This window comes from Mycolicibacillus koreensis, from assembly GCF_002104795.1.
GTDB lineage: Bacteria > Actinomycetota > Actinomycetes > Mycobacteriales > Mycobacteriaceae > Mycobacterium > Mycobacterium koreense.
Window position 1 is genome coordinate 56208 of record NZ_NCXO01000007.1, and the last position, 57671, is coordinate 113878.

A 57671-nucleotide genomic window follows, 5' to 3' on the forward strand; every position below is an offset into this window, starting at 1 on the left:
GAAATCGCAGACCAACCGGGCACTGCTGCTGGCGGCGCTCGGTGCGGCCGGCGGTGGCACCGCCACCCTGAGCGGCGCGCTGCGCAGCCGCGACACCGACCTGATGATCGCCGCACTGAGCACCCTGGGGCTGCACGTCGACGGCGTCGACACGCAGCTGCGGGTGCACGGCGCCATCGCGCCCCCGCCGGCCGCGACGATCGACTGCGGGCTGGCCGGAACGGTGCTGCGGTTCGTCCCGCCGCTGGCCGCGCTCGGCGAGGCGGCGGTCACCTTCGACGGCGACGCCGCGGCCCGGGTGCGACCGATCACTCCGCTGCTGGCGGCCCTCGGTGAGCTCGGGGTCACCATCGACGGGGACGCGCTGCCGTTCGTGATCCGCGGCCGCGGCGGGGTCCCCGGCGGCACCGTGCGCATCGACGCCTCGGCGTCCTCCCAGTTCCTCTCCGGGCTGCTGCTGTCGGGCGCGGCGTTCCGCGATGGGCTGACCGTGGTGCACACCGGGGCGAGTGTGCCGTCGGCGCCGCACGTGGCGATGACGGTGAGGATGCTGCGCGCCGCCGGGGTCGACATCGACGACACCCAACCGCACCGGTGGCGGGTGGAGCCGGGCCCGGTCACCGCCTGCGACTGGGTGATCGAACCGGACCTGTCCAACGCGGTGCCGTTCCTGGCGGCCGCGGTGGTCACCGGCGGCACCGTCCGGCTGGCCGGCTGGCCGGCCGACAGCGTGCAGCCCGCCGAACGGATCGTGGAGCTGCTGCGGCTGATCGGCGCGGAGGTGACCGGAAGCGACGAGTATCTGCAGGTGCGCGGCGTCGGCGACTACGACGGGTTCGACGTCGATTTGCACGAGGTCGGTGAGCTCACCCCCGCGGTGGCCGCACTGGCCGCGCTGGCCCGGCCCGGCTCGACATCACGGCTGAGCGGGGTGGCGCATCTGCGCGGTCATGAGACCGACCGGCTGGCCGCCCTGGCCGCGGAGCTGACCCGCCTCGGCGGGCGGTGCCAGGAGACCGACGACGGGCTGGTGATCACCGCGACCGCGTTGCACCCGGGTGTCTGGCGCGCCTACGCCGACCACCGGATGGCCACCGCCGGGGCCATTGTGGGGCTGCGCACCGCCGGGGTCGAGGTCGATGACATCGCCACCACCGCCAAGACGCTGCCCGGCTTCGAGCTGCTCTGGGCACAGATGCTCGCCGGTGGCGAACCCCGGTGAGACCCGGCGACTTCGACGAGTCCGACGTCAAGGTCCGCTCCGGGCGCGGCTCACGCCCGCGCACCAAGATCCGTCCCGACCACTCCGACGCCCGCAGCGCGATGGTGACCGCCGTGGACCGGGGGCGCTGGACGTGCGCGCTCGGCGGGGACCCTGCGCGCACCCTGACCGCGATGCGGGCCCGCGAACTGGGCCGCACCCCGATCGTGGTCGGCGACCTCGTCGACGTCGTCGGTGATCTCTCCGGGCGCCCGGACACCCTGGCGCGCATCGTGCGGCGCGGCCCGCGGCGCACCCTGCTGCGGCGCACCGCCGACGACACCGACCCGACCGAGCGGGTGGTGGTGGCCAACGCCGAGCAGCTGCTGATCGTGGTGGCGGTGGCCGATCCGCCGCCGCGCAGCGGACTGGTCGACCGGGCGTTGATCGCGGCCTACGCCGGCGGGCTGACCCCGATCCTGTGTCTGACCAAAACCGATCTGGCGTCCCCGGCACCGGTGGCGGCCCCGTTCGCCGACCTGCAGTTGCAGATCGTGACCACCGGCCGCGACGACCCGGTCGACGCGGTCGCCGCGCTGCTGGCCGGCACCACCACGGTGCTGCTGGGTCACTCCGGGGTCGGCAAATCCACGCTGGTCAACCGGCTGGTACCGGAGGCCGGCCTGCGCACCGGAGCGGTGTCGGGCATCGGCAAGGGCCGGCACACCTCGACCGCGTCGGTGGCGTTGCCGCTGCGCGACGGCGGCTGGGTGATCGACACCCCCGGGATCCGCTCGTTCGGATTGGCCCACATCGAGCCCGACGATGTGCTGCTGGCGTTCTCCGACCTGGCGGCGACGATCGGGCACTGCCCGCGCGGCTGCGGACACCTCGGCCCGCCGTCGGACCCCGACTGCGCGCTCGATGCGCTCGACGGCCCGGCGACGCGCCGCGTCGAGGCGGCCCGCCGGCTGCTCACCGTGCTCGGTGAGCAGCAACCGTAGCCGGCGCGGACGGACTCTCGCGACGAGGCTCAGGCCACCAGGTCGTCGAACTCGACGCGCACCGCGCGGCGCCGGTCACGCACCGCGGCGATCGCGCTCTTGAGACCGCGACGCCGGCCCGGACCGCGGTAGGCGAAGCCGGGGCCCAGGTCGCTGAACATCTTCTCGCTGCGGGTCTCGGGCGCGTTGTCGACGGTGGCCCGCAGGTAGCGGTTCGGCAGCGACAGTTTCGCGATCGTGCGCCAGGTGCGCGCGTACTGCACCAGGAACGGCCCCGTGGTGTAGGGCAGGTCGTACTTGTCGCACAGGGCGCGCACCCGCACCGAGACCTCGGCGAGCCGGTTGCTCGGCAGATCCGGGTAGAGGTGGTGTTCGATCTGGTGGCAGAGGTTGCCGGAGAAGAACCGCATCGCCGGGCCGGCGTCGATGTTGGCGCTGCCGAGCATCTGACGCAGGTACCACTGCCCCTGGCTCTCGTTGGCCATGTCGTCCTTGGTGAACTTCTCCGCCCCGTCGGGGAAGTGCCCGCAGAAGATGATCGCGTTGGACCACAGGTTGCGGATCACGTTGGCGACCGCGTTGGCGGTGAGCACCGAGCGGAACGTCGCCCCCGGCGACAGCGCGGTCAGCGCCGGGAACGCCAGGTAGTCCTTGAGCACCTGCCGGCCGGCCTTGGCGAGGAATTCGCGCAGCCGCACCCAGGTGGCCCGGCGGTCGTCGCGGCCCTTGAAGATCTTGCCGATCTCCAGGTGCTGCAGGCCCACACCCCACTCGAAGCCGATCGCCAGGATCGTGTTGAACAGCACGTTGAACAGGTTGAACCGCTGCCAGCGCTGGTCGCGGGTGACGCGCAGCATGCCGAAGCCCACGTCGTCGTCCATGCCCATGATGTTGGTGTACTTGTGGTGCTGGAAATTGTGGGTGAACTTCCAGTGCTTGGACGCGCCGGTCATGTCCCACTCCCAGCTCGAGGAGTGGATCTCCGGGTCGTTCATCCAGTCCCACTGGCCGTGCATGACGTTGTGGCCGATCTCCATGTTCTCGATGATCTTGGCCGCCCCCAGCGTGGCGGTGCCGGCCCACCAGGCCGACCGCTTCGCGCTGGCGGCCAGCAGCACCCGGCCGCTGACCTCCAGGATGCGCTGGGCGGCGATGGTGCGCCGGATGTAGCGTGCGTCGCGCTCCCCCAGGGAGTCTTCGACGTCGCGCCGAATCGCGTCGAGTTCGACGCCGAGGTTGTCCACGTCCGCCTCGGTCAGATGCGCGAACGCGGGAATGTCGGTGATCGCCATCGCAAAACCCCTCCTCTCGGATACCTACGGTAGCGTAACCTACGTTGCCGTAGGTTACTAGTGGGTAGCGGTGAAATATCCCGGATCAGACATCCAGGACACAGTCGCCCGAGGCCGCGGAGACGCAGGTCTGGATCCGCGCGCCCGGGTCGTGTTCGACGCCGGTGCGCAGGTCACGGACGTGCCCGTCGAGCAGCCCCACCACGCACGACTGACAGATCCCCATCCGGCAGCCGAACGGCATCTGCACCCCGGCGGCCTCACCGGCGTCCATCAGCGAGGTGGCCGCGTCGACCTCCACGCTTTTGTCACTGCGGGCGAACGTGACGCGCCCGCCCACCCCGGCCGGCGCGGCCCGCGACACCGCGAACCGCTCCAGGTGCAGCGCCTCGGGGATCCCGGCGTCGGCCCAGAGTCGCTCGGCGGCGTCCAGCATCGCCTCCGGGCCGCACGCCCAGGTCTGCCGCGCCCGCCAATCGGGCACCACGGCGTCCAGGACCTCGCGACCCTGGGCAGCGCTCAGGTCCAGCCGGCCGGAGCGCGACGTCTCGCGCACCGTGAGCCGGTACTGCGGGTGGTCCTCGGCCAGGGCGGCCAACTCCGCACCGAACATCATCTCGGCCGCGCTGCGCGCCGAATGCAGGTGCACCACGTCGGTGGTGCGGTGGTCGGCGGTCTCGGCGGCGGTGGCCAGCCGCTCGCGGCGCACCAGGGTGCGCAGCATCGACATCACCGGGGTGATGCCGGATCCGGCGGTGAGGAACAGCAGCGCCGGCGGCGGCGGGTCGGGCAGGATGAAGTTGCCCTGCGGCGCGGCCAACCGCACGATCGTGCCGGGGGTGACCCCGCCGACCAGGTGGCTGGACAAAAAGCCCTCGCGCATGGCCTTGACGCCGATGGTGATGCGGCGCGCCCCGGCCACCGGCGCCGAGGTCAGCGAATAGGACCGCCACCGCCAGCGCCCGTCGATGAGCAACCCGATGCCGATGTACTGGCCGGGCTGGTAGTCGAAACTGAACCCCCACCCGGGTTTGATCACCAGCGTGGCCGAATCCTCGGTCTCCCGGCGTACCTCGAGCACCTTGCCGCGCAATTCGCGCGCCGACCACAGCGGGTTGGCCAACTGCAGGTAGTCGTCCGGCAGCAGCGGCGTGGTGATCCGGGCGGCCAGCGACCGCACCGCATTCCACCCGGGGTGACGCTCGGCGCCGGCCACAGTGGGGCGCACGGTGTCGGCGACCTTGGCATTGACCTTGATGTATTTCTTCGCCATCAAGAACCTACGGTACCGTAGGTTACGGCTAGGTGGCCAGTCCCCGTTTCCGGATCCGCTCTGCGGCCCCGGCCGTCACAGCAACTCCAGCAGGAACGGCAGTTCCTGGGTGGCATACCAGGCCAGGTCGTGGTCCTCGGCGTCGCCGACGGTGAGTTCGGCGTCCTCGTCGCCGAGATCGGCGGCGTCGATCGCGGAGATCGCCGCGGTCACCGCGGGCTCGGCGTCGGCGATGTCGACGTAGGCGGCGACCACATCGGTCAACCGCACCGGCGCGCCCAGGCGCACCACCGCGTCGTCGAGGTCGGGGCGCGCCCGCACGTCGTCGGCGTCGGCGACCAGCACCGCCCGACGGGTCGGCAGCCCCGCTGCGGCATCCCCCGCTGCCGCGAGCAACCGCAGCGAGGCCCGCGCCGCTTCGCGCAGCGCGACCTCGGCGAGGTCCTCGTCGCCGCCGCTGGCGTAGGCCTCCCGCAGCGCCGGGGTCACCGCGAAGGCCGTGCCGTTGACCGCGTGCAGCACGCCGTCGGCGACCAGGTCGGCCAGCATGGCCAGGGTCACCGGGATGTAGACGCGCATCCGCCGACCCTAATCCTCGGCGGCGGCGGCCAGCAGCGCTGCGGCGCGGTCGTCGACGTAGGTGTAGAGGTCACGCGGGGGCCGCACGTAATGGGCGTCGGCGGGCTCATCGGGCAGGGTCACCGCGGGCTGGGCGACGTCGTGGTAGTCCACCGTCGACAGCAGGTGGGCCATCATGTTGATCCGGGCGTTGCGTTTGATCTCCGACTCCACCACGTACCACGGGCTGACGGTGGTGTCGGTGTGCGCCATCATCTGGTCACGGGCGCGCGAGTAGTCGGTCCAGTGGTTCACCGACTCCACGTCCATCGGTGAGATTTTCCAGCGTTTCACCGGATCGTCGCGGCGGTCGGCGAAGCGACTCAGTTGCTCACGCTGAGAGACCGAGAACCAGTACTTGCGCACCAGGATTCCGTCTTCGATGAGCATCTGCTCGAACACCGGCGTCTGCCGCAGAAACAGTGCGTGCTCGTCGTCGGTGCAAAACCCCATCACCTTCTCCACCCCGGCGCGGTTGTACCAGGACCGGTCGAACAGCACGATCTCCCCGGCAGCCGGCAGGTGCGCGACGTAACGCTGGTAGTACCACTGGGTACGCTCGCGCTCGGTGGGCACCGGCAGGGCCACCACCTGGGTGATACGCGGGTTGAGATGGTCGGTGATGCGCTTGATCGCCCCGCCCTTGCCCGCGGCGTCACGGCCTTCGAACAGCACCACGATGCGCGCACCGGTTGCCCGCACCCACTCCTGAAGTTGAACGAATTCGGTTTGCAGGCGGCGTAATTCGGACTTGTAGAGCTTCTTGGGCAGCTTCTTGGTCACGGGCTTCGTCGGAGTCACCGAGCCGCCTCCAGGAGTTCGTCGAGAGATTCGCGCAGCAGCAACGGCATCATGTCGACGTCGCGCATCGCCTCGCGGTCGGCGTTGATGCCGAAATACAGGGTGCCGTTGTAGGAGGTGACCCCGATGCCGAGCACCTGGTTGTGCAACAGGGGCGGCACGGCGTAGGTCTCCAGCAGTTTGGTGCCGGCCACATACATCTGGGTCTGCGGTCCCGGCACGTTGGTCATCAACAGGTTGAACACCCGCGCGGAATAGGTGGTGGCCACTCGAATACCCATGGCGTGCAGGGTCGACGGAGCGAATCCGGAGAGTGTCAAGATGGTGCGCGCGGCCACCGGGCGCGCCGCGGGGGCGTAGGTCTCGGTGACGTGGGCGATCTGGGAGAGCCGCACCACGGCGTTGCCCTCCCCCACCGGCAGATCGACCAGATACGGGGCCACCTCGCTGATCGCCTGACCGGGACCCGACGGACCGAACTCGTCGTCGGGGTAGACCGACAGCGGGGCCATCGCGCGCACCGTGGCCGTCGAGGGCACCGGCTCGCCGCGGGAGAGCAGCCAGTTGCGCAACGCCCCGGCAACCACGGCCAGCACCACGTCGTGGACGTGGCAGTCGTAGCGGGCGTGCACGGTGCGGAAATCGGCGAGTCCGGCGCTGGCCACCGTGAACCGGCGGTGCCGGGAGACGGTGGTGTTCAGCGGGCTGCTCGGTGCGGTGCCGCGCAGCAGGGTGCGGGCGGTGTTGACCGCGCCGCGGCCGATGTCGGCCAGGTACCCGGCGTTGGTGGCCACCCCGGTCACCGCCGAACGAAGCGCCGCGACCGACGCCACCGGCCGGGCCACCCAGTCACCGAGCGCTCCGACGAGCAGATCCGACGTGCTGGGTTCGCGGCCGGGGATCCAGATGTCCTCGCCGAACTCCGGTGGCCGCTGGCTGCGGTCGACGATGACGTGGCCGATCTCCAGCGCCCGCATCCCGTTGACCAGCGCCTGGTGGCTGCGGGTGTAGATGGCGATCCTGTTGCCCGACAGGCCTTCGACCAGGTACATCTCCCACAGCGGCCGGGCGCTGTCCAACGGACGGGCCGCCAACCGGGCGATCAGTTCGTGCAGCTGCTCATCGCTGCCCGGCGACGGCAGCGCCGAGCGCCGCACGTGATAGGTGATGTCGAAGTCCCGGTCGTCGATCCAGACCGGCCGGGCCAGTTGCAGGGTGACCTCGCGCACCTTCTGCCGGTACCGCGGCACCTGCGGAAGGCGCTCCTCGACGGTGGCCAACAGGGTTTCGTAGCTCAGCCCCGCGCGCGGCCGGCGCAGGATCAGCAACGTGCCCACATACATCGGGGTGGTGGTGTTCTCCAACCGGTAGAACGCCGCGTCGGACGCGGACAACCGGGTCACCATGCGCGACTCGCCCTCCCTGCAGGCTCGGCCCGGCACGGGCCGGAGAACTCACCTCGCCACCGTAACCGCACCGGTTGGCACACCACAGCACCGGCACACCGGAACCGCCGCGCTGTGCGATGATGAGGCCACGGTGTCAGCGCTCCCCCGCCGCCGGCCGCATCGATCCCGGGGAGCCGACCATGAACGACAGCACCCACCCGCGCCGGGTGCTTCATCCCGCCGTCGACTACGAACCGCCTCCGCTGGTCCTGGCCGCACCGGTCCCGCGCCGGCCGCGGCGCGCGACACCGCCGCGGTCCGCCGCCGACCCGCCGGCCCCCAGCGCGCGGCCGGATCTGCGGGCCGTCGCCGCGTTCGCCGACACCGCGCTGCGCCGCGTGCTCGAGGTGCTCGATCGGCGTCGCCCCGCGCCGCATCTGCAGCCGGTGCTGGCCACCCCGCTGCTCGACGCGCTGCGCTGCCGGCCGGCCACCGGCCCGGCGGCGCGGCGGCACCGGGCCAGCGCCGTGCTGCGCCGGGTGCGGGTACAGGCAGTCGGGCCGGAGAACCCGCCACGGGCCGCGGAGGTGGTCGCCAGCTATGCGCGCGGTCCGCGCACCCACGCGATCGCCTGCCGGGTCGAGCGCATCGAGGCGCGCTGGCAGGTGGTGGCCCTGCAGATCGGCTGAGGGGAGCCCGGTCAGCGCTTCTTCGCCGACTTGGCGCGTTTGCCGCTGCGGCCCTGCCGGCGTGCGGCCTCGCGCCGCTCCCGACGGCTGCCGCTGCCGACCCCCGCCGACTGCGGTTCCCCGTTGCGGCGCTGAACCTGCGCCGATCCGTCCTCGGCCGGCCCGGAGTAGGTCAGCTGCGGGCCGTCGTCATCGATTCCCTTGGCGCGCAGCGCGGCTGGGGCCTGCTGACCGTCAGGCTCGGGGGCCGATCCGGCGTCGGGAGCGGTGTCGGCGAGTTTCGCCAGCCCCTCCGGCGCGGCCACCGGGGCGACCGTCGTCGCGGGGGCGGCCTCGACGGTGACGTTGAACAAGAACCCGACCGACTCCTCCTTGAGCCCCTCGAGCATCCCGGTGAACATGTCGAAACCCTCACGCTGGTACTCCACCAGCGGGTCACGCTGGGCCATCGCGCGCAGACCGATGCCCTCTTTGAGGTAGTCCATCTCGTAGAGATGTTCGCGCCACTTGCGGTCGATGACGCTGAGCAGCACGTTGCGCTCCAGCTGGCGCATCGCGCCGTCCCCGGCGATCGCCTCCAGCTCCGCCTCCCGCCGGGCGTACGCGCGGTCGGCGTCGCCCAACAGCGCCTCGCGGAGTTCCTCGCGGGTCAGCTCGTCGGGTGCGCCGTCGGCGTCGGGGTCGAACAGCTCGGTGTGGTCGATACCGACCGGGTAGAGGGTTTTGAGGGCCTCCCAGAGCTTCTCCAGATCCCAGTCCTCGGCGTAGCCCTCTGCGGTTGCGCCGTCGACGTAGGCGCCGACCACGTCGTGGAGCATGTCGTGGGCCTGCTCGGCGAGGTTCTCGCCCTCGAGGATGCGGCGGCGCTCGGCGTAGATGACCTTGCGCTGCTGGTTCATCACCTCGTCGTATTTGAGGACGTTTTTGCGGACCTCGAAGTTCTGCTGCTCGACCTGGGTCTGGGCGCTCTTGATCGCCCGGGTCACCATCTTCGCTTCGATCGGCACATCCTCGGGCAGGTTGAGCCGGGTCAGCATGCTCTCGAGCATGGCGCCGTTGAACCTGCGCATCAGCTCGTCGCCGAGCGAGAGGTAGAACCGGGACTCACCCGGGTCGCCCTGACGGCCCGACCGGCCGCGCAGCTGGTTGTCGATGCGGCGCGACTCGTGACGCTCGGTGCCCAGCACGTAGAGCCCGCCGGCTTCGATCACCTCGGCCGCCTCGCGGGCCGCCTCCTCCTTGAGCTGCGGCAGCAGCTCGTCCCAGGCGGCCTCGTACTCCTCGGGGGTCTCCACCGGGTCCAGGCCCTGTTCGCGCAGCCGGGCGTCGGTGAGGAAATCCGGGTTGCCGCCGAGCACGATGTCGGTGCCGCGACCGGCCATGTTGGTGGCCACGGTGACCGCGCCGCGCCGGCCGGCCTCGGCGATGATGCCGGCCTCCTGCTCGTGGTACTTGGCGTTGAGCACGTTGTGCGGGATCCGCCGTTTGGTGAACTGCCGCGACAGGTACTCCGAGCGTTCCACGCTGGTGGTGCCGATCAGCACCGGCTGCCCCTTCTCGTGGCGCTCGGCGACGTCGTCGACGACCGCGAGGTATTTGGCCTCCTCGGTCTTGTAGATGAGGTCGGTCTGGTCGTCGCGGATCATCGGCTTGTTGGTCGGGATCGACACCACCCCGAGCTTGTAGATCTCGTGCAGCTCGGCGGCCTCGGTCTGGGCGGTGCCGGTCATCCCGGCGAGCTTGTCGTAGAGGCGGAAGTAGTTCTGCAGCGTGATCGTGGCCAGTGTCTGGTTCTCGGCCTTGATCTCGACGTGCTCCTTGGCCTCGATCGCCTGGTGCATGCCCTCGTTGTAGCGCCGGCCGACCAGCACCCGGCCGGTGAACTCGTCGACGATGATGACCTCGCCGTTGCGCACGATGTAGTCCTTGTCGCGGACGAACAACTCCTTGGCCTTGATGGCGTTGTTGAGGTAGCTGACCAGCGGCGAGTTGGCGGCCTCGTAGAGGTTGTCGATGCCGAGCTGGTCCTCGACGAACTCGACGCCGGCCTCGTGCACCCCGATGGTGCGTTTACGCAGGTCGACCTCGTAGTGGACGTCCTTCTCCATCAGCGGGGCGATGCGGGCGAACTCCAGATACCAGTGCGAGGCGCCGTCGGCGGGACCGGAGATGATCAACGGCGTGCGGGCCTCGTCGATCAGGATCGAGTCGACCTCGTCGACGACGGCGAAGTTGTGGCCACGCTGCACCATGTCGGCGACGTCGTGGGCCATGTTGTCGCGCAGGTAGTCGAACCCGAACTCGTTGTTGGTGCCGTAGGTGATGTCGGCACCGTAGGCGGCACGCCGCTCCTCGGGGGTCAGTCCGGCCAGGATCACCCCGACCTCGAGGCCGAGGAACCGGTGCACCCGGCCCATCCATTCGGCATCGCGTTTGGCCAGGTAGTCGTTGACGGTGACGACGTGGACACCGTTGCCGCTCAACGCGTTCAGGTACGCGGGCAGCACACAGGTCAGGGTTTTGCCCTCACCGGTCTTCATCTCGGCGACGTTGCCGAAGTGCAGGGCGGCCCCACCCATCACCTGCACATCGAAGGGCCGCTGGCGCAGCACCCGCCAGGCGGCCTCGCGGGCCACCGCGAACGCCTCGGGCAGCAGATCATCGAGGCTCTCACCGTCGGCGACCCGTTTGGTGAACTCGTCGGTTTTGGCCCGCAGCTGCGCGTCGGAGAGCTTCTCGACGTCGTCGGCCAAGGTGCCCACATGGTCGGCGACCCGTTTGAGTCGTTTGACCATGCGACCTTCGCCGAGGCGCAGCAATTTCGACAGCACAGCTATGTCCCCCGTGGATTTGACAGTTCCGGGCGCCACCATCTTAAGGGACTCGCCCCGGTCGGGCGTCGGTCGAGGTCAGGTGAGCCGGATCAGCCCGTAGTCGTAGGCGTGACGGCGGTAGACCACCGACGGGCTCCCCGTCTCCTTGTCGTGGAACAGGAAGAAGTCGTGCCCGACGAGCTCCATCTCATACAGTGCGTCGTCGACCGTCATCGGTTCGGCCCGGTGCTCCTTGATCCGGACGATCTGCCCGGGAGCATCGGCACCGAGGTCGTGGCCGTCGTGACCGGACTCCACAACGGTGTCCGCGCCGCGGCGGTCCCAGGCCTTCGGGCCCTGTTCGGGCAGCGGCACCAGCGCGGTCGCCTCGGCGACCGACACCGGGGTCTTGTCGCCGTAGGAGACGGTGCGCCGCCCCTTGTCGCGGCGCAGCCGGCTCTCCAGCTTGGCGATCGCCGCCTCGAAGGCGCCGTAGAAACTGTCGGCGCGGGCCTCGGCGCGCACCACCGGCCCGCGCCCGCGCGCGGTGATCTCCACCCGCTGGCAGGCCTTGCGCTGGCGCCGGTTGCGCTCGTGGTCGAGTTCGACATCGAAGTGGAAAATGCTCGGATCCAGGCGCTCCGAGCGGGCCAGCTTCTGTGACACGTAGACCCGGTAGTGGTCGGGAACCTCGACGTTGCGGCCCTTGACGACCACCTCGGCATTGGGGGTGTCCACTTGACCCGCCTGATCGTCGTCGGTCACAACATGGTTGGGATCTGCGGTCTGCCTTGACATGACGCCTCTTTTCTTGTGCGTGGCGCGGTGCGCCGCCAGCCTCTCCAACTGTGCTGCTCAGTTGTTCATGAGCGTGTCCTATCGACCGTAACCGGTGGCGAGGCCGGTCTGCCACCATTTGCCCGCAGAGCCGGAAAACATCCCTATCGCCCCGCGGTGGACTGCCTCAGGCGTGGGCGAGCACCAGCACCGCGGCGACCGTCATCCCCGCCGAACCCAGCACCCGCACCGACTCGTCGACGGTGGCACCGGTGGTGCAGATGTCATCGACAAGCAGCACCGGCACATCCCCGAGGGCGCCGGCGAGGGCGCCGGCGCGGTAGCGCCGCCGGAGCACCACCCGGCCGGCGACGTTGCGCTGCCGGGCCGCGGCGGTCAACCCGACCGAGTCGCGGGCGCGCGCGGCCATCCGCAGCATCGGCGCCGCGGTGAGCCCGAGGCGCTCGGCGCCACCCGCCACCATGCGGGCCACCGGGTCACCGCCACGGCGGCGCGCGGCCCCCGCCCGGGTGGGCGCGGGCACCATCGTCACCGATGCGGGCACGATTCCCCAGCGCAGCAACCGGTCGACGCCACCGGTCAGCGCCGCCGCCAGCGGGGCCAGCAGGTCGATGCGGCCGTGCTCCTTGACGGCCACGATCGCGCGGCGGCGCGCCCCGGCGTAGCGGCCCAGGCTGAACACCGGCACCCCCGGATCCAGGCGCGGGTTGATCAGGTGCGGATGATCCGGGCGCACCGCCCACTCCGCGGCGCACCGCGAACACCATCGCGCGGCAGGTTCGCCACAGCCACCACAGCGCAGCGGCAGCACCAAATCGAGCATCCCTACAGGGTGCTACCCGGTGGTGACAACTGCTCGTGACGAAAACTACAGGTTGTAGTACTCGTGATGCGAATAACCACGAAAATTGCGGATTCGGGGTGTTAAATTACGTTCCAATTGCGCGACTTTCAGCCCCCTCACTGCCCGCATCAATCCCCGAGGAGTTCGTGCCATGGCCACCACCGAGTCCGTCCCCCCGGGATCGCCGACGCCGTCGCAGCCGCTGATCGGCAAAGGCTGGCTCCAAGGGGTCGCCCTGGTGATGATCTTCGGGTTCTTCGTGATGGGAATCCTGGTCTATCGCACGTACACGGCGTCGATGCCGTTGCCGGAGAAGGTGGTCACCGAATCCGGCCAGTCGCTGTTCACCGGCGATGACATCACCCACGGCCAGGAACTGTTCCAGGCCCGTGGGCTCATGCAATACGGATCGGTGCTCGGTCACGGCGCCTACCTGGGACCCGATTACACCGCCGAATATTTGCGACTGGCCACCGATAATGTGGCCGACCAATTCCGCGACCAAGGATTGGCCGATCCGCATGAAGCGGTGGTCAACGAATTTCGTACCAACCGGTATAACGCCGACACCAAGACGCTGGTGTTCACCGACAAGCAGGCGCGTGCCTTCAGCGACATCGAGCGGTACTACGCCGACTACTTCGGTGAGGACTCCACCAAATACGGTCTGCTGCCGAAGATGATCACCGACCCCGGTGAGATCCGTGACCTGACGGCGTTCTTCGCGTGGACCGCCTGGGCGTCGGCGGCGGAGCGCCCCGGCCACAACTACAGCTACACCAACAACTGGCCGGCAGAGTCACGGGTGGACAACGGCCCGACCGGGTCGATCGTGGTGTGGTCGGTGCTGTCGCTGATCGCACTGCTGGGCGGCACCGGCATCATGTTCGCGATCTACGGGCGGTGGAGTCAGAACCTCGGCTGGCACGGCGCGGAGATGACCAAGCTGTCGTTCACCCAGCCCGGCGAGGTGGGCTTGACCAAGTCGCAGCGCGCGGCGATCTGGTTCTTCGCGGTGGTCTCGGTGCTCTATCTCGGCCAGACCCTGCTCGGTGGGGCGGTGGAGCACTACCGTGCCGACCTGTCGGCGTTCTACGGCATCGATCTGGCCAAGATCTTGCCCTACAACCTGGCCCGAACCTGGCATGTCCAGTTGTCGCTGTTCTGGACCGCCGCGGCGTTTTTGGCCGGCGGCATCTTCCTGGTCCCGTTCATCACCCGGCGCGAGCCACGCCGACAGCACTGGCTGGCCTACGGGCTGCTGGGCGCTGTCGCGGTGGTGGTGTTCGGCTCGTTGATCTCCGAGGCGCTGTCGATCTTCAAGGTCATCCCCGAAGGCGGGCTGTTCTCCCAGCAGTGGGAGTACCTGGACCTGCCGCGGCTGTGGCAGATTCTGCTGGTGGTCGGGTTGTTCCTGTGGATCGCGATCATCTGGCGCGGGATGCGCGGCACGCTGGCCACCACCTCGAAGATGAACCTGCCGTGGCTGTTCTTCTTCACCGGCCTGGCCATCCCGGCGTTCTACGCGGTCGGCCTGCTCGCCGGCTCCGACACCCACTTCTCGGTGGCCGACTTCTGGCGGTTCTGGGTGGTGCACCTGTGGGTGGAGGACTTCCTGGAGTTGTTCACCACCGTGTTGGTCGCCTACATGTTCGTTCTGCTCGGGGTGGTGCGCCAACGGGTCGCGCTCGGGGTGATCTTCCTCGACATCATCTTGTACTCCGCCGGTGGGGTGATCGGCACCATGCACCACCTGTACTTCTCCGGCACCCCGGTTGAGCACATGGCGCTCGGCGCGTTCTTCTCGGCGGCCGAGGTGATCCCGCTGACGTTCCTGACCGTCGAGGCGTGGGCATTTCTGCAACTCGGGTCGCGTCAGGAGGCCGGTGACGGCAAGCCGTTCCCGGCCCGCTGGGCGGTGATGTTCCTGGTCGCCGTCGGCTTCTGGAACTTCCTGGGCGCGGGGGTGTTCGGATTCTTGATCAACCTGCCGATCGTGTCCTACTACGAGATCGGCACAGCGCTGACCGCCAACCACGCGCACGGCGCGATGCTCGGCGTGTACGGCATGCTGGCGGTGGCACTGGCGATGTTCGCGTTCCGCTACGTCATCCCGCCGGAAAAGTGGCCGGAGCGGATGGCCCGGATCTCGTTCTGGTGCATGAACATCGGGCTGGCGTGGATGGTGTTCGCCACGCTGCTGCCGCTGGGCGTGCTGCAGCTGTTCCACTCGGTCAACAACGGCTACTTCGAGGCGCGCTCGTTGGGCTACATCACCCAGCCGGGCAACTCGATCCTGGAGTGGCTGCGGCTTCCCGGCGACGCGATCCTCATCGTCGGCGGGGTGGTGCCGTTCGTCTGGATCGCCTGGACGGCGTTGCGCAACTTCCGGTCCGGCATCACCGTCGACGAGTTGCCGGAGAACGCGCTGTACACCGAGTTGCCCGCGGCCCAGCCCTCGACGAAGGAGTGAGCATGGCCGCACCGGCAGCGTGGGTCTGGCTGGTCTCGGGCTACGCGCTGATCCTGTTGGCCATCGCCTGGGGCTTCGACCACATGGCCCGACGCACGTCGGCGCGCGCCGCCGAGTGGCGCACCGGGGGGTTCGTCTACCACCCCGACCACGACGCCTGGGTCTGTCCGGAGGACCAGTGGCTGTGGCCGACTTCGTTCGACCCGCAGAACCGGGTGATGCGCTACCGGGGCACGCCGTCGGTGTGCAACAGCTGTCCGGTCAAGGACGCCTGCACCACCTCCGAGCGGGGTCGGGAGATCAGCCGCGAAGTCGACCCGTGGCCGTATTCGGAGACCGGACGGTTCCACCGCGGGATCGCCTGCGCGGTAGCCGGTTTCGGGGTGTTGCTGCCGGGGGCGACGCTCACGGTCAACCACAATCCGTCGGAGATCCTGGTGTTGGGTACCGCGATCACGCTGGTGGTTCTCGGAGCCTTACCGCTGGTGCGTCACCTGTGGAACAGTCCGGCCAACGCCCCCGAGCACCTGCCGCACCGCACCGTGCTGGAGGATCAGGTGGCCGCGGCGATCGATCGCTATTCGACGCAGTGGGGCGGGGCGTACGCGGAGAAGGAGAACAGCGACCAGTGAGCGGAGCGATGGGCACCGTCGTCGGCGCGGTGCTGGTGGTGGCACTGGTGGTGGCAATATTGGGCCTGAATGTACTGCGCGAGTACGAACGCGGCGTGGTGTTCCGGATGGGGCACGTGCGCCCGCTGTACGGTCCGGGGCTGAAGTTCCTGCTGCCGCTGGCCGACAAGATGGTGCGCGTCGATCAGCGCGTGGTCACCTTGACCATTCCCCCCCAGGAGCTGATCACCCGCGACAACGTCCCGGCTCGGGTCAACGCGGTGGTGATGTTCCAGGTGGTCGATCCGCTCAAGGCAATCCTGGCGGTGGAGAACTATGCGGTGGCGACCTCCCAGATCGCCCAGACCACGTTGCGCTCACTGCTCGGGCGGGCCGATCTGGACACCCTGCTGGCCCACCGCGAGGACCTCAACGCCGATCTGCGGGTGATCATCGAGAAGCAGACCGAGCCGTGGGGCATCGAGGTCCGGGTGGTGGAGATCAAGGACGTCGAGATCCCCGAATCGATGCAGCGGGCGATGGCGCGTGAGGCCGAGGCCGAGCGGGAGCGCCGGGCCAAGGTGATCAGCGCCCGCGGTGAGCTGCAGGCCTCCGAGGAGCTGCGCCAGGCCGCCGAGACGCTGTCGAAGAGCCCGGCGTCCCTGCAACTGCGCTACCTGCAGACGCTGCTGGAGCTCGGCGCCGACCAGAACTCGACGGTGGTGTTCCCGCTGCCGGTCGACATCATCACCCCGTTTCTCAAGCACCCGGAGCTGCTGGCGCAGGCCGCCGGTGCGCTCGGCGGCGAGCGCCGGGACTAAATCGCGGGCGGCGCGGGCCGGCCTCAGCCGGGCAGCACCGGCAGCGCCCCGGGCACCTGAAACGCCGGCACCGGGGTCCAGCTCTGCTCGTCGGGCGGGCTGGAGGCCGACAGCTGCATGACCCCGCGGGGATCGGCGACGTAGACCGCCGACGGGTTCGCCGCGATCACCGACACCGGGGTGGTGAGATTGCGGTCGGTGGCGTCGGAGTTGACCCCGTCGATGTTCACATACGACACCGGGTGGGCGGGGTCGTCGCGGCTGACCACGACGTCGTCGCCGGTGCGCCACGACAGCGACACCACCGAGGACCCCATCCCGAACCCGAGCCGACGCGGATAGGTCAACGCGTACTGACCGTTGTCGGTCTGCTCCACGCCGGTCAGGATCACCTGACCGGCGACGACCAGCGCGGCGCGGGCGCCGTCGCGGGACAGCTGCAGTTCGCTGATCGAACCGGGGAACCGCGCGGCCACCGCCCCGGTGTCCACCGCGATGTGGGCCGGCTCCCCGGAGGCGGCCTCCCGGATGACCCGCAGCACCATGGTGCCGTCGACGACCACCCAGACCGCGCCGTCGAGCGCCCAACTGGGCCGGGACAGGGTGCGGCCCTCTGCCGCCTTTCCGGGCGCGGCGCCCAGCTCGCCGATCCACAGGGTGGCCGCCGACTCCGGTGAGCCGGCCCGCAGGGTCACCACCGACGCGGCGCGCCGGCCGTCGCGCGACAGCGCCGCGCCGGTCTGGTCCGGGGTGGCTCCGAACGGACCGGGCACCTTGGTGAAGTGTTGGCCGTCCACCGCCGCCAGCGACCCGCCGACCAGCGCGTGCAGCCCGGCGGCAGCACCGTCGGCCGCACCCGGATCGGTGGCGGCGACATCGCCGGTGGTCCAGCCGTCGGCGAAACGCTCGTCGAGGGCGGCCCCGTCGGCGTCGATCACATACGGCCCCTTGATGTCGGCGCGCGCCAAGGTCCAGATCAGCTGTGCGGCCACGAGTTTGGCGCTCTTCGGGTCAGACGTGGGCAGGCCCTGCAGTTCGATGCGGGCACCGCCGTAGCCGCGCCCGACTCCGACGCTGCCGCCGTCGGCGCGGGTCACCGGGCCGTTGAGCCGCAGCGGCGCGCCCAGCAGGTTGCGCACCGAGCGGGCCAACTCCGGTCGCGGCCCGGCGATCATCTTCGAGACCAGTTCGGTGGCCAGTTGATCGGGGTCGGAGACCACGACGTATCGCGGGTCGGGCACGACGGTCTGGCCGGTCGGGTCGACGAAGTAGAGGGTGTGGCGTTTGTAGGTGTCCTGGAACTGCTTCCAGTCCAGAAACACCCCGTTGGGCACCCGGTCGATGCGCCAGCCGTCCGTGGTCTTCACCAGTTCGATCGGCCCCGGATCGGGCAGGGTTCCCTCGGCGGTCTCGAACACCCCGACGTCGGAGAGGGTGCCCAGGATGTCGGCGGTCATCGTGACCGTGACGGTGTCGGCCGTGCGGTTCGCGGCGAACACCACGTTGTCGATCAACGTGGCGCGGCCCCCGTCGTCCCAGGCGTCGGAGGCGGCCTGGGTGAGGAACTGCCGGGCCGCCAGATGCCGGTTGGCCGGGTCGGCGGTGGCCTTGAGGAACTCGCGCAGCAGTACCTCCGGGTCCATGTCCGGGGTGGGTTTGGGCAGGTTGGGCGGGGCGGCCCGTTTGACGGTGCCGATCGCCTGCGGCGACGAGGAGTTGGGCACCCCGGCACAGCCGGCGACGGTGCCGGTGCCGCCGACGGCGAGCACCACCGCGAGGAGGGCCACGGGCAGTCGGCGCATCAGCGTCCTCCCTCGGCGGCCTCGGTGGGGCGCCCGGCACGTTCGGGGGCGACCGGTTTGAGCGGCAGCGGGCTGGTGGTGACCTTGTGCCCGCGCACCAGCGGCAGGGTCAGCCGGAAGCACGCCCCGTTGCCGGGCTCACCCCACGCCTCCAGCCGGCCCTGGTGCAGGCGGGCGTCCTCGACGCTGATCGCCAAGCCCAGGCCGGTGCCCCCGGAGCGGCGAACCCGCGACGGGTCGGCCCGCCAGAACCGGCTGAACACCAGCTTCTCCTCCCCCGGGCGCAGGCCCACCCCGTGGTCGCGCACGGTGACCGCGACGGTGTCCTCGTCGGCGGCCATCCGGATCTGGATCGGCTGGCGCTCGGCGTGGTCGATGGCGTTGGCGATGAGGTTGCGCAGGATCCGTTCGACCCGGCGGTTGTCGACCTCGGCGATCACCTCGGTTGACGGCAGATCCATCTGCAGGTCCACCCCGGCGTCGGCGGCCAGGTGCCCGACACTCTCCAGGGCCGCGGCGACGGTGGCCCGCAGGTCGATCGCCTCCACCGACAGTTCGGCCACCCCGGCGTCGTGGCGGGAGATCTCCAGCAGGTCGGCCAGGAGCATCTCGAAGCGGTCGAGTTCGTTGACCATCAGCTCGGTGGAGCGCCGCAGTGCCGGATCCAGGTCGTCGGCGTGGTCGTGGATCAGGTCGGCGGCCATGCGCACGGTGGTCAGCGGGGTGCGCAGCTCATGGCTGACGTCGGAGGTGAACCGGCGCTGCAGGTTGCCGAACTCCTCGAGTTGTTCGATCTGACGCGACAGGCTCTCGGCCATGTCGTTGAACGACACCGCCAGCCGCGCCATGTCGTCCTCCCCGCGCACCGGCATCCGTTCGGTCAGATATCCCTCGGCGAACCGTTCGGCGGTGCGGGCGGCGGCCCGCACCGGCAGCACCACCTGCCGGGAGACCAGCAGCGCGATGCCGGCCAGCAACACCAGCAGCACCAGCCCGCCGGTGGCCATCGTCGAACGCACCAGCTTGATCGTGGTCTGCTCGCTGTTGAGCGGGAAGATCAGGTACAGCTCCAGGTTGGAGACCTTGGAGTGGGTGGGGCTGCCGACGATCAGCGCCGGGCCGGAGAAGCTGTCGGTCTGCACCGTGGCGTACTGGTAGCTGACCTGTCCGGCCTTGACGAAGTCGCGCAGCGCGTTGGGCACCTGGCTGATCGGCCCCGCCGAGGTGGCCGCCCGCGGCCCGTCACCGGGCACCACCAGCACCACGTCGAACGGGCCAGCCATCCCGGCACCCGAACTCGGGTCGACCTTGGAGGTCAAGGTGTTGCGGCCCAGTTGCAGGCTGGAATCCAGGGAGCGGGCCTCGTCGCCGCCGACGATGCCGCTGACCGCGTTGCGGGCGTGTTCGATCTGTTCGGTGGCCGCCCGGACCTTGACGTCGAGCACCCGGTCGGTGACCTGGTTGGTCAGCACGACGCCGAGCACCAGGATCACCGCCAGGGACAATCCGAGGGTCAGCACCACCACGCGCAGTTGCAGGGAGCGCCGCCAGATCACGCTCACCGCGCGGCTCACCGCGCTGAGTCCCCGCAGCAGCGGCGGGGACCGGCGGATGCGTCGCCGTGAACTCCAGATCACCCCGGATGCTCCTCAGTCCCGCCGGGAGCCGCGGATATTCCCCCGACGGCGCCGATCACGGAGGTCCGGCCTTGTAGCCCACTCCTCGCACGGTCAAGACCACCTGGGGGTTCTCCGGATCCTTCTCGATCTTGGCGCGCAACCGCTGGACGTGCACGTTGACCAGCCGGGTGTCGGCCGGGTGCCGGTAGCCCCACACCTGTTCGAGCAGCACATCGCGGGTGAACACCTGCCGCGGTTTACGGGCCAGCGCCACCAGCAGGTCGAACTCCAGCGGGGTCAGCGAGATCTGCTCCCCCTGGCGGGTCACCTTGTGCGCCGGCACGTCGATCTCGATGTCGCCGATCGAGAGCAGCTCGGCGGGCTCGTCGTCGTTGCGCCGCAACCGCGCGCGCACCCGCGCCACCAGCTCCTTGGGTTTGAACGGCTTCATGATGTAGTCGTCGGCCCCGGACTCCAGCCCCAACACCACGTCGACGGTGTCGGTTTTGGCCGTCAGCATCACGATCGGCACCCCGGAGTCCGCGCGCAACACCCGGCACACGTCGATGCCGTTCATGCCGGGCAGCATCAAATCCAGCAGCACCAGATCGGGCCGCAGTTCGCGAACGGCGGTCAGCGCCTGGGTGCCATCGCCGATGACCGCGGTGTCGAAACCCTCCCCACGCAGCACGATGGTGAGCATCTCAGCCAGCGACGCGTCGTCGTCGACGACGAGGATCCTTTGCTTCATGGGCTCCATGTTGTCACCACAACGCGACAAAACGCGGCTACCACACGCCGAGAATACCCGCTTATCGGCCGTCGAACAGTGCTGTGGCCAGCCGATCGGGCTCCACGTCGGCGCCGACCACCTGCCAGGGCCCGCCGTAGCCGTTCTCGGCCAGGCCCGCGTAGACCGCGCCGGTGCGCTGCTGCAGACCGCCGTCGCGCTCATAGGCGTCGCGGGCCCGGTCCTGCTGCTCGACGGCGCGCCGTCGCGCCCGCTGCTCGGCGACCGCGGTCGGCACCGCCAACAGCACCTGCCGGTCGGGCTGCGGCAACCCGAAACGCTCGTACTCCAGTTGCGCCACCCACCGCGCCACCTCGCCGGTGGCGTCCTGGTGCAGCCGGGCGGCGCTGTAGGCGGCGTTCGACGCCACATAGCGGTCCAGGATCACCACGTCGTGGCCGCGGCGCAGGTGCGCGATGTGGTCTTTGGCCCCGGCGCGGTCCAGTGCGAACAGCACCGCCATCGCATACACCGACGAGGCCAGGTCGCCGTGATCGCCGTGCAGCGCCTCGGCGGCCAGGTCAGCGGTGACCGAGTGGTGATAGCGGGGAAACGACACCGTCGCCACCGTCGCCCCCCGCCGGGCCCAGGCGGCCCGCAGCCCGGCGGTCAGTGTGTGTTTGCCGGCGCCGTCGACCCCTTCGATCGCGATCAGCATCCGCGCAGCTTAGCCGCTACCCACTGCGCCGACCGGGAGGGCGGTCAGCCGTTGACGACCAGTTGCAGCCCGTGCCGGTGCCGGGCGGTCTTGCGCCGCTTGCTGGCGGCCACCAGCCGGTCCACCGCGACCTGCACGCCGCGGGCCAACTCGTCGATGTCGGGCACCGCGTCGAAGTCGGCCAGGATCCCGAAGTACAGGTCGTCGCCGTAGCTGAGGATCGCCACTCCGGTGCGCAGCTGCATGGCGATCGGCGGCACCGGCAGCACGTCGGTGACCGGGCAGCCCAGGATCGACAGCCGTTGCCGCGGGCCGGGAACGTTGGTGGCCAACGCGACCACCCCGCGCTGCGGCAGCCGGGTGGCCAGCCGCACCGTCCACGCGGTCAGCGGGTAGGGCACCCGGTTGGCCAGCGCGACGACCGCGCTCCCGGCTTGGCGCTGGCCGGCCGATTTGGTGCGGGTCAGGCGCGCATGCACCATCCGCAGCCGCTGCACCGGGTTGGCCTCCTCTACCGGCAGGTAGGGCAACATCACCGAGACGCGGTTGTCGGTTTTGTCGAACTCGTCGAGGGAACGCACCGAGACCGGCACCAGGGTGCGCAGCGAGTCGTGCTGGGGCTGCTCGCCGTGTCGGATCAAGGTGTTGCGGTAGCTCTCGGCGAGTGCTGCCAACGCCACGTCGTTGACGGTCACGTCGAAGGTCGCGCACACCCGCCGCACGTCGGCCAGCGCGATCCGCACCGCGCCGAAGCGGCGCAGGTTGGTCATGGGGCCGTTGAGCGAGGAGGTCGGCGCGGCACCGATCAGACCGGCCGCCAACTCGCTGGCACCCTGCACCGCGGTGACGGTCGCGGCCGCCATCGCCGACGCCGCCCCGCGCAGACCGCCGATCCAGTGCAGCGGGTCCAGTCCTCCCGACCGCGGGTCCACCGCGGCCGCGGCGACCGTGCTCGTCGCGGCGGCGGGACCGGCGGCGCGGGTGCGCTCGGCGAAGGCCGCGCCGGCCCCACCGTCGGCGAGCCCGGCGAGCATGTGCGCGGTGGCGATGCCGTCGGCGATGCAGTGGTGGACCTTCATCAGCATCGCCCACCGACCCTCCGAGAGCCCTTCGATGACCCAGATCTCCCACAGCGGTCGGCTGCGATCGAGACGCCATGCCATCACCTCGGCGACCAGCCGGTGCAGCTCAGCGTCCCCGCCCGGCTGCGGCACACCGATCCGCCGCACATGGCGGGTGATGTCGAAGTCGTCGTCGTCCACCCATTCCGGCGGCCCGATATCGAAGGGGTGCAACTGAATCCGCTGCGAGAACCTCGGGCAGGCCCGCATCCGCTCACCCAGGGTCCTCCGCAACACCGATTGATCCGGGACCGGCCCGGCCAACAGGGCCAACCCGCCGATGGCCAGGCTGACGTGCCGGTCGGAGTCCTCCGCCTGCAGGAATCCGGCGTCCAGAGTGGTCATGCGGTTCTCGTGGTTCACGGCCCCAACCTCCCAGTGCGGCAACACCCGTCCTCTTCACTATCGGGGATCGCCCGCGTGCTGCGACAGGGCCGGAAGTCCCCGGTCAGAGATCGCCACCCGCCGAAAGTCCCGCCCGGCAGGGGGCTTCGTCCCCTGCCCGTGACCGGTCGGCGCGCGGCAGAGTGGACCTCGATGGCGACACCGCCGACGGCGGCGGGCCGATGGGGAGGTGGACGGTGATGGCTCAGCGGATGGCCCAGCAGATGGCCCGACAGTCGACTCAGCACACTTCGCAGGTACCCGATGCCGCCACGGTGCGCACCGCGTTGCAGCTGGCGATGCGTGCACCGTCGGTGCACAACTCGCAGCCGTGGCACTGGCGGGTCCTCGCCGGCGGGACTCACCACCAGGTGCAGCTGTGGTCCGACGACCGCCGGCGGTTGCCGCACACCGATCCCGACGGCCGGGACCTGGTGCTCAGCTGCGGCACCGCGCTGCACCACGCGGTGGTGGCGTTCGCCGCGCTGGGATGGCGGGCCACCGTGCACCGGCTGCCCGACCCCGACCAGCCGCGGCTGTTGGCGGTGCTGGAGATCTGCCGCTGCCCGGTCGAGCACGTCGAGGTCATGCTGGCCGCCGCGATCCCGCGCCGACGCACCGACCGGCGGCCCTACAGCGGCTGGCCGGTCGCCCCCGGTGATCTCGCGTTGATGGGTGCCCGCGCCGCGCGCGCCGGGGTGACGGTCCGCCAGTTGGATTCGCCGACGTCGGTGGAGGCGTTGCGCGCCATCCTCACCGAGGCCACCCGCCTGCATGTGGCCGACGATGCCTACCTCGATGAGTTGACCCGGTGGAGCGGGCGCTTTCGCGCCGACTCCGGTGTGCCGGCCCGCAACACCCCGCCCCCCGATCAGCGGGCGGCGCTACCGGGGCGGCTGTTCGCCGGACCGGGACTGGCGCACGTCCCGCTCGACGAGGACGAGCGCGATCATTCGGTGCTGCTGGCGTTGGGCACCGCCGCCGACGACCGGTTGGCCTGGCTGCGTGCCGGGGAGGCGACCAGCGTGGTGCTGTTGACCGCCACCGCGCTCGGGCTGGCGAGCTGCCCGGTCACCGAGCCGCTGGAGATCGCCGCGACCCGGGAGGCGGTGCGCGCCGCGGAGTTCGGCGACGGCGGCCACCCACAGATGCTGCTGCGGGTCGGGTGGGCTCCGATCAACGCCGACCCGCTGCCGCCGACCCCGCGGCGACGGTTGGCCGACACCGTCGACTGGGTGGGCGCGCCTACTCCGCCAGCAGCGGAGCCGACCACCGCAGCACCGTTCCCCCCGCTGGCCGGTTCTGTGCGCTGAACGCGCCGCCGGACTGTTCGGCCCGCAGCGCCAGGTTGCGCAGCCCGCTGCGGGTGATCTGATCGGGCAGGCCGCAGCCGTCGTCGCTGACCTCGATGCACAATTCGTCGCCGACGCGCACCTGCACGCTGACCGTGGTGGCACCGGCATGGCGCATCACGTTGCTCAGCGCCTCACGCACCACCGCCTCGGCATGGTCGGCCAGCGCCCCGTCGACCACCGAGAGCGGACCGGCGAAGCGCACGCTGCTGCGCAGCCCCGCGTCGGTGAACCCGGCCAGCACCGCGTCGATGCGCTGCCGCAGCCGGGTCACCGCCGAACCGTGCAGGTCGAAGATCGTGGTGCGGATGTCGGAGATGACGTCCTGCAGGTCATCGACGGCGGCGCTGAGGCGCCGTTCGACGTCGGCCGAGCGCGCCAGCGGGATCGCCCCCTGCAGGCTCAGCCCGACCGCGAACAGCCGTTGGATGACCTGGTCGTGCAGGTCGCGGGCGATGCGTTCGCGGTCGGTGATCACGTCGAGTTCGTGCATGCGCCGCTGTGACGTGGCCAGCTGCCAGGCCAGGGCGGTCTGATCGGCGAACGCGGCCATCATCTCCAGGTGGTCGTCCCGGAACGGCACGGCGTCGGCGCCGCGCAGTACCACCACGACGCCGACGACGGTGTCGGTGGCCCGTAGCGGCAACACCAGTGCCGGGCCGGCCCGCTCGACACCGGCCAACTCCAGGCGCTGCAGCCGTTCGGGTTCCCCGCGGGTGAACGCCGCGCCGATGACGGTGCCGGCGACCGGGATGGGCTGCCCGCTCAGCCCGGCGGCCGCGGCACCGACGGTCTCGATCACCAACAGCTCGTCGGTCTCCTCGGTGTCGTTGTGGCGCACCGGGACCGCCACCAGGGCGGCGTCGGCGCCGGTGAGCTTGGCGGCGTCCTCGGCGATGAGCCGGAACGCGGTCGCCGGATCGCTGCCCGAGAGCAGTTCGGTGGCGATGTCGCGGGTGGACTCGATCCACGCCTGGCGGGCTTTGGCCTGCTCGTAGAGGCGGGCGTTGGCGATCGCGCTGCCGGCGGCCGCGGCGAGCGCCTGCAGCAGCACCTCGTCGTCCTCGCTGAACGGCTGACCGCCGGCCTTCTCGGTGAGATAGATGTTGCCGACCACCCGGTTACGCACCCGGATCGGCACCCCCATGAAGGTGCGCATCGGCGGGTGGTGCGCCGGGAACCCGACCGACGCCGGGTGGTCGGCGAGGTCCTCGAGGCGGATCGGGACCGGATCGTCGATCAGCGCACCGACCACACCGTGGCCTTCGGGCAGTCGCCCGATGCGGGCCACGGTCGCCTCGTCGACCCCTTCGTAGACGAACTCCATCAGCCGGTGCTGGCGGTCGTGGACCTCCAGCGCCCCGTAGCGGGCGTCGACGAGGTTGGTCGCCGCGGACACGATGGCCCGCAGGGTGGCGTCGAGGTCGAGTCCGGTGGTGACCAGCAGCATCGCCTCCACCAGTCCGTCGAGCCGGTCGCGGCCCTCGACGATCTGCGTGACGCGTTCTTGCACCTCGCCGAGGAGTTCGCGTAACCGCAGCTGCGACAAGGTGTGCCGCACCGGCGGCTCCGGGCCGGGGTCGGCGCCGCCGGTGACGCTCACCGGTCCCCGGCGGCCTGGCCGCGCTGCAGCTTCGTGGCGAACACCGCCGCCTGGGTGCGGCGCTGCATGCCGAGTTTGGCCAGCAGCCGCGAGACGTAGTTTTTGACCGTCTTCTCCGCGAGGAACATCCGGTCGGCGATCTGTTTGTTGGTCAGCCCCTCGGCGAGCAGGCCCAGCAGGGTGCGTTCCTGGTCGGTGAGACCGGAGAGCGGATCGGGCCGCTGATCGGTGCCGCGCAGTTTGGCCATCAACGCCGACGCGGCCCGGTTGTCCAACAGCGATCGGCCGGCGCCGACCTCTTTGACCGCCCGCGCCAACTCCATGCCCTTGATGTCTTTGACCACGTAGCCGCTGGCTCCGGCCAGGATCGCGTCGAGCATCGCCTCATCGGAGGTGAACGACGTGAGGATCAGACATCGCAGGTCGGGCAGGCGCGACAACAGATCCCGGCACAGCTCGATGCCGTTGCCGTCGGGCAGGCGCACGTCGAGCACCGCGACGTCGGGGGTGACCGCGGGGATGCGGGCGAGCGCCTCGGCCACCGACCCGGCCTCGCCGACCACCTGCAGGTCGGGGTCGGCACCGAGCAGGTCGATCAGGCCGCGGCGCACCACCTCGTGGTCGTCGACCAGAAAAACCCGGACCGCGCCGCTCATCGCACCTCCTCCCCCGAGGTTAACCGGTGGACCGGCTCCTTCCGGTGCGGCGCACGCAGATCAGTACCGAGATCAGTACCGGTAGTGGTCGGGTTTGTAGGGGCCCTCGACGTCGACCCCGATGTACTCGGCCTGGTCCTTGGTGAGTTTGGTCAGCGTGCCGCCGAGGGCCTCGACGTGGGTGCGGGCCACCTTCTCGTCGAGATGCTTGGGCAGCCGGTAGACCTCGTTGTCGTATTCGTCGCCCTTGGTCCACAGTTCGATCTGCGCGATGACCTGGTTGGAGAAGCTGTTGCTCATCACGAACGAGGGGTGCCCGGTGGCATTGCCGAGGTTGAGCAGCCGGCCCTCGCTCAGCACGATGATCGATTTGCCGCTGTCGGGGAACGTCCAGACGTCGACCTGCGGCTTGAGGGTGTCGCGGGTCGCCCCGGAGCGCTCCAGCGCGGCCATCTGGATCTCGTTGTCGAAGTGACCGATGTTGCCCAGGATGGCCTGGTTCTTCATCGCCTTCATGTGCTCGAGGGTGATGATGTCCTTGTTGCCGGTGGTGGTGACGATGATGTCGGCCTCACCGATGGCCTGCTCGACGGTCTTGACCTCGTAGCCCTCCATCAGTGCCTGCAGCGCGTTGATCGGGTCGATCTCGGTGACGATGACCCGTGCCCCCTGGCCGCGCAGCGACTCCGCCGAACCCTTCCCGACGTCGCCGTAGCCGCAGATCAGGGCGGTCTTGCCGCCGATCATCACGTCGGTGCCGCGGTTGATGCCGTCGATGAGGGAGTGCCGGCAGCCGTATTTGTTGTCGAACTTGGACTTGGTGACCGAGTCGTTGACGTTGATCGCCGGGAAGGTCAGCTCCCCGGCCGCGGCGAACTGGTAGAGCCGCAGCACACCGGTGGTGGTCTCCTCGGTGACCCCGTGGATCGCCTCGGCGATGCGGGTCCATTTGGTGTTGTCCTCGGCGAACCGCTCGGTCAGCCGGGTCAAGAACACCTTCCACTCGGCGGGGTCGTCGTCCTCGATCGGCGGCACCACACCGGCCTTCTCGTACTGGGCGCCGCGCAGCACCATCATGGTGGCGTCGCCGCCGTCGTCGAGGATCATGTTCGCCGGCTCGTCCGGCCAGGTCAGGGCCTGCTCAGCGGCCCACCAGTACTCCTCGAGGGTCTCGCCCTTCCAGGCGAAGACCGGGGTTCCCTTCGGCTCCTCGGGGGTGCCGTGCGGGCCGACGACGACCGCCGCGGCGGCGTGGTCCTGGGTGGAGAAGATGTTGCACGACGCCCAGCGGACCTCCGCGCCGAGGCTCACCAGCGTCTCGATGAGCACCGCGGTCTGCACGGTCATGTGCAGCGACCCGGAGATCCGCGCGCCGGTCAGCGGGGCCACGTCGGCGTATTCGCGGCGCAGCGCCATCAGGCCGGGCATCTCGTGCTCGGCGAGCCGGATCTCCTTGCGCCCGAACTCGGCCAGCGACAGGTCGGCGACCTTGTAGTCGATGCCGTTGCGGGTGTCGGCGGTCATAGTCATTTTTCTAGGGCCCCTTTGAGGAATGCGGTCGATCGGGTCACGCTCGTGGCGCTGGCGCGATCCACGTTACCGGCGGCGGCGCCCGGTCGGCCCCGGCGGGGTCACTCGGTCTCGATGACGCCGTAGCGTTCGGCGACGGGGGTGAACAGCCGGGCCAGATCGGCGGCCACATCGCGGTCGGACTCCGGCGGCATCGACACGTAGCTGATCGCCAGGCGCACGATCGCCCGCGCCAGGATGCCGGCGTCGTCTTCGCTGACCCGCACCCACGAATGCATGAAGGTCGTGGTCAACCGGCCCGCGCTGCGGGCGATGATCGGCGCACTGTCGGTGGTGATGATCTGCAGCAGATCGGGTTTGGCCGCCCCGGTCAACAGCGAGATCACCAGCGGGTCGGCGGCCGAGGCCGCGAAGAACAACCGGAACCCCTCCAGGAACGCGGCGTTGAGGTCGCCGACGTTGCCCTCGATCGCGGTGTCGATCATGTCGACGAGCCGGTCGGCCAGGCGCACCGCATACCCCTGCGCGAGGCCTTGCCGGGAGCCGAACTCGTTGTAGATGGTTTGGCGGCTCACCCCGGCGGCCCGGGCGACGTCGGCGAGGGTGATCGACGACCAATCGCGGTTGCCGAGCAGCTCACGCATGGCGTCGAGCACCGAGTCGCGCAGCAGCGCCCGCGAGGCCTCGGCGTAGGGCACACGGACGTTGCGACTCACCCGGGCGACATTAGTCGTTGCACCGGCGGTGGCGGTCACCGACGGGCGACTTCCACCATCTCGAAGTCGGCCTTGGCCGCACCGCAGTCCGGGCAGCTCCAGTCCTCGGGGATGTCGGCCCAGCGGGTGCCCGGGGCGATCCCGTCCTCGGGCCAGCCCTGCGCCTCGTCGTACTCGAAGCCGCACTGCAGGCAGCGGAACAGTTTGTAGTCGTCCATCGGTACTCCTTCGGTCGTGTCGGGCTCGTGTCGGGATCGCCGCGTCGGCTCATCCGACCGCCGAATAGCGGGCCAGGATCTTCTCCCGCCGGTGCGGGGCGATGTTGGCGCGACGGAGGTCGCCGCCGTAGTGGGCCAGCACCCGGTGGTCCATCAGCCGGCGCCACAGCGGCGGCAGATAGGTCAACCCGATCAACGACGCGTAACCGCTGGGCAGGTTGGGCGCGGTGTCCATGCTGCGCAACGTCTGGTAGCGCCGGGTCGGGTTGGCGTGGTGGTCGGAGTGACGCTGCAGGTGGTAGAGGAACAGGTTGGTCACGATGTGATCGGAGTTCCAGCTGTGCTCGGGGGTGCAGCGCTCATAGCGCCCGTTGGCGCGTTTGGCCCGCAGCAGCCCGTAGTGCTCCAGGTAGTTCACCGATTCCAGCAGGGAGAACCCGTAGACCGCCTGGATGATCACGAACGGGATCAGCCCGACCCCGAACACCGCGATCAGCGCGCCCCACAGCACCACCGACATCGCCCAGGCGTTGAGCACGTCGTTGTGCGGCCAGGTACGCGGGTCCCACGGGCTGCGACCCAGCCGGCGCAGTCGCGCGGCCTCCAGGTGCAGCGCCGAACGCAGGCTGCCGAACACGCTGCGCGGGAAGAACACCCAAAACGATTCCCCGAATCGCGCCGAGGCGGGATCCTCCGGGGTTGCGACCCGGACGTGGTGGCCGCGGTTGTGTTCGACGTAGAAGTGGCCGTAGCAGCTCTGTGCCAGGGTGATCTTGGACAGCCAGCGCTCCAGCGACTCCTTCTTGTGCCCCATCTCGTGGGCGGTGTTGATGCCGATGCCGCCGAGTGCCCCCACCGACAGCGCCAGCCCGATCTTGGCAGGCCAGCCCAGGCCGCCGTCGAAGCCGAGCCAGCTGAGGTTCGACGCGGTGAACAGGTAGGCGCCGAGGATCACGCTGAGGTACTGGAACGGCAGGTACAGATAGGTGCAGTAGCGGTAGTACCGGTCGTTCTCCAACGCCGCCATCACCTCGTCGGGCGGGTTTTGCCCGTCGGCGCCGAAGCGCAGGTCCAGGATCGGCAGCAGCACGTAGATCAGGAACGGCCCGATCCAGAACAGCGACTGGGCGGCGGTGTGCCAGCCGGCCTGGTTGAGCCCCCACACGATCGGCAGGACCAGGAACAACGCGGTCGGCGCGATCAGCCCCAACAGCCACAGGTAGCGCTTCTTGTCACGCCAGCCCGCCGCGGCGACCGGAGTCGAAGTCTCGACAGTCAATGCTCATCCTCCTTGTGAGTTCCCCCACCTCACAAATGGACATTACCGACTTTTATGTCGGTTCGCTAGACATTAATCCTATTTTTGTAAACGTTGCTGGTCGGGTCCGTCGGCGGCGGCGTCGGTGCGGGCGCTCAGCCGCGCCCCCACCCGGGAATGACGCCGCCCGTAGCCGAGATAGAGCGCCACGCCGAGCACCATCCAGACCCCGAAGCGGATCCAGGTCAGCGCGGTCAGGTTGAGCATCAGCCAGCTGCACGCCAGGATCGACACCGCCGGCAGCACCGGCACCCACGGCGCCCGGAATCCCCGCGGCAGATCCGGGCGGGTGCGCCGCAGGATGATCACCGCCGCCGACACCAGCACGAACGCGAACAGCGTGCCGACGTTGACCATCTCCTCGAGCTTGTCCATCGGGAACACCGATGCCGCGACGGCCACCAGCACCGCGACCATCACCGTGATCCGCACCGGGGTGCCGCGGGCACCGGTGCGCGCCAGCGCCCGGGGCAGCAGTCCGTCGCGGGCCATCGCGAACAACACCCGCGACTGGCCGAGCATGAGCACCATCACCACCGTGGTCAGCCCGGCCAGCGCCCCGATCGAGATCACGGTGCCCGCCCAGGTCACCCCGTTGAGCACGAACGCCGTCGCCAGGTTGGGCGCACCACCGGCGTCGCGCAGTTCGGTGTAGGACACCATCCCGGAGAGCACGATCGACACCGCGATATAGAGCACGGTGACGATGCCCAGCGAGGCGAGGATGCCGCGGGCGACGTCGCGCTGGGGGTTGCGGGTCTCCTCGGCCGTGGTGGCCACCACGTCGAACCCGATGAACGCGAAGAACACGATCGCCGCCCCGGCGAGCATTCCGTACCAGCCGTAGTGACTGGTGGTGGCCCCGGTCAGCAGGGAGAACACCGACTGGTCCAGGCCGGTGCCGGCGGTGCCGTCGGTGCGGGCCGGCGGGATGAACGGGGAGAAGTTGGCCGCCTTGACGTACCCGGCGCCGACGACCACCACCAGCACCACCACCGCCACCTTGACCGTGGTGACCACCGCGGAGAACCGCGACGACAGTTTGGTGCCCAGCCCCAGCAGCACGGCGACGACGACCACGATCAGCAGTGCGCCCCAGTCCACGGCGACCGGGCCCACGGCGACGGTGCCGCCGCCGAACCCGACGACCGTCGCCAGATAACTCGACCAGCCCTTGGCGACCACCGCCGTGCCCAGCGCGAACTCCAGCACCAGGTTCCAGCCGACGATCCAGGCGGTGAACTCCCCGAAGGTGGCGTAGGAGAACGTGTAGGCGCTGCCGGCGACCGGTACGGTCGCGGCGAATTCGGCGTAGCACAGCGCGGCGAGTCCACAGGTCAGCGCGGCGATGACGAACGACAGCGAGATCGCCGGGCCGGTCAGATCGGCCGCGGTCGAGGCGGTGACGGTGAAGATGCCCGCGCCGACCACGACCGACACCCCGAAGACGGTGAGGTCACGCCAGGTCAGGTCGCGCCGCAGACGGGTTCCGGCCTGTTCGGTGTCGGCGATCGACTGCTCCACCGACTTGATGCGCCAGCGGTCCGGCCGGTCGGTCATCCTCGCCTCCTGATTCCGGTGTCAGCCGGCGGTCGTGCGGTCGAGGTCGGGCTCGAGGTAGATCACCCGCGCTGCCGGGACCGCGGCGCGGATGCGCGCCTCGGCCGCGTCGATGGCGGCCGCGACGGTCGCCAGCGGGGTACGCGGGCGCAACGCGATCTTGGCCGCGACCAGCATCTCCTCCGGGCCCAGGTACTGGGTGCGCAGATGGATGACCCGGTCGACGTGCGGGGTGGCCGCCAACGCGGCCCGGATCGCGCTCTCCTCCGCCCCGGTGGCGCCCTCCCCGATGAGCAGGCTGTGCATCTCGACCATCAGCACGACCGCGATCACCCCCAGCAGGATCCCGATCGCGGCGGTGGCGACCCCGTCCCAGACCGGGTCGCCGGTCACCAGGGTCAGGCTCACCCCGGCCAGCGCCAGCCCCAGCCCGATCAGCGCCCCGGCGTCTTCGAGCAGGACCACCGGCAGCTCGGGGTTACGCGAGGTTCGGATGAACCGCCACCAGGTGCTGTCGGCCTTCAGCGGTCGCGACTCGTGCACCGCGGTGCGGAAACTGTAGGACTCCAACAGCAACGCGACCGCCAGGATCGTGATCGCCACCGCGGGGTTGGTCACCGGTGTGGGATGGCTGATCTTGTGGTAGCCCTCGTAGAGGGCGAACATCGCGCCGGCGGTGAACAGCACCAGTGCCACCACGAACGACCAGAAGTAGCGGCTGCGCCCGTAGCCGAACGGGTGCAGGGCGTCGGCGGCGCGCCGCGCCGCGCGCTGGCCGAACAGCAACAGGCCCTGGTTGCCGGTGTCGGCGACCGAGTGCACCGCCTCGGCCAGCAGCGCCGAACTGCCGGTGATGGCGAAGCCGACGAATTTCGCGGCCGCGATCCCGGCGTTGGCGCTCAGGGCCGCCACGATCGCGCGGGTGGAGGCGGCGCTCACCGTCGCGACCCCGTCGGGGTCGTCGGCTGCGCACCGGAGCCGGGCATCACAGGCCGACGGTGACCCGGAACACCGTGGCGGGCTGGCGCGCCGAGAGTCGGATCGGTCCGTCGTCGGCGGCCACCCACGCCGCCGCGCCCCGGTCGAGTGTCACCGTGCTCGACTTGGCGTACACGGTCGTCGAGCCCTCGGTGGCGACCAGGATCTGCGGTCCGTCGTAGGGGCACGGCGCGTCGACCTGATGGCCCAGATCGTCGCCGTCGAGGTGCAGCGCGGCCACCGCGAACTCCTCGGCGGGGGTCTGGTAGACGGTGGCGAACCCGTCGCGGCGGGTGGGTGCGCGCAACGCCGACTCCTCGGTGGGGGCGAAGTCGAGCACCCGGAGCAACTCCGGGACGTCGACGTGCTTGGGGGTCAGCCCGCCGCGTAACACGTTGTCGGAGTTGGCCATCACCTCCAACCCGACACCGTTGAGGTAGCTGTGCAAGTTGCCGGCGGGAACGTAGATCGCCTCCCCGGGGTTGAGTCGGATGCGATTCAACAACAGGGCGGCCAGCACGCCGGCGTCGCCGGGGTAACGTTCCCCGAGTTCCAGCAGGGTCCGCATTTCGTCACCGAATTCCGTTGCCCCCGAACCGACGTAGTGAATGGCCCCTTCGATCACGGTGGGTACCAGCACATCGAGGTCCGGCTGCGGCGCGGTGATCCAGGTGGTGAACAAGGCGCGCAGTCCGTCAGCGTCGGCCTGCCCGTCGAGCAGTCCGATGAACGGGTCCAGGTCGGAGACCGCCAGCGCCCGGAGCAGCTCAACGGTGCGGGCGACCGGGCGGAACCCGGCCAGCGCCTCGAAGGGCTGCAGCGCGACCAACAGCTCGGGTTTGTGGCTGGTGTCGCGATAGTTGCGCACCGGGGAGTTCAGCGCCACCCCGAGGCGTTCCTCGCGCTGGAATCCCTCGACGGCCTGCCCGGCGCTGGGGTGGGCCTGCAGCGACAGCGGCTCGTCGGCGGCGAGCACCTTGACCAGGAACGGCAACGTGGCGCCGAACCGGTCCAGCGCGGCGGCGCCGAGTTGACCGGCGGGATCGTCGGCGAGCACGTCGAGCAACGAGGTCTCCTTGCCCGGGCCGCGCAAAAATGCCGGGTCGCCGGGGTGGGCACCCAGCCACAACTCGGCTTCCGGATGCGCGGCCGGCACGGTCCGGCCGGTGAATTCGGCGATGGCGGTACGCGATCCCCAGGCATAGGTGCGGATCGCCCCACGTAGCAGTTCCACGGTCTTGAACTATCCCCCGTCCATCCCGGCTCCCAGACCCAGGTACACCGCGGCCATCTCCAGCCGGACGGCCAGCACCCCCAGTTGCTGCTCGACCGGAACGGTGCCCGCCTCGATCAGCGGGTCGGCGGCCACCCTGTCACCTTCCTGGTCCCCCTCCCGGGCTTCGGTCTGCTCGGCGATGTCACCGGCGGCGACCATCTCGACGCCGGGCCGCCCGGCGATGCGCGCGGCCGAGAGCGTGCGCTGCTCGCTGAGGGTCAGCGCCAGCACCCGCAGCCGCGGCGGTAGCGGCCCGTCGATCTGTTCGTCGTGGAAGATGCTAGCGGTCGGGTCCGGCCCGCCGTGCGTCGCCGCGATCGCGTCGGCCAGCCCGGTCGCGGCCACCGCCGTGCGCCCGAGGCGCAGCACGACGGCGCTGCCGTGGCGGGCCAACGCCACGGTGGCCGCATCGTCGCCGGCCAAGACGACCTGGTGGCCGGCCATGCGCTGCACCAGTGTCTTGGCCGGGTTGGTGACCAGATCCCGCCCGGCGCTGCTGCGCAACGCCTCGCCGTCGAGGGCATCGGCGAGCGCGGCGAGGTCGGGGCCGATCCGCGCGTCGACCGCCCCCGCCACCGCCAACCCGGCGGCCAGATATCCGCTGAGCCGCAGCGGTTCGGGCACCGCGACGCGCGGTGCCAGCACCGCCGCGCGCCCGGCGCCGGCGTCGCGCAACGGTCCCTCGGACGGGGCCACGATGACCACCCGAGCGCCGCGGCGCACGCCGAGCGCCACCGCGGCCACCAGCACCGGATCGCCTGGGTCGTCACCGGCGACCACCAGCACGTCCAGCGGACCGATCCACGGTGGAACCTCCCCGACCGCGATCACCGGCTGGCCGGCCGATCCGCCGAGCAGCGCCGCCAGCAGCGCCCCGGCGCTGCTGGCCGTCCCCCGCCCGCCGACCCAGATCAGGGTGCGCGCCGGGTCCCGCCCACCGATGTCGGCCAGTGCCCCCTCGGCGACGGCCTCCGCGGTCGAGCGCACCTGGGCGCCGGCCATGGCCGCCGCCCGCAGCAGACCCTCGGCGTCGGCGGTGAGCAGGCCATCACCGTCATCGAGGTCGATCAGGGGCTGGGGCAGACTCACCGTGGCGCGGTCTCCGGTTCCGCCGCGGTGATCTGGTCGCCGACCCGGCGGACCAGCGCGGCGACGGCGGCGTCGGTGTCGGCTTCGACGTTGAGCCGCAGCAGCGGTTCGGTGTTGGAGCTGCGCAGGTTGAACCAGCTGCCGTCGGCCAGGTCCACGGTGACCCCGTCGAGGCTGTCGGTGGTGTCGATTTCGCCGTCGAGGTCCGCGAGCACCGCGGCCACCGCCCGATCGGCGTCGGCGACGGTGAAGTTGATCTCCCCGGAGGCGGCGTAGCGCTGGTAGGCGCCGGCCAGTTCCGACAACGGGCGTCCCTGACCGCCGAGCGCGGCCAGCACGTGCAACGCCGCCAACATTCCCGAGTCGGCTCCCCAGAAGTCCCGGAAATAGTAGTGCGCCGAGTGCTCACCGCCGAAGATCGCGCCGGTCTCGGCCATCAGCGCCTTGATATAGGAGTGCCCGACCCGCGAGCGCACCGCGGTGCCCCCGGACTCGGCCACCAGCTGCGGCACCGCCCGGGAGGTGATGAGGTTGTGGATGACGGTCGCCCCCGGCTCGCGCTGCAGCTCCCGCTCGGCGACCAGCGCGGTCACCGCCGACGGCGAGACCGGCTCGCCGCGTTCGTCGACGACGAAACAACGGTCGGCGTCGCCGTCGAAGGCCAACCCGATGTCCGCTCCGCTGCGCCGCACATAGTCCTGCAGATCGCGCAGGTTCGCCGGGTCCAGCGGGTTGGCCTCGTGGTTGGGGAAGGTGCCGTCGAGGTCGAAGTACAGCGGCAGCAGCGTCACCGCCTCGATCGCCCCCAGAACCGCCGGCGCGGTGTGGCCGGCCATGCCGTTGCCGGCGTCGACCGCCACCCGCAGCGGGCGCCAGCCGGTGGTGGCCACCAGCGATCGCAGGTACGCGCCGTACTCGGCGAGCACGTCGGCGTCGCTGAGCGATCCCGGCGTCCCGCGGTGGCCACGGACCCCGGCGATGACCTGCTCGCCGATCTCGGCCAGCCCGGTGTCGGCGCCGACCGGGCGGGCGGCGGCCCGGCACAGTTTGATGCCGTTGTAGGCGGCCGGGTTGTGGCTGGCGGTGAACATCGCACCGGGGCAGTCCAGCCGCCCGGACGCGAAGTAGAGCTGGTCGGTGGAGGCCAACCCGATCCGCACGACGTCGAGGCCCTGGGCGGTGACCCCGGCGGCGAACGCGGCCGCCAGCCGCGGGGAGCTGGCCCGCATGTCGTGTCCGATCACCACCCGGGTGGCCCCCTCGTCGCGCATCAACGTCGCAAACGCACCACCGACCTCGGTGACAAACGGTTCGTCGATCTCGGTGTCGACCAGACCGCGCACGTCATAGGCCTTGATCACACGGTGGACAGCCGCAGCGGGCCGGGACATGACTGTGCTCCTGACGGGAGGGGACTCGCGTGGGGATCAGCCTACCGGCCGCCCGGGACGGCGCCGGCATTACCGCGAGCGGCGCTCAGCTGGGGTCGGGCAGCACCCGCAGATGGCCGCGCCGACGTCCCGACGAGCGCGCGCCGGTCGCCGCCTCGCCGCCGGCGGGCGCCGGTTGCGGGGCGAAACCGGTGGCCGCGGCGGCCATGCCGTTGCGGCCGGCGTGGCTCTCGCGCACCGCGTCGGCCAGCGCCACCAGATCGTCGTCGTCGGTGGGCGCGGTCAACGGGCCGGCGTGGCGCACCAACTCCCATCCGCGCGGCGCGGTGATCCGGCCGGCATGCCCGACGCACAGATCCCAGGAGTGGGGTTCACGCATGGTGGCGAGCGGGCCGACAACCGCGGTGGAGTCCGCGTACACGAACGTCAGCGTCGCCACCGCATAGTGCGGGCATCCGGGCCGGCAGCAGCGACGGGGAACACTCACAGCCCGAGGCTATCGTGGCGGGCAAGCGTCGCCGCGCCGGACACGCGCAACCGGGGCCGCGGCGATGTGGAACCGTTACCATCGGCCCGGTGAGCGATCGGCGTTCGGCAGCGAACCGGCGCGGCCGGGAGATGCGCGGCCCGCTGCTCCCCCCCAGCGTCCCGGGCTGGCGTAGCCGCGCCGAACGCTTCGACATGGCGGTGCTGGAGGCCTACGAACCGATCGAGCGCCGCTTCACCGAACGGGTGGCGGCCCTCGACGTCGCCGTCGACGAGATCCCCCGCATCGCCGCCAAAGACCCCGAGACCGTGCAGTGGCCGCCGGAGGTGGTCGCCGACGGCCCCATCGCGCTGGCGCGGCTGATCCCGGCCGGGGTCGACGTGCGGGGAAACGCCACTCGGGCGCGAATCGTATTGTTCCGCAAGCCGATCGAGCGGCGCGCAAAAGATCCCGACGATCTTGCCGAGCTACTGCACGACATCTTGGTGGCCCAGGTCGCCACCTTCCTCGACGTCGATCCGTCGGTCATCGACCCGACGCTCGACGATGATCAGCACGACTAGCGCTGCGCCTCAGATGATGCCGCGCTTGAGCCGCCGACGCTCCCGCTCGGACAGGCCGCCCCAGATACCGAACCGCTCATCGTGGGCCAATGCGTACTCCAGGCACTCGTTGCGCACCGGGCAGCGCTGGCAGATCTTCTTGGCCTCCCGGGTCGATCCGCCCTTCTCCGGAAAGAACGCCTCGGGGTCGGTCTGGGCGCACAGCGCGCGGTCCTGCCACTCCTCGGGGGTGGCCGAGTCCATGTCGAGCAGATCGTCACCGAACGGGTCCGGCGTATCTGCCACCAGGCTCAGATGTGGTCGTGCCCAGCCCCCGGGAAGTGCCGATCCGGTTTCAGTTTGCGGTGTTGGTCCCGTATCGCCCGGAAGGTGCTCGATGGACACGCTCCGCCTCCTCACCTGGTTTCGCTAATCGTCAAAAATCGGCCACTATTGGTGATGTGCGGCCATCTCGATTCGAACAACTGATCGAATCTCGGTCTGGGGCACCGATTTCGGCTGGCCAACCGCGAAATGACACTGATGTGATTAGACACGGGTTGGGTGCCGCGGTCAAGCTCTTGGGCGGATTTCCATATCATCTCGTGATCAAAGCCACGCGTGTCTGTGATCGGCGAGTCCCTGTCATCTTGACCACACCCGATCCTCGGCGCGCCCCCTTGATTACCGAACAGTAGTGTCGATCGGTGTGAAGATCACGGTTTTGGTCGGCGGGGTGGGCGGCGCCCGATTCCTGCTCGGGGTGCAGCATCTGCTGGGTCTGGGACGATTCGCCGACCCCTCGGGGGCCGGCTCCTCCCACGAGCTCACCGCGGTGGTCAACGTCGGCGACGACGCCTGGATGCACGGGCTGCGCATCTGCCCCGACCTGGACACCTGCATGTACACCCTGGCCGGTGTGGTAGACACCGAGCGCGGCTGGGGCCACCGCGACGAGACCTGGAACGCCAAGGAGGAACTGGCCCGCTACGGGGTGCAACCGGACTGGTTCGCCCTCGGCGACCGCGACCTGGGCACCCATCTGGTGCGCAGCCAGATGCTGCGGGCCGGCTATCCGCTCTCCCAGGTGACCGCGGCCCTGTGCGACCGGTGGCCGCTGGGGGCCACGCTGCTGCCGGTCAGCGACGAGCGCTGCGAAACCCACGTGGTGGTGACCGACCCCGCAGACGGCGAGCAACGCGCGATCCACTTCCAGGAATGGTGGGTACGTCACCGCGCTGGCATCCCCACCCACAGCTTCGCGTTCGTCGGCTCCGAGTCGGCGGCCGCCGGCCCCGGTGTCGCCGAGGCGATCGCCGGAGCCGACGTGGTGCTGCTGGCGCCGTCGAACCCGGTGGTGAGCATCGGCGCGATCCTGGCCGTACCCGGGGTGCGCGCCGCGTTGCGCTCCACCGCGGCCCCGGTGGTCGGCTACTCCCCCATCATTGCGGGGAAACCGTTGCGCGGCATGGCAGACCAGTGCCTGTCGACCATCGGCGTGGAGACCAGCGCCGCGGCGGTCGGGGCACTCTACGGATCCCGGCGAAGCACCGGCATCCTCGATCACTGGCTGGTCGATGACGGCGACGACAGCGACCGCGGCGTGGTCGACGGCGTGGAGGTGCAGGCGGTGCCGCTGCTGATGACCGACCCGGAGGCGACCGCGGCGATGGTGCGCGCCGGGCTGCGATGCGCTGGCGTCGATGGTTGAGCACGGCAGCGCGGCACCGGTGCAGGTGCTGCCGGTCCCCGGGTTGCCCGACTTCGCCGCCGGCGACGATCTCGCGGCGGCGATCGCCACCGCCGCCGCGTGGCTGCGCGACGGCGACATCGTGGTGGTGACCAGCAAGGTGGTCTCCAAGTGCGAGGGCCGGATGGTGGCCGCCCCCAGCGACCCCGAGCAGCGCGACGCCCTGCGGCGTCGCCTGATCGACGCCGAGGCGGTGCGGGTGCTCGCCCGCAAGGGCCGCACCCTGATCACCGAGAACCGCAACGGCTTGGTGCAGGCCGCCGCCGGGGTCGACGGCTCCAACGTCGCCACGACCGAATTGGCCTTGCTGCCGGTGGATCCCGATGCCTCAGCCCACATACTGCGCACCCGGTTGCGTGAACGGCTCGGAGTGTCGGTCGCTGTGGTGATCACCGACACCATGGGCCGCGCCTGGCGCACCGGACAGATCGATGTCGCCATCGGCGCCAGCGGGATGACGGTGCTGAACTCCTACGCCGGAGCCGTCGACGCGCACGGAAACGAGTTGCAGGTCACCGAGATCGCCGTCGCCGACGAGGTGGCTGCCGCCGCCGATCTGGTCAAGGGCAAACTCACCGGGATTCCCGTGGCGGTGGTGCGCGGCCTGCCCGCCGTCGACGACGGATCCACCGCCGCGACACTGGTGCGCCGCGGCACCGACGACCTGTTCTGGCTCGGCACCGCCGAAGCCCTCGAGCAGGGGCACCGCGAGGCGCTGCTGTTGCGCCGCTCGGTGCGCCGATTCACCGACGATCCGGTCCCCGCCGATCTGGTCCACTCCTCGGTCGCCGACGCGTTGACCGCCCCGGCTCCCCACCACACCCGGCCGGTGCGTTTCGTCTGGCTGCAGGACAACGCGGTCCGCACCGGGTTGCTGGACCGGATGAAAGACCGGTGGCGAGCCGACCTGACCTCCGACGGACGAGCTCCTGATGCCATCGAGCGTCGGGTTGCACGCGGCCAGATCCTCTACGACGCACCGGAAGTCATCATCCCGTTTCTGGTCCCCGAAGGGGCGCATCACTACCCGGATGAGGAGCGCACCAACGCCGAGCACACCATGTTCACCGTGGCGGTCGGCGCTGCGGTCCAGGCACTGCTGGTGGCACTGGCCTCGCGCGGGCTGGGCAGCTGCTGGATCGGTTCGACGATCTTCGCTGCCGATATCGTGCGCGCCGAGTTGGATCTGCCGCCGCAGTGGGAACCGATGGGGGCCATCGCGATCGGCTATCCCGGTGACGGCCTCGCGGGACCGCGCCCACCGGCGACCGTCGCCGACCTGTTGGTGTTGCGATGAGCGTGCGCGACTCGACCATCCGGCTGCTCAGCGAGTGGTCGGCTCCCGACGCCGCCCAGGATGTGCTGCGCCACGCGGTGGCCGCATTCGTCGACGCCCGCCCCGACGCCTGCGCCCGCTCGTGCGTGCCCGGCCACGTCACCGCCTCCACGCTCGTTCTCGACCACCGCGGCACCCACGCGCTGCTGACCCTGCACCCGCGGCTGGGCCGCTGGGTGCAGCTCGGCGGGCACTGCGAGGACGACGACGCCGACATCGTCGCCGCCGCGGCCCGCGAAGCCACCGAGGAATCCGGCATCGCCGCACTGACGCTGGACCCGCAACTGGTCGCCATCCACGTGCATCCGCTGACCTGTTCGCTGGGGGTGCCGACCCGTCACCTCGACCTGCAGTTCGTGGCGCGGGCGCCGGCCGACGCCGAGATCGGGATCAGCGAGGAATCCCTGGATCTGCGATGGTGGCCGTTGACCGCGCTACCCGCCGACACCGACGCGGCATTGGCCTACCTGGCGGCGCGTGCCGCTCAGACGTCCGAGGAGTAGCGGATCCCGCCGTCGGGGATCGTGACCCCGGGCCACACCCGGGCACCGCGCAGCAACTCGCAGCGCGCCCCGATGTCGGCGCCGTCGCCGATGACCCCGTCGCGGATCAGCGCCCGCGGGCCCACCCGGGCACCGAAGCCGATGATCGACCGCTCGATCACCGCGCCCGCCTCGATGCGCGCGCCGTCGAAGACCACCGCCCCGTCGAGTCGCACGCCCGGACCGATCTCCGCACCGCGGCCGACGGCGGTGCCGCCGATCAGCACCGCACCGGGGCTGACCGCCGCGCCGTCGTGCACCCGCTTCTCGCCGCGGTGATCACCGAGCGCCGGCGACGGGGCCAGCCCGCGCACCAGATCGGCGGAGCCGCGGACGAAATCCTCCGGTGTGCCCATGTCACGCCAGTACGTCGCGTCGACGTAGCCGCAGACGCTCACCGACCCGTCGGCCAGCAACGCGGGAAAGACCTCCCGCTCCACCGAGACCTCCCGCCCGCGCGGGATCCGCTCGATGAGTTCGCGGGAGAACACATAACAGCCGGCGTTGATCTGGTCGGTCGGCGGATCCTCGGTCTTCTCCAGGAACGCGGTGACCCGCCCGTCGGAGTCGGTGGGCACGCAGCCGAACGCCCGCGGGTCACCCACCCGCACCAGGTGCAAGGTGAGGTCGGCGGCCTTCTGCCGGTGATAGGCCAGCAGCTCACCGAGATCCGCGCCGGAGAGCACGTCACCGTTGAACACCATCGCGGTGTCCCCCCGCAGCAACGGCGCGACGTTGGCGATCGCGCCGCCGGTGCCCAGCGGGGTCTCCTCGGTGACGTAGTCGATCTGCAGCCCCAGCGCCGAGCCGTCGCCGAACTCCTTCTCGAACACGTCCGGCTTGTAGGAGGTGCCCAAGATGACGTGCTCGACGCCGGCCCCGGCGATCCGCGACAGCAGGTGGGTCAGAAACGGCAGCCCGGCGGTCGGCAGCATCGGCTTGGGGGCCGACAGCGTCAGCGGCCGCAGCCGCGTGCCCTTGCCGCCGACCAGGACCACCGCGTCGACCGGTCGCTCATCTGCCATCAGTGCTGCCCTTTCGCCAGTCGCCGTCGTGAACTGCGGACCACCAACCGTGTGCGTGCGGCCAGCGCCGCGCGCATCGTCCAGCGCAGCGGCGCCCGCCGCCAGCCGGCATGACGGTCGGCGAGGAAAATATAGGTGCTTTCATGATGGGCGGCCAGATTCCGCGCCGGATCGCGCCCGGTCGAATGTCCCTTGGCGTGCAGCACCTCCGCGGAGGGCACATAGACGTTCTGCCACCCGGCGCGGCCGAACCGGTCGCCGAGGTCGACGTCCTCCATATACATGAAGTAGCGCTCGTCGAACCCGCCGATCTGATCGAACGCGGCGCGCCGCACCAGCAGACACGCCCCCGACAGCCACCCCACCGGGCGTTCGGTGGGCGCCATGCGTTCCTGGCGGTAGGCGATCGACCACGGGTTGCGCGGCCACACCGGACCGACCACCGCGTGCATCCCGCCGCGCACCAGGCTCGGCAGGTGCCGCGCCGACGGGTACACCCCGCCGTCGGGCTCGCGGATCAGCGGACCGAGCGTGGCCGCCTGCGGCCATCGGCCGGCGGCGGCCAGCAGCGCGTCGATGCTGCCCGGGCCCCACTGCACGTCGGGGTTGGCGACCACGATGAACTCGACGTCCGGGTCGAGTTGGGCCACCGCGCGGTTGATCGCGGTGCCGTAGCCGAGGTTGGCGCCGGTTTCGAACAGTCGCACCCCGGGATGGTCGGCCACCGCGGCCTGCGGCGCGCCGTCGGTGGAGCCGTTGTCGGCGAGCACCACCTGCACCGGACGCTCGGTGGCCAGCGTCAGCGATCCCAGGAACCGGTCCAGGTGGGGTCCCGGCGAATAGGTGACCGTCACCACCGGCAGCGCAGCACTCACGGCGTTGAGGATAGAGGGCGCGTCCCCAGGGCGGCCGCCAGCGCCTGCCGCCAGTCCCGCAGCGGGGTGACCCCCGCGCAGGCCAACGCCGAATACCGCGGCCGCGGCGCCGGGCGCGCCTGCTGCGCGCTGGGGACCGGTCGCACCCGCTCGGGGTCGGCGCCCACCGCGGCGAACACGGCGCGGGCCTGCGTGAATCGGCTGACCGCTCCCTGGTTGGCAGCGTGACACAACCCCTCGCCCGGCCCGGCCGGGCCGGCGTCGACGAGTTCGAGGATCGCGGCGACCAGGTCGACCACGTAGGTCGGCGATCCGACCTGGTCGTCGACGACGCTGACATCCTGCTGCCCGGCGGCCAACCGGCGCATCACCGCGACGAAGTCGCCGTCGTCGGTCCCGCCGGTGTAGACCCAGGCGGTGCGCAGCACATGGGCGCCCGGCAGCGTCGCGAGCACGCCGCGCTCCCCGGCGAGTTTGCTCGCGCCGTAGACGTTGACCGGGGCGACCGGGTCGCGGGGGGTGTGGGGACGATCACAGCTGCCGCCGACCGCCGCACCGCCGAAGACGTAATCGGTGGAGATGTGGATGAGCCGCACGCCGGCGTGGGCACACGCGGCGGCCAGGACCTGCGGTCCGGTGGCGTTGACCGCCTGGGCGCGCTGCGGGTCGGTCTGTGCGCCGTCGACGTCGGTGTAGGCGGCACAGTTGACCAGCACGTCCGCTGCACGCAGCCGGGTACCGGCGCCCGACGGGTCGGTGATGTCCCATTCCGCGGAGGTGAACGCCGCGACGTCGCGGCCCTCCTCGGCGGACCGGGCGGCCAGGGCGCGGCCCAGCTGGCCGGCCGCCCCGGTGATCACCACCCGATCCGACATCGCCCAAGTTTGGCACGCCGACCGCGGCTACCGGGAATGCGGGCCGCCGCGTCGTAACCTGAATCGATGCCCATGGAGCGTCTCGCACGTGTCGTCGCCACGATCACCGCTGTCAGCGTCGTGCTGGGTACCGGCGTGGCGTGGACCACGATTCGTTCCTTCGAGGGCGGCATCTTCCACATGTCGACGCCGCTGCTCGGCCAGGGCGGCGACGACGGCGCCATCGACATCCTGTTGGTCGGCAACGACAGTCGTACCGATGCCCACGGCAACCCGTTGACCGCAGAGGAATTGGCCACCCTGCGCGCAGGCGACGACGAGGCCACCAACACCGACACGATCATCTTGATCCGGGTGCCCAACAGCGGCAAGTCGGCGACCGCGATCTCGATTCCGCGGGACTCCTACGTCAAGGCCCCCGGCATGGGCATGACCAAGATCAACGGGGTGTACGGGGAGACCAAGCTCGATGAGCGTAAGCGACTCGTCAAGGCGGGGATGGAGGACCCGGAGGTCGAGCAACGCGCGGTCGAGGCGGGCCGAGAGGCCCTCATCGCCACCGTCACCGACCTGACCGGGGTCACCATCGACCACTACGCCGAGATCGGGCTGCTGGGCTTCGCGTTGATCACCGACGCTCTCGGCGGGGTGAACGTCTGCCTCAAAGAGCCTGTCTACGAGCGGCTGTCGGGTGCGGACTTCCCTGCCGGGTGGCAGACCCTCGACGGCGCGCAGGCATTGAGCTTCGTGCGTCAACGCCACGACCTGCCGCGCGGCGATCTCGATCGTGTCGTGCGGCAGCAGGCGGTGATGGCCGAGTTGGCGCACAAGGTGATCTCCGGCAAGACGCTGTCGAGCCCGGCGACGCTGAGCCGCCTGCAGCAGGCCATTCAGCGGTCGGTGGTGATCTCCTCCGGTTGGGACATCATGGACTTCGCAACCCAGCTGCAGAACCTGTCGGCCGGCAACGTCGCGTTCGCCACCATCCCGGTGATCCGGGAGAACGCCTGGTCCGAGGACGGTGTGCACAGTGTCGTGCAGGTCGACCCGAACGCGGTGGCCGATTGGGTGGAAGGGCTGCTCCAGGAGCAAGCCGACGGCAAGACCGACGAACTGGCCTACTCCCCCGCCGACACAACGGTCAACGTGTTCAACGACACCGACATCAACGGGTTGGCTTCGGCGGTCTCGGACGTGTTGGCGGCCAAGGGGTTCAACACCGGAAGCGTCGCCAACAACGAAGGTGCTCCGGTGACCACGAGCCAGGTGCAGGCCGCCGACACCGGCGACCTCGGCGCCCAGGCGGTGGCCGAAGACCTCGGTGGGCTCACCGTGGTGGCCGACCCGGCGTTGCCGCCGAACACCGTTCGCGTGCTGCTGGCCACCGACTACACCGGCCCCGGCTCCGACGGAAACTACGTCTCCGGTGGCGATTACAGCGCGCTGAGCGCCTCCGACGGCGACGAGCCGCCGCCACCGCCGTCGCCGATCCTCACCGCAGGCTCGGCCGATCCCAAGTGCGTCAACTAGCCTGACCAGAGTGACAACGGTCAGCGGAGCGATACTCGAACCCCTGTTGCGCGCCGACCCGGTGGGTCCGCGGATCACCTACTACGACGACGCCACCGGTGAACGGATCGAACTGTCGGCGGCCACGCTGGCCAACTGGGCCGCCAAATCGGGGAACCTGCTGCGCGACGAACTCGGCGCCGGGCCGGGCAGTCGGGTGGCGGTGCTGCTGCCGGCGCACTGGCAGACCGCCGCGGTGCTGTTCGGGGTGTGGTGGATCGGCGCGCAGGCACTTCCGGTGCCCCCCGCTCCGGCGGGCGACGCCGGGGACACCACCGGGGCCGACGTCGCGTTGTGCACCCTGGAGCGCCTCGACGCCGCCGACGCCGCCGTGGCCGGCGGCGAGGTCGCGGTGCTCTCGCTGGACCCGTTCGGCCGCCCGGTGACCGATCTGCCGATCGGGGTCACCGATTACGCCACCGCGGTGCGCGTCCACGGCGATCAGATCACCGCCGAGCCCCACCCGGGCCCCGCGCTGCCGGGCATGACGGTGCAGGCACTGCTCGACGCGTGCGCCGAGTCGGCGGCCGCCCACGCGGTGACCGCCACCGACCGGGTGCTGTCCACGGCGAGTTGGGACACCCCCGGCGACCTGGTCGACCATCTGCTGACGGTGTTGTCGGTGGGCGGGTCGCTGGTGCAGGTCGCCCACCCCGACCCGGCGACGATGACCCGGCGGGCCGAGAGCGAGAAGACCACCCGCGGCAATATATGTTGATATAGCAATGTAACGATGTTACTGTCGGTGCGGACCGGATGACATGACTGGAGAGGGGTCCGCAATGGCGGCGTGGGGTCTGTTGGGCAAGGCGGGTAGCGCGGTGGTGACCGGACTGGTCGGCGTGACCGCCTACGAGGCGCTGAAGAAGGCGGCGGCCAAGGCCCCGCTGCACGAGTCCGCGGTGACCGCGACCGAATGGGGCCTGCGCGGGACCCGGCGCGCCGAAGAGGTCGCCGAGTCCGCCCGCCTCAAGGTCGCCGATGTGGTGGCCGAAGCGCGCGAACGCCTCGGCGAGGAGGCACCGGCACCCACCCTCGACGGCCCGGCCGCCCACGACCACGAGCACTGATCCGGCCGTCATGACCACCGACACCACACCGGTCGTCGTCTCCGACGCCGCGGGGCGACTGCGCCTGCGCGTCGACTGGCTGCGAGCCGACTCCCGCCGCGCGGTCGCCATCGAGGACGCCGTCGACGAGGTGGCCGGGGTGCGCGGGGTGCACGCCTACCCGCGCACCGGCTCGGTGGTGGTGTGGTATTCGCCGAAGCGGGGTGAGCGTGAGGCCATCATCACCGCGGTCAAAGCCGCCCGACAGGTGGCCGCCGCGCTGATCCCGGTGCGCGCGCCACGCTCGGCGGAGGTGCGCAACACCGAGGTGCTGCGCATGGCGATCGGTGGGGCGGCGCTGGCGCTGTTGGGGATTCGCCGCTACGCGTTCGCCCGTCCACCGCTACTGGGTCCGTCAAGCCGACTGGTGGCCACCGGTGTCACCGTCTTCACCGGGTATCCGTTCCTGCGCGGGGCACTGCGTTCGCTGCGCTCCGGACGCGCCGGCACCGATGCACTGGTATCGGCGGCGACCGTCGCCAGCCTGGTGCTGCGCGAGAACGTGGTCGCGCTGACCGTGCTGTGGCTGCTCAACATCGGTGAATACCTCCAGGATCTCACGCTGCGGCGCACCCGCAGGGCCATCTCTGAACTGTTGCGCGGGCAGCAGGACACCGCCTGGATCCGGCTGCCCGACAACACCGAGGTCCAAGCGCCGGTGGCCACGCTGCAGGTCGACGACGAGGTGATCATCCACGAGCAGGTCGCCCTGCCCGTCGACGGCGAGGTCGTCGACGGCGAGGCGGTGGTCGACCAGTCGGCGATCACCGGCGAGACCCTGCCGGTCAGTGTCGGTGTGGGCGCGCGGGTGCACGCCGGGTCGGTGGTGATGCGTGGCCGACTTGTGGTGCGCGCCACCGCGGTGGGCAACCAGACCGTGATCGGGCGGATCATCACCCGCGTCGAGGAGGCCCAACACGACCGCGCTCCGATCCAGACCATCGGTGAGACCTTCTCCCGGCGCTTCGTTCCCGCGTCGTTCATCCTCTCGGCCGCCACCCTGGTGTTCACCGGCGACGTGCGCCGCGCGATGACGATGCTGCTGATCGCCTGCCCCTGCGCGGTCGGTCTGGCGACCCCGACCGCGATCAGCGCGGCGATCGGCAACGGCGCCCGACGCGGAATCCTCATCAAGGGGGGCTCGCACCTGGAACAGGCCGGCCGCGTCGACGCGATCGTGTTCGACAAGACCGGAACCCTCACCGTGGGGCGCCCGGTGGTCACCAACATCGTTGCGATGCACCCGGACTGGGAACCCGAACAGGTGTTGGCCTATGCGGCCAGCTCAGAGATCCACTCGCGTCACCCCTTGGCCGAGGCGGTGATCCGCTCCACCGAGGAACGCCACATCAGCATCCCGCCGCACGAGGAGTGCGAGGTGCTGGTGGGCCTGGGGATGCGCACCTGGGCCGACGGGCGGACCCTGCTTCTGGGCAGCCCGTCGCTGCTGAGCAGCGAGGACGTCGCGGTGCCCGCCGAGGCATCCGACTGGGTGGAGAAACTGCGCGGGCAGGCCGAGACCCCGCTGCTGCTCGCCGTCGACGGCGTGTTCGTGGGTCTGATCAGCCTGCGTGACGAGGTCCGCCGTGAGGCGACCGAGGTCCTGGCCAGGCTGCGAGCGCAGGGCGTGCGCCGCATCGTCATGCTCACCGGCGATCACCCCAGGACCGCCGCCGCGGTCGCCGCCGAGCTCGGCATCGACGACTGGCGCGCCGAGGTGTTGCCCGAGGACAAGCTGGAGGCGGTGCGCGAGCTGCAGGATCAGGGCTACACCGTCGGGATGGTCGGAGACGGTGTCAACGACGCGCCCGCGCTGGCCGCCGCCGACATCGGCATCGCGATGGGGCTGGCCGGCACCGACGTCGCGGTGGAGACCGCCGACGTCGCGCTGGCCAACGATGACCTGCGCCGCCTGCTCGACGTGCGCGACCTGGGTTCGCGGGCGGTCGACGTGATCCGGCAGAACTACGGCATGTCGATCGCGGTCAACGCCGCGGGACTGCTCATCGGTGCCGGCGGTGCACTCTCCCCGGTGCTGGCGGCGATTCTGCACAATGCTTCCTCGGTCGCGGTGGTCGCCAACAGTTCTCGGCTCATCCGCTACCGGCTGCCACCGCAGGGCCGTCAGATCGCCCAATAGCGGGGCAGCGGCCGACGCGGCGGTGTATGAAGGGACAAACACCCCGACCGCGAGGAGCGCGATGACTGCTGTCGACACCGTCCGCGGCCCGGTGGACAGTGCAAAGCTGGGCACCACCCTGATGCACGAGCACGTGTTCATCCTCGGCCACGAGATCCGGGCCAACTTCCCCGACTTCCCCAGCCCGTGGGATGAGGAGGCCCGCATCGCCGACGCGGTCGCCAAGCTGACCGAGTGCAAGGCCCGCGGAATCGACACCATCGTCGACCCGACCGTGATCGGCCTGGGCCGTTATCTTCCCCGCATTCAACAGGTCAACGAGCAGGTGGACATCAACATCGTGCCCGGCACCGGCATCTACACCTACAACGACGTGCCGTTCCAGTTCCACTACATCGGGCCGGGCAACATCGAGGACATGCCCGAGCCGATGGTCGATCTGTTCGTCCGCGACATCCGTGAGGGCATCGCCGACACCGGGGTGAAAGCGGCGTTCCTCAAGTGCGCCATCGAAGTGCCCGGCCTGACACCGGGAGTGGAGCGGGTGATGCGCGCGGTCGGACAGGCCCACGTCGCCACCGGCGCGCCGATCACGGTGCACACCAACCCGCACACCGAGTCCGGTCTCGTCGCCCAGCGGGTGCTGGCCGAAGAGGGCGTGGATCTGTCCAAGGTGGTGATCGGGCACAGTGGTGACTCCACCGACCTGGATTACCTGCGCCGGCTTGCCGACGCCGGTTCCTACCTGGGCATGGACCGTTTCGGTGTGGACATGCTGTGCCCGTTCGAGGATCGGGTGAACACCGTCGCGGAGATGGTGCGGTTGGGTTACGCGGAGAAACTGGTGCTCTCCCACGACGCGTCGTGCTTCATCGACTGGTTCACCGAGGAGGGCCGCACGGCGGCGTTGCCGAATTGGAACTTCACCCACATCAGCGACGATGTGCTGCCCGCGTTGCGGGAACGCGGGGTCACCGACGACCAGATCACCACCATGCTGGTGACCAACCCGCGCCGCTACTTCGAGCCCGCCACATGAACCTCGACGGCCGCACCGCGGTGGTCACCGGCGCCGGCAGCGGGATCGGCGCGGCGATCGCCGCAGCGCTGGCCGACCGGCGGGCCCGGGTGGTGGTCGCCGACCTCGACGGGGACGCCGCCGAGCGCACCGTCGCCGCGATCACCGCGCACCACCCGGGCGCGGCGGTCGCGGTCGCCGGGGACGTGGCCGACCCCGCGGTGATCGCGACGCTGATCGACACCGCCGAGCGCACCTTCGGCCCCGTCGCGCTGTATGTCGCCAACGCCGGGGTGATGGGCGCGCCGGGCCTGGGCGACGACGCCGACTGGGACCGGGTTTTGGCGGTGAACCTGCGCGCCCACATCCGGGCCGCACAGCAACTGGTGCCCGGCTGGGTGGAACGCGGCGAGGGGTACTTCGTCAGCACCGCCTCGGCGGCCGGACTGCTCACCCAGATCGGCGCCGCCGGGTACGCGGTCTCCAAGCATGCCGCGGTCGGCTTCGCCGAATGGCTGGCGGTGACCTACGGCGACCGGGGTGTGCGGGTCAGCTGCCTGTGCCCGATGGGGGTGGACACCGCCATGCTCGACCCCAGCACCACACCGGGCGATCCGCTCGGGGCGGTGGCGATCCGGGCGGTCACCGCCGCCGGGTCGGTGCTCGGCGCCGACGCGGTGGCCCGCGAGGTACTCGCCGCGATCGACCAGGAGCGGTTCTTGATCCTGCCGCATCCGGAGGTGGCGGCGATGTACGCGCAGAAGAGCTCCGATTACGACCGCTGGCTGCGCGGCATGCGCCGCTACCAGGCCGGCCTGTTGGGAGACGCCGATGTCGATGTTTGACCTGTCCGCCCGCGCTCAGCAACTGCAGGGCGAGCTCACCGAGTTCATGGACGCCGATGTCTACCCCGCAGAGGAGGTCTACGCCGCCCAGATGCGCGAGGCCGGCGACCCACACCACCAGCCCGCAGTCGTCGAGGATCTCAAGGCCGCCGCCCGCCGGCGCGGACTGTGGAATCTGTTCCACCCGCATCCGGGCACCGGTGCGGGGCTGACCAACCTGGAGTACGCGCCCCTGGCGGAGATCATGGGGCGCAGTCCACTGGGGCCGGAGGCGTGCAACTGCAGCGCCCCCGACACCGGCAACATGGAGGTGCTCGAGCTGTTCGGCAGCGCCGAACACAAGGAGAAATACCTGCGCCCGCTGCTCGAGGGCACCATCCGGTCGGCGTTCGTGATGACTGAGCCGGCAGTGGCCAGCTCCGATGCCACCAACATCGAGCTGTCGATGACCCGCGATGGTGACCACTATGTGCTCAACGGCCGTAAATGGTTCGCCTCCAACGCACTCCATCCGCACTGCACGGTGATGATCGTGATGGGCAAGACCGATCCGGACGCTCCGATCCACCGGCAACAGTCGATGATGGTGGTGCCCATCGACGCCCCCGGGGTCACCGTCGTACGCAACCTGCCGGTGTTCGGCTACGTCGATCGGGAAGGCCACGCCGAGATCCAGTTCTCCGACGTGCGGGTCCCGGTCACCGACGTCCTCAAGGGCGAAGGTGAGGGTTTCGCGATCGCGCAGGCGCGGCTCGGCCCCGGCCGCATCCACCACTGCATGCGGGTGATCGGGATGAGCGAGCGGGTGCTGGAATTGATGTGCCGACGGGCGCAGTCCCGGGTGACGTTCGGTAAACCCTTGGCCGACAACGCCAACATCGCCGATTGGATCGCCGAGGCGCGCATCGACATCGAGATGATCCGTTTGTTGACGCTGAAAACCGCGTACCTGATGGACACCGTCGGCAACAAGGCCGCCCAGACCGAGATCGCCGCGATCAAGGTCGCGGCCCCCAACATCGGGCTGACGATCGTCGACCGCGCCATCCAGGTCCACGGCGCGGCCGGGGTCACCGACGATTTTCCGCTGGCGTCGATCTACGCGCACCTGCGGACGCTGCGGCTCGCCGACGGCCCCGATGAGGTCCACAAACGCGCGATCGCGCGCCGCGAGTTGCACCGCTACCGGGAGCTGCGCCCGGACTGGCGGCCACGATGAGCGCCGCCGGATCCCCGACGACCGCCGGACTGGACGGCAAGACCGCGATCGTCGCCGGCGCGTCGCGGGGCATCGGACTGGCCGCGGCAAAGGCGCTGGCCGCCGGCGGGGCCACCGTCGTGGTGACCTCGCGGCGCGCCGAGGCCGCACAACAGGCGGCCGAGCAGGTCGGGGCCGACGCGATCGGTGTCGCCGCCCACGCGACCGACGAGGCGGCCGCGCGGTCCTGCGTCGACACCGTGCTGCAGCGGTTCGGCCGCCTCGACATCCTGGTCAACAACGCCGCCACCAATCCCGCGTTCGGGCCGATGATCGCCCAGGATCACGCCCGGTTCACCAAGACCATCGACGTGAACCTGTGGGCGCCGCTGCTGTGGACCTCGCTGGCGACCACCGCGTGGATGGGTGAGCACGGCGGATCGGTGATCAACACCGCCTCGATCGGCGGGCTCTCCCACGAGGCCGGCATCGGGGTGTACAACACCACCAAAGCGGCGTTGATCTACCTGACCAAGCAGCTGGCGCTGGAGCTGTCCCCGCGGGTGCGGGTCAACGCGGTGGCCCCGGGGCTGGTGCGCACCAAGATGGCGGAGGCGCTGTGGAAGGGCCACGAACCGCAGGTGGCCGAACGCACCGCGCTGGGTCGCATCGGCGAGCCCGGCGACATCGCGGCGGCGATCACGTTTCTGGCCTCCGATGCGGCGAGTTGGATCACCGGGGAGGTCCTCGTCATCGACGGGGGCCAGCACCTCGGCGACGCCCGCGGCTACCGCAGCTGAGCCGCCCTGCTGCCGCCCCTCGGTGCGCGAAACTCACGTTTGCGTGCCGACACGCCGGGAAACGCGACACAAACGTGAGTGTGGACGATCGGTGCGCCGGTGAGCGGCGCCGCTCAGCAGCCGCAGTCCTCGCCGCGCCAGGCGCGCACACCTTGCCACGCGGCCACCCCGGCGACACCGAGCCCGATCGCCGGATCCAGCCACCACCCGCCCGACCAGGTGGCCGTGACCGCCAGGCCGAGCAGCACCGCCGCCGCCTGCGCGCCGCACAGGTAGTTCTGGGTGCCTTCGCCCTTGGTGGCCGCCGAGCGCAGGCGCTGCCCCAGCTTGTGCTGCAGCCGGCCGATCGTCGGCATCTGGATGAGCGCCACGGTGGTCAGCGCGATCCCGATGACGCTGGTCTCGATCTCCCGCTCGGTGAACAGGTGGCGCAGCGACTCCGCGGCGATGTAGGGGGCGAGCAGCCAAAACGACACCGCCACCCCGATCTGGGCACGTCGCTCGGCGGTGGTGGACAGGGTGCGCGAGCCGGTGAACCGCCACAGCACCATCACGCTGGCCAGTCCTTCGGGGATGGCTCCGAGCGCCCAGCCGGTCAGCGCGATCGACTGGGACTGCAGGCCCTCGTAGAGTCCGACGGTGCCTTCCACGGCCACGAACGCCAACGTTGCCCAGGCCAGGATCCGCGCCCACCGTGCCGCACGATGCCAGCCGGCATCCTGCGTCAATGGCGCCGGAGCATGGTCGGCTGCGGCGCAGGCGGTCGTTGTTTCCACTGGGGCGATCCTAGCGCGCACGTCATGGCGGGCTCATTCCCGTGAGCGTGAGGGATGCAACAATGTCGCCGGTACCCGCGCCCACCGACCGGCCGCAGCGCCGTGTCCGCCTCGAGAAAGAGTCGACCGACTGATGCCACGCCCGCTCCGGATCGCCCTGGCTGTGACCGGCTGCCTGGCAGTCACGCTGACTGCCTGCAGCACGCAGTCCGCCGAGCGCACCCCGACTTCGACCACCACGACGACCACCACCGTCACCAAGGCCGCCGACGGCGGCTGCATCACCGACTTCGACGCCGACACCGACTACTTCCCGAACAAGTCGACGGTCAGCGACGCCACCAACTTCACCCTGCGCTACCACAAGAGCTACCAGGTGCTGACGGTCAACCAGCCCTATCCGGGCGGAAAACCGCAGTCCTATGTGCTGGTGCACTGCGGGGCCCCGGCCCCGGAACTCTCCGGCGAACTCGCGCGCGCCCCGCAGATCACGGTGCCGGTCACCAGCGTCTACTCCGGCTCGACCAGTCAGCTGGCCATGTTCGCCGAGTTGGAGCAGACCGACGTGGTCACCGGGGTCGCCGGCAGCGACAACGTGGTCAACGCCGACATCCGCGGCCGGATCAACGACGGCGACGTCGTCGACTACGCCTCCAGCGGTCAGCTGAACGCCGAACTGATCGCCACCGAGCAGCCCGATGTGCTGCTCACCCAGGGCCTCGACGACCCGGTGTATGCGAAGCTGCGCGACGCCGGGGTGCCGGTGGTCGCCGACGCCGAGTGGCTCGAGCCCACCCCGTTGGGCCGCGCCGAATGGGTCAAGGTGATCGCCGCGCTGACCGGCACCGAGAAGAAGGCCGCCGAAGTCTACGGTCAACTGCGCAACGCCTACGAGGTGCTGGTGGACAAGGTCGCCGACCTGCCGCCCGAGCAGGTGCTGCTGGGCACCCTGTACGAGGGCACCTGGTCGATGCCCACCGGTCGGGAGTACAGCGGGCGGATGGTCCTCGACGCCGGCGGTGACTACCCGTGGGCGCACGACCCCGGTTCCAAGTTGCAGCTGAACTTCGAGTCGGTGTTCGCCAAGGCCGGTCAGGCCCCGGTGTGGCTGGTCGACACCGACTGGGAGACGTTGCGCGACGCCACCGCCGCCGAACCGCGCTACGCCGAACTGGCGGCGCTGCGCGACGGGCAGGTCTGGTCCGCCGACAAGGCGATCGGCCCGGCCGGCGGCAACGACTACTGGGAGCGCGGTGTGGCCCGCCCCGACCTGGTGTTAGCCGATCTGGTCGCGATCCTGCATCCGAAACTGTTGCGCGAGCACCACTTCGAGTTCTACCGGCAAGTCCCGCCGGAGTGACCGACCTCGCCGCCCCGGCACCCGCCGCGGTGCCGCGCCGGGTCGGTCGCACCGCGCTGGTGCTGGGCGCTCTGCTGATCGCGGTGGTGGTGCTGACGCTGGCGGGTATCGCGCTGGGGCCGGTGCGGGTGCCCGTGGCCGATACGGTACGGATCCTGCTCGGGGCCGACCCGTCCGATCCTCGCTGGCAGGTGGTGGTCACCACGATGCGGCTGCCCCGGGTGCTCACCGCCGCGGCCGCCGGCGCGGCTCTGGCGGTGGCCGGGCTGCAGATGCAGACCCTGTTCCGCAACATCCTCGCCGACCCGTATGTGCTGGGGATCAGCTCCGGCGCCAGCCTCGGGGTGGCGGTGGTGGCCGTCGGCAGCGGATCGACGGCCGCCGGGATCACCGCCGGTCTCGGCGGGGGCGGCCGGGCCGCGGTGGTGTTGGCCGCCGCGATCGGCGCCGGGGCGGTGCTCGCGCTGGTGTTGCTGCTGTCGCGGTGGGTGCGCTCGGCGGCCACGCTGCTGCTGATCGGGGTGATGCTCGGCGCGGCCAGCACCGCGATCGTGGCGGTGTTCCTCGTCTACGCCGACCCGCGCCGGGTCCAGCAGTTCCTGCTGTGGGGGCTGGGCAGTTTCGCCGGCACCTCCTGGTCGGATCTGCGGCTGCTGTTGCCGTTGACCGCCGCGGGGGTCGCCGCGGCGGCGCTGACGGTACGCCCGCTCAACGCGCTGCTGCTCGGCGAGGGCTACGCCCGCACGATGGGCATCGACGTGCGCCGGGCGCGGGTGATCACCTGCGCATCGGCGGCGGTGCTCGCCGGTGCGGTGACCGCGTTCTGCGGGCCGATCGCATTTTTGGGTCTGGTGGTTCCACACCTGTGCCGGATCGCGTTGGGCACCTCCGATCACCGGGTGCTGATCCCGGGGGTGGTGTTGCTCGGCGCCGCGGCGGCGTTGGCGTGCGGGCTGGTCAGCCAGGTGCCCGGCAGTGACACGGTGCTGCCGGTCAACGCCGTCACCGCGCTGGTCGGCGCGCCGATCGTCATCGCGGTGCTGCTGCGCAGCCGCCGCGGGTTGGGTATCGAACGATGAGCATCACCCTGGTCGATTTGGCCGTCGGCTACCGTGCGCGGCGGCGCACCACCACGGTCGCCGCGGGATTGGCGGCCACCGCGCGCGACGGTGAGCTCACCGTGCTGCTCGGTCCCAACGGCTGCGGCAAATCCACCCTGATCCGCACCCTGTGCGGGTTGCAGCCCGCGCTGGGCGGCCGGGTCCTGCTCGACGACGTCGACCTCACCGACCTGCCCGGCGACGATCGGGCCCGCCAAGTCGGTGTGGTGCTCACCGATCGGGTCGATCCGGGACTGCTGTCGGCGCGTGAGCTGGCCGGACTGGGCCGCATCCCGCACCTGGGGCTGAGCGGGCGGCTGCGCCCCGACGACGACGCGGTGGTCGACTGGGCGCTGCAGGCGGTCGGCGCGGCGGCCTTCGCCGACCGGCCCGCCGCGCAACTCTCCGACGGCGAGCGCCAGCGGGTGTTGACCGCACGGGCCCTGGCCCAGCAGCCACGGCTTTTGGTGCTCGACGAGCCGACCGCGTTTTTGGATGTGCCGTCGCGTGCCGGGCTGGTCGAACTGCTCCGCGGTCTGGCCCGCGAGCAGGGCTTGACGGTGGTGATGTCCACCCACGATCTGGAATTGGCACTGCGGGTCGCCGACCGGGTGTGGCTGATGCACCCGGGCGGGAGGCTTGTCGACGCCGCCCCCGAACAGCTGATGCTCGACGGGCGGATCGGGGCGCTGTTCGACGGCGACACCTTGCGGTTCGACGCGGTCAGCGGAACCTTCCTGCTGCGCCAGCCCGACGGCGGTGCACGCAGCGCCCGCATCGAGGCCCCTGAGCCGCTGGGGGCAGCACTGGAGCGGATCTTGGCCCGGGAGGGCTGGGCGGCGGCCGGCGACCAGCCCGCCGAGATCGTGGTGAGCGCCACCGAGGCCGCGTCGCTGACCGTGCACACCGGGCCCGGCGAGCGGCTCACCAGCACCGTCGGCGATCTCGGCGCCCGGTTACGCGACCTGCCGCACCGCGACACCCGCGCCGTGGCGGCGGCGCAGACCGACCCGGTGTGGCCGGCGCTCGCCCGGGTGAGTCCGTACTTCATGCTGCACACCGGGGAGCCCGACGGGGACGGCTGGCGGCCGGTCGCGCAGTTGTACCGCGACACCGCGGTGCTCGATGCGCTCGTCGACGCGGTGGGTGAGCGCATCGCGGCACCGCACCGCCGGGTGGCCGCCTCGACGTTCCACCTGGGATTCGCGGCCCGGCTGTGGTCGATCTGGCTGGGCGCGGCCCTCGGGCACGGGGTGGTGGTCGACCTGGATCCCGAGCTGCTGCACTTCCGTCACGACGCCGGCGGACTGCAGCTGCATCTGCGTGCACCGCGCTGCTGGCACGCCCCGAGCGGCGCCGCCGAAGGTCCCGCTGGGGCCTCCTCTGAGATCCCCGCGGTCGACGCCGCGGTGGCACCGGTGGTGCACACCCATCTGCGCCCGCTGGCCGCCGCGGTGCGCGCCAGCACACCGATGTCGGAGCGGCTGTTGACCGGCAACGCCGCCGCGGCGCTTCTCGGCGCCGCGACGGTGCTCGACACCCACGGTCATCACCGCGCCCCCGGCCCGGCGTGGCGCTGGGCGCGGCAGGCCTGTGAGGATCACCTCGCCGACGCGGTGGTCTTCAGCGACACCGGG

Annotated in this window: 51 protein-coding genes and 1 pseudogene (2 of these 52 cut by a window edge); 22 read left to right on the forward strand and 30 right to left on the reverse strand. The window is 70.5% G+C overall.

The window, feature by feature from the left end; genetic code table 11:
- Positions 1-1222, forward strand: partial view of a 3-phosphoshikimate 1-carboxyvinyltransferase gene (gene aroA, locus B8W67_RS04945; RefSeq protein WP_085302527.1) — the 3' portion only. 65 nt of this gene lie to the left of the window's left edge; 1222 of the gene's 1287 nt are visible here — the last part of the coding sequence; its start codon lies beyond the left edge, outside the window; the stop codon is at positions 1220-1222.
- Positions 1219-2205 carry a ribosome small subunit-dependent GTPase A gene (gene rsgA / locus B8W67_RS04950; RefSeq protein ID WP_069393328.1) on the forward strand — a complete coding sequence of 329 codons (987 nt, stop codon included), beginning with the start codon at positions 1219-1221 and terminating at the stop codon, positions 2203-2205. Before aroA ends, rsgA begins: the two co-directional genes overlap by 4 nt.
- Before the next feature lie 29 nt (positions 2206-2234).
- Here rsgA and B8W67_RS04955 read toward each other — a convergent pair whose 3' ends face one another.
- The 5 genes from B8W67_RS04955 to B8W67_RS04975 all read right to left on the reverse strand — a co-directional run bounded on the left by B8W67_RS04955 (position 2235) and on the right by B8W67_RS04975 (position 7595).
- The gene (locus B8W67_RS04955; protein WP_069393327.1) at positions 2235-3497 is read right to left on the reverse strand and encodes a fatty acid desaturase family protein; all 1263 of its coding nucleotides are present in this window, start codon (positions 3495-3497) and stop codon (positions 2235-2237) included.
- A gap of 85 nt (positions 3498-3582) precedes the next feature.
- Positions 3583-4770 (reverse strand): ferredoxin reductase, encoded by a 1188-nt coding sequence (locus tag B8W67_RS04960; protein ID WP_085302529.1) that lies wholly within the window; start codon positions 4768-4770, stop codon positions 3583-3585.
- 75 nt (positions 4771-4845) lie between these two features.
- Positions 4846-5349: a DUF6912 family protein gene (locus tag B8W67_RS04965; protein ID WP_085302531.1), complete on the reverse strand. Its 504-nt coding sequence runs from the start codon at positions 5347-5349 to the stop codon at positions 4846-4848.
- A gap of 9 nt (positions 5350-5358) precedes the next feature.
- Positions 5359-6189: a polyphosphate kinase 2 gene (gene ppk2, locus B8W67_RS04970; protein ID WP_234806663.1), complete on the reverse strand. Its 831-nt coding sequence runs from the start codon at positions 6187-6189 to the stop codon at positions 5359-5361.
- Entirely contained in the window at positions 6186-7595 is a 1410-nt protein-coding gene (locus B8W67_RS04975; RefSeq protein WP_085302535.1) for a WS/DGAT/MGAT family O-acyltransferase, read from the reverse strand. Before B8W67_RS04975 ends, ppk2 begins: the two co-directional genes overlap by 4 nt.
- A gap of 182 nt (positions 7596-7777) precedes the next feature.
- On the opposite strand from B8W67_RS04975, the gene B8W67_RS04980 reads away from it, so the two are divergent.
- Entirely contained in the window at positions 7778-8266 is a 489-nt protein-coding gene (locus B8W67_RS04980; RefSeq protein WP_085302537.1) for an Rv3235 family protein, read from the forward strand.
- Between the two features lie 11 nt (positions 8267-8277).
- Here the strand turns inward: B8W67_RS04980 and secA are convergent, their stop codons facing one another.
- From secA to B8W67_RS04995, 3 genes are all read right to left on the reverse strand, one after another.
- On the reverse strand, positions 8278-11097 hold the full coding sequence (secA, locus tag B8W67_RS04985) for a preprotein translocase subunit SecA (RefSeq protein ID WP_085302538.1): 2820 nt from the start codon (positions 11095-11097) through the stop codon (positions 8278-8280).
- A 78-nt stretch (positions 11098-11175) separates the two neighbouring features.
- A complete protein-coding gene (gene hpf / locus B8W67_RS04990; RefSeq protein WP_069391232.1) occupies positions 11176-11877 on the reverse strand; it encodes a ribosome hibernation-promoting factor, HPF/YfiA family in 702 nt (233 codons plus the stop codon).
- A gap of 166 nt (positions 11878-12043) precedes the next feature.
- Positions 12044-12700, reverse strand: a complete 657-nt coding sequence (locus tag B8W67_RS04995; protein WP_069391231.1) for a ComF family protein — start codon at positions 12698-12700, stop codon at positions 12044-12046.
- Between the two features lie 172 nt (positions 12701-12872).
- Between B8W67_RS04995 and B8W67_RS05000 the strand changes: the two genes are divergently transcribed.
- From B8W67_RS05000 to B8W67_RS05010, 3 genes are read left to right on the forward strand one after another with little or no spacing between them, the layout of a single operon-like run.
- Positions 12873-15194 carry a nitric-oxide reductase large subunit gene (locus tag B8W67_RS05000; protein ID WP_069391230.1) on the forward strand — a complete coding sequence of 774 codons (2322 nt, stop codon included), beginning with the start codon at positions 12873-12875 and terminating at the stop codon, positions 15192-15194.
- Between the two features lie 2 nt (positions 15195-15196).
- Entirely contained in the window at positions 15197-15826 is a 630-nt protein-coding gene (locus B8W67_RS05005; RefSeq protein ID WP_085302540.1) for a hypothetical protein, read from the forward strand.
- 8 nt (positions 15827-15834) lie between these two features.
- Complete coding sequence (locus B8W67_RS05010; protein WP_174254776.1) at positions 15835-16626, forward strand: slipin family protein; 792 nt, start codon at positions 15835-15837, stop codon at positions 16624-16626.
- A gap of 23 nt (positions 16627-16649) precedes the next feature.
- Here B8W67_RS05010 and lpqB read toward each other — a convergent pair whose 3' ends face one another.
- Genes lpqB through B8W67_RS05035 form a run of 5 tightly spaced genes read right to left on the reverse strand, consistent with a single transcriptional unit; the run spans position 16650 to position 22961 of the window.
- On the reverse strand, positions 16650-18428 hold the full coding sequence (gene lpqB, locus B8W67_RS05015; RefSeq protein ID WP_085302544.1) for an MtrAB system accessory lipoprotein LpqB: 1779 nt from the start codon (positions 18426-18428) through the stop codon (positions 16650-16652).
- Entirely contained in the window at positions 18428-20065 is a 1638-nt protein-coding gene (gene mtrB / locus B8W67_RS05020) for an MtrAB system histidine kinase MtrB (protein ID WP_069391226.1), read from the reverse strand. The genes lpqB and mtrB overlap by 1 nt, the downstream gene beginning before the upstream one ends.
- Positions 20066-20120: 55 nt before the next feature.
- Positions 20121-20807 (reverse strand): two-component system response regulator MtrA, encoded by a 687-nt coding sequence (gene mtrA, locus B8W67_RS05025; RefSeq protein ID WP_069391225.1) that lies wholly within the window; start codon positions 20805-20807, stop codon positions 20121-20123.
- Positions 20808-20859: 52 nt separating this feature from the next.
- Entirely contained in the window at positions 20860-21495 is a 636-nt protein-coding gene (locus B8W67_RS05030) for a dTMP kinase (protein WP_069391224.1), read from the reverse strand.
- 44 nt (positions 21496-21539) lie between these two features.
- Complete coding sequence (locus B8W67_RS05035; RefSeq protein WP_085302600.1) at positions 21540-22961, reverse strand: WS/DGAT/MGAT family O-acyltransferase; 1422 nt, start codon at positions 22959-22961, stop codon at positions 21540-21542.
- Positions 22962-23200: 239 nt separating this feature from the next.
- On the opposite strand from B8W67_RS05035, the gene B8W67_RS05040 reads away from it, so the two are divergent.
- On the forward strand, positions 23201-24313 hold the full coding sequence (locus B8W67_RS05040; RefSeq protein WP_085302602.1) for an Acg family FMN-binding oxidoreductase: 1113 nt from the start codon (positions 23201-23203) through the stop codon (positions 24311-24313).
- On the opposite strand, the gene B8W67_RS05045 is transcribed toward B8W67_RS05040, so the two are convergent.
- The 12 genes and pseudogenes from B8W67_RS05045 to B8W67_RS05100 all read right to left on the reverse strand — a co-directional run bounded on the left by B8W67_RS05045 (position 24246) and on the right by B8W67_RS05100 (position 37174).
- Positions 24246-25955 (reverse strand): GAF domain-containing sensor histidine kinase, encoded by a 1710-nt coding sequence (locus B8W67_RS05045; RefSeq protein WP_085302558.1) that lies wholly within the window; start codon positions 25953-25955, stop codon positions 24246-24248. The two genes, B8W67_RS05040 and B8W67_RS05045, sit on opposite strands and share 68 nt — an antisense overlap.
- Positions 25951-26611 (reverse strand): annotated as a pseudogene (locus B8W67_RS05050) (response regulator); the annotation flags it as partial. The gene B8W67_RS05045 and the pseudogene B8W67_RS05050, both read right to left, overlap by 5 nt.
- 72 nt (positions 26612-26683) lie before the next feature.
- Positions 26684-28141, reverse strand: a complete 1458-nt coding sequence (gene ahcY / locus B8W67_RS05055) for an adenosylhomocysteinase (RefSeq protein ID WP_069391220.1) — start codon at positions 28139-28141, stop codon at positions 26684-26686.
- Between the two features lie 101 nt (positions 28142-28242).
- Entirely contained in the window at positions 28243-28896 is a 654-nt protein-coding gene (gene alkX, locus B8W67_RS05060; RefSeq protein ID WP_234806664.1) for a TetR family transcriptional regulator AlkX, read from the reverse strand.
- Positions 28893-29075, reverse strand: coding sequence for a rubredoxin (locus B8W67_RS05065; RefSeq protein WP_085302559.1), 183 nt, complete (start codon positions 29073-29075; stop codon positions 28893-28895). The genes alkX and B8W67_RS05065 overlap by 4 nt, the downstream gene beginning before the upstream one ends.
- A 49-nt stretch (positions 29076-29124) precedes the next feature.
- The gene (locus B8W67_RS05070) at positions 29125-30354 is read right to left on the reverse strand and encodes an alkane 1-monooxygenase (protein ID WP_085302561.1); all 1230 of its coding nucleotides are present in this window, start codon (positions 30352-30354) and stop codon (positions 29125-29127) included.
- A 78-nt stretch (positions 30355-30432) separates the two neighbouring features.
- Entirely contained in the window at positions 30433-31953 is a 1521-nt protein-coding gene (locus B8W67_RS05075) for an amino acid permease (RefSeq protein WP_085302563.1), read from the reverse strand.
- A 21-nt stretch (positions 31954-31974) separates the two neighbouring features.
- Complete coding sequence (locus tag B8W67_RS05080; RefSeq protein ID WP_069391216.1) at positions 31975-32892, reverse strand: cation diffusion facilitator family transporter; 918 nt, start codon at positions 32890-32892, stop codon at positions 31975-31977.
- A 46-nt stretch (positions 32893-32938) separates the two neighbouring features.
- Positions 32939-34165 (reverse strand): mannose-6-phosphate isomerase, class I, encoded by a 1227-nt coding sequence (manA, locus tag B8W67_RS05085; RefSeq protein WP_069391215.1) that lies wholly within the window; start codon positions 34163-34165, stop codon positions 32939-32941.
- A 9-nt stretch (positions 34166-34174) separates the two neighbouring features.
- Positions 34175-35296, reverse strand: coding sequence for a TobH protein (locus B8W67_RS05090; RefSeq protein WP_085302565.1), 1122 nt, complete (start codon positions 35294-35296; stop codon positions 34175-34177).
- Complete coding sequence (locus B8W67_RS05095; RefSeq protein WP_069391213.1) at positions 35293-36687, reverse strand: phosphomannomutase/phosphoglucomutase; 1395 nt, start codon at positions 36685-36687, stop codon at positions 35293-35295. The genes B8W67_RS05090 and B8W67_RS05095 overlap by 4 nt, the downstream gene beginning before the upstream one ends.
- Before the next feature lie 85 nt (positions 36688-36772).
- Positions 36773-37174 (reverse strand): DUF3499 domain-containing protein, encoded by a 402-nt coding sequence (locus tag B8W67_RS05100; protein ID WP_084228528.1) that lies wholly within the window; start codon positions 37172-37174, stop codon positions 36773-36775.
- 131 nt (positions 37175-37305) lie between these two features.
- Here B8W67_RS05100 and B8W67_RS05105 point away from each other — a divergent pair, with 131 nt between their 5' ends.
- Positions 37306-37737: a metallopeptidase family protein gene (locus B8W67_RS05105; RefSeq protein ID WP_085302567.1), complete on the forward strand. Its 432-nt coding sequence runs from the start codon at positions 37306-37308 to the stop codon at positions 37735-37737.
- A gap of 9 nt (positions 37738-37746) precedes the next feature.
- Here B8W67_RS05105 and B8W67_RS21660 read toward each other — a convergent pair whose 3' ends face one another.
- Positions 37747-38121: a WhiB family transcriptional regulator gene (locus B8W67_RS21660; RefSeq protein ID WP_084228527.1), complete on the reverse strand. Its 375-nt coding sequence runs from the start codon at positions 38119-38121 to the stop codon at positions 37747-37749.
- Between the two features lie 304 nt (positions 38122-38425).
- On the opposite strand from B8W67_RS21660, the gene cofD reads away from it, so the two are divergent.
- From cofD to B8W67_RS05125, 3 genes are read left to right on the forward strand one after another with little or no spacing between them, the layout of a single operon-like run.
- On the forward strand, positions 38426-39427 hold the full coding sequence (gene cofD, locus B8W67_RS05115; RefSeq protein WP_069391265.1) for a 2-phospho-L-lactate transferase: 1002 nt from the start codon (positions 38426-38428) through the stop codon (positions 39425-39427).
- Positions 39420-40763: a coenzyme F420-0:L-glutamate ligase gene (locus tag B8W67_RS05120; protein WP_085302569.1), complete on the forward strand. Its 1344-nt coding sequence runs from the start codon at positions 39420-39422 to the stop codon at positions 40761-40763. The genes cofD and B8W67_RS05120 overlap by 8 nt, the downstream gene beginning before the upstream one ends.
- Positions 40760-41305, forward strand: a complete 546-nt coding sequence (locus B8W67_RS05125) for an NUDIX domain-containing protein (RefSeq protein ID WP_069391209.1) — start codon at positions 40760-40762, stop codon at positions 41303-41305. The genes B8W67_RS05120 and B8W67_RS05125 overlap by 4 nt, the downstream gene beginning before the upstream one ends.
- Here B8W67_RS05125 and manB read toward each other — a convergent pair.
- The 3 genes from manB to rfbD are packed head-to-tail and all read right to left on the reverse strand — an operon-like array spanning position 41287 to position 44119.
- Positions 41287-42369 (reverse strand): mannose-1-phosphate guanylyltransferase ManB, encoded by a 1083-nt coding sequence (gene manB, locus B8W67_RS05130; RefSeq protein WP_085302571.1) that lies wholly within the window; start codon positions 42367-42369, stop codon positions 41287-41289. The genes B8W67_RS05125 and manB overlap by 19 nt on opposite strands.
- Positions 42369-43244, reverse strand: a complete 876-nt coding sequence (locus tag B8W67_RS05135; RefSeq protein ID WP_069391207.1) for a glycosyltransferase family 2 protein — start codon at positions 43242-43244, stop codon at positions 42369-42371. The genes manB and B8W67_RS05135 overlap by 1 nt, the downstream gene beginning before the upstream one ends.
- Positions 43241-44119, reverse strand: coding sequence for a dTDP-4-dehydrorhamnose reductase (rfbD, locus tag B8W67_RS05140; RefSeq protein ID WP_069391206.1), 879 nt, complete (start codon positions 44117-44119; stop codon positions 43241-43243). The genes B8W67_RS05135 and rfbD overlap by 4 nt, the downstream gene beginning before the upstream one ends.
- Before the next feature lie 66 nt (positions 44120-44185).
- Between rfbD and B8W67_RS05145 the strand changes: the two genes are divergently transcribed.
- From B8W67_RS05145 to B8W67_RS05180, 8 genes are all read left to right on the forward strand, one after another.
- Positions 44186-45649: an LCP family protein gene (locus B8W67_RS05145; RefSeq protein ID WP_085302573.1), complete on the forward strand. Its 1464-nt coding sequence runs from the start codon at positions 44186-44188 to the stop codon at positions 45647-45649.
- A gap of 1 nt (position 45650) precedes the next feature.
- A complete protein-coding gene (locus B8W67_RS05150; RefSeq protein WP_085302575.1) occupies positions 45651-46406 on the forward strand; it encodes a TIGR03089 family protein in 756 nt (251 codons plus the stop codon).
- Between the two features lie 64 nt (positions 46407-46470).
- Positions 46471-46758 (forward strand): DUF1490 family protein, encoded by a 288-nt coding sequence (locus B8W67_RS05155; protein WP_069391203.1) that lies wholly within the window; start codon positions 46471-46473, stop codon positions 46756-46758.
- A gap of 10 nt (positions 46759-46768) precedes the next feature.
- Complete coding sequence (gene ctpC, locus B8W67_RS05160; RefSeq protein ID WP_085302577.1) at positions 46769-48937, forward strand: manganese-exporting P-type ATPase CtpC; 2169 nt, start codon at positions 46769-46771, stop codon at positions 48935-48937.
- Positions 48938-48998: 61 nt separating this feature from the next.
- Positions 48999-49976 (forward strand): phosphotriesterase family protein, encoded by a 978-nt coding sequence (locus B8W67_RS05165; protein ID WP_085302579.1) that lies wholly within the window; start codon positions 48999-49001, stop codon positions 49974-49976.
- On the forward strand, positions 49973-50800 hold the full coding sequence (locus tag B8W67_RS05170; RefSeq protein ID WP_085302580.1) for an SDR family oxidoreductase: 828 nt from the start codon (positions 49973-49975) through the stop codon (positions 50798-50800). Before B8W67_RS05165 ends, B8W67_RS05170 begins: the two co-directional genes overlap by 4 nt.
- Positions 50787-52019 carry an acyl-CoA dehydrogenase family protein gene (locus tag B8W67_RS05175; RefSeq protein ID WP_085302581.1) on the forward strand — a complete coding sequence of 411 codons (1233 nt, stop codon included), beginning with the start codon at positions 50787-50789 and terminating at the stop codon, positions 52017-52019. The genes B8W67_RS05170 and B8W67_RS05175 overlap by 14 nt, the downstream gene beginning before the upstream one ends.
- Positions 52016-52798 (forward strand): SDR family oxidoreductase, encoded by a 783-nt coding sequence (locus tag B8W67_RS05180; RefSeq protein WP_085302582.1) that lies wholly within the window; start codon positions 52016-52018, stop codon positions 52796-52798. The genes B8W67_RS05175 and B8W67_RS05180 overlap by 4 nt, the downstream gene beginning before the upstream one ends.
- Before the next feature lie 113 nt (positions 52799-52911).
- Here the strand turns inward: B8W67_RS05180 and B8W67_RS05185 are convergent, their stop codons facing one another.
- A complete protein-coding gene (locus tag B8W67_RS05185; RefSeq protein WP_085302583.1) occupies positions 52912-53574 on the reverse strand; it encodes a cation efflux transmembrane domain-containing protein in 663 nt (220 codons plus the stop codon).
- A 133-nt stretch (positions 53575-53707) separates the two neighbouring features.
- Here B8W67_RS05185 and B8W67_RS05190 point away from each other — a divergent pair, with 133 nt between their 5' ends.
- The 3 genes in view from B8W67_RS05190 to B8W67_RS21495 are tightly spaced (each overlapping or abutting the next) and all read left to right on the forward strand, a layout consistent with a single transcriptional unit that may run on beyond the window.
- On the forward strand, positions 53708-54934 hold the full coding sequence (locus tag B8W67_RS05190; protein ID WP_069391196.1) for an ABC transporter substrate-binding protein: 1227 nt from the start codon (positions 53708-53710) through the stop codon (positions 54932-54934).
- Positions 54931-56013 (forward strand): FecCD family ABC transporter permease, encoded by a 1083-nt coding sequence (locus B8W67_RS05195; protein ID WP_234793825.1) that lies wholly within the window; start codon positions 54931-54933, stop codon positions 56011-56013. The genes B8W67_RS05190 and B8W67_RS05195 overlap by 4 nt, the downstream gene beginning before the upstream one ends.
- Positions 56010-57671: the 5' portion of an ATP-binding cassette domain-containing protein gene (locus B8W67_RS21495; RefSeq protein ID WP_085302584.1), read on the forward strand. It continues 111 nt past the right edge of the window; only the first 1662 of its 1773 coding nucleotides appear in the window; the start codon lies at positions 56010-56012; the stop codon falls past the right edge of the window. Before B8W67_RS05195 ends, B8W67_RS21495 begins: the two co-directional genes overlap by 4 nt.

Excerpts from the sequence above, each read along its gene's own strand:
- B8W67_RS04960 (WP_085302529.1), bottom strand. The coding sequence starts at position 4,770 with ATGGCGAAGAAATACATCAAGGTCAATGCCAAGGTCGCCGACACCGTG.
- B8W67_RS05105 (WP_085302567.1), top strand. The coding sequence starts at position 37,306 with ATGCGCGGCCCGCTGCTCCCCCCCAGCGTCCCGGGCTGGCGTAGCCGC.
- B8W67_RS05125 (WP_069391209.1), top strand. The coding sequence starts at position 40,760 with ATGAGCGTGCGCGACTCGACCATCCGGCTGCTCAGCGAGTGGTCGGCT.
- B8W67_RS05155 (WP_069391203.1), top strand. The coding sequence starts at position 46,471 with ATGGCGGCGTGGGGTCTGTTGGGCAAGGCGGGTAGCGCGGTGGTGACC.
- B8W67_RS04955 (WP_069393327.1), bottom strand. The coding sequence starts at position 3,497 with ATGGCGATCACCGACATTCCCGCGTTCGCGCATCTGACCGAGGCGGAC.
- B8W67_RS05040 (WP_085302602.1), top strand. The coding sequence starts at position 23,201 with ATGGCTCAGCGGATGGCCCAGCAGATGGCCCGACAGTCGACTCAGCAC.
- rfbD (WP_069391206.1), bottom strand. The coding sequence starts at position 44,119 with ATGTCGGATCGGGTGGTGATCACCGGGGCGGCCGGCCAGCTGGGCCGC.
- B8W67_RS05170 (WP_085302580.1), top strand. The coding sequence starts at position 49,973 with ATGAACCTCGACGGCCGCACCGCGGTGGTCACCGGCGCCGGCAGCGGG.
- B8W67_RS04995 (WP_069391231.1), bottom strand. The coding sequence starts at position 12,700 with ATGCTCGATTTGGTGCTGCCGCTGCGCTGTGGTGGCTGTGGCGAACCT.
- B8W67_RS05145 (WP_085302573.1), top strand. The coding sequence starts at position 44,186 with ATGCCCATGGAGCGTCTCGCACGTGTCGTCGCCACGATCACCGCTGTC.
- ahcY (WP_069391220.1), bottom strand. The coding sequence starts at position 28,141 with ATGACTATGACCGCCGACACCCGCAACGGCATCGACTACAAGGTCGCC.
- B8W67_RS05035 (WP_085302600.1), bottom strand. The coding sequence starts at position 22,961 with ATGACCACTCTGGACGCCGGATTCCTGCAGGCGGAGGACTCCGACCGG.
- B8W67_RS05030 (WP_069391224.1), bottom strand. The coding sequence starts at position 21,495 with ATGCTGATCGCGATCGAAGGGGTCGACGGCGCCGGCAAACACACACTG.
- B8W67_RS05175 (WP_085302581.1), top strand. The coding sequence starts at position 50,787 with ATGTCGATGTTTGACCTGTCCGCCCGCGCTCAGCAACTGCAGGGCGAG.
- B8W67_RS05190 (WP_069391196.1), top strand. The coding sequence starts at position 53,708 with ATGCCACGCCCGCTCCGGATCGCCCTGGCTGTGACCGGCTGCCTGGCA.
- B8W67_RS04975 (WP_085302535.1), bottom strand. The coding sequence starts at position 7,595 with ATGGTGACCCGGTTGTCCGCGTCCGACGCGGCGTTCTACCGGTTGGAG.
- B8W67_RS05065 (WP_085302559.1), bottom strand. The coding sequence starts at position 29,075 with ATGGACGACTACAAACTGTTCCGCTGCCTGCAGTGCGGCTTCGAGTAC.
- lpqB (WP_085302544.1), bottom strand. The coding sequence starts at position 18,428 with ATGCGCCGACTGCCCGTGGCCCTCCTCGCGGTGGTGCTCGCCGTCGGC.
- B8W67_RS05180 (WP_085302582.1), top strand. The coding sequence starts at position 52,016 with ATGAGCGCCGCCGGATCCCCGACGACCGCCGGACTGGACGGCAAGACC.
- B8W67_RS05075 (WP_085302563.1), bottom strand. The coding sequence starts at position 31,953 with ATGACCGACCGGCCGGACCGCTGGCGCATCAAGTCGGTGGAGCAGTCG.
- manB (WP_085302571.1), bottom strand. The coding sequence starts at position 42,369 with ATGGCAGATGAGCGACCGGTCGACGCGGTGGTCCTGGTCGGCGGCAAG.
- B8W67_RS04965 (WP_085302531.1), bottom strand. The coding sequence starts at position 5,349 with ATGCGCGTCTACATCCCGGTGACCCTGGCCATGCTGGCCGACCTGGTC.
- mtrA (WP_069391225.1), bottom strand. The coding sequence starts at position 20,807 with ATGGAGCCCATGAAGCAAAGGATCCTCGTCGTCGACGACGACGCGTCG.
- B8W67_RS05010 (WP_174254776.1), top strand. The coding sequence starts at position 15,835 with ATGGGCACCGTCGTCGGCGCGGTGCTGGTGGTGGCACTGGTGGTGGCA.
- B8W67_RS04980 (WP_085302537.1), top strand. The coding sequence starts at position 7,778 with ATGAACGACAGCACCCACCCGCGCCGGGTGCTTCATCCCGCCGTCGAC.
- B8W67_RS05165 (WP_085302579.1), top strand. The coding sequence starts at position 48,999 with ATGACTGCTGTCGACACCGTCCGCGGCCCGGTGGACAGTGCAAAGCTG.
- B8W67_RS05120 (WP_085302569.1), top strand. The coding sequence starts at position 39,420 with ATGGTTGAGCACGGCAGCGCGGCACCGGTGCAGGTGCTGCCGGTCCCC.
- B8W67_RS05000 (WP_069391230.1), top strand. The coding sequence starts at position 12,873 with ATGGCCACCACCGAGTCCGTCCCCCCGGGATCGCCGACGCCGTCGCAG.
- hpf (WP_069391232.1), bottom strand. The coding sequence starts at position 11,877 with ATGTCAAGGCAGACCGCAGATCCCAACCATGTTGTGACCGACGACGAT.
- ctpC (WP_085302577.1), top strand. The coding sequence starts at position 46,769 with ATGACCACCGACACCACACCGGTCGTCGTCTCCGACGCCGCGGGGCGA.
- B8W67_RS05095 (WP_069391213.1), bottom strand. The coding sequence starts at position 36,687 with ATGTCCCGGCCCGCTGCGGCTGTCCACCGTGTGATCAAGGCCTATGAC.
- B8W67_RS05005 (WP_085302540.1), top strand. The coding sequence starts at position 15,197 with ATGGCCGCACCGGCAGCGTGGGTCTGGCTGGTCTCGGGCTACGCGCTG.